General features: G+C 43.7%; 63 protein-coding genes and 1 tRNA gene (1 of these 64 cut by a window edge). 27 read left to right on the top strand and 37 right to left on the bottom strand.

All coding sequences use genetic code 11. The features are described 5' to 3' along the window. From priA to QUB04_RS13185, 3 genes are all read right to left on the bottom strand, one after another. Window positions 1-795, bottom strand: the beginning of a protein-coding gene (gene priA / locus QUB04_RS13195; RefSeq protein WP_333284827.1) for a primosomal protein N'. 1767 nt of this gene lie to the left of the window's left edge; the window shows 795 of its 2562 coding nt (coding positions 1-795); the start codon lies at window positions 793-795; its stop codon lies beyond the left edge, outside the window. 63 nt (window positions 796-858) lie between these two features. Next, window positions 859-2139, bottom strand: coding sequence for an RNA-guided endonuclease IscB (gene iscB, locus QUB04_RS13190; RefSeq protein WP_333284825.1), 1281 nt, complete (start codon window positions 2137-2139; stop codon window positions 859-861). A gap of 383 nt (window positions 2140-2522) precedes the next feature. Then, window positions 2523-3593 (bottom strand): ATP-binding protein, encoded by a 1071-nt coding sequence (locus tag QUB04_RS13185; protein WP_333284823.1) that lies wholly within the window; start codon window positions 3591-3593, stop codon window positions 2523-2525. 614 nt (window positions 3594-4207) lie between these two features. Here QUB04_RS13185 and QUB04_RS13180 point away from each other — a divergent pair. Beyond that, window positions 4208-5152: a fused MFS/spermidine synthase gene (locus tag QUB04_RS13180; RefSeq protein WP_333284821.1), complete on the top strand. Its 945-nt coding sequence runs from the start codon at window positions 4208-4210 to the stop codon at window positions 5150-5152. A 51-nt stretch (window positions 5153-5203) separates the two neighbouring features. Beyond that, window positions 5204-5362: a YqaE/Pmp3 family membrane protein gene (locus QUB04_RS13175; protein WP_333284898.1), complete on the top strand. Its 159-nt coding sequence runs from the start codon at window positions 5204-5206 to the stop codon at window positions 5360-5362. Window positions 5363-5494: 132 nt separating this feature from the next. On the opposite strand, the gene QUB04_RS13170 is transcribed toward QUB04_RS13175, so the two are convergent. Continuing rightward, a complete protein-coding gene (locus QUB04_RS13170; RefSeq protein WP_333284819.1) occupies window positions 5495-6775 on the bottom strand; it encodes a lipid-A-disaccharide synthase in 1281 nt (426 codons plus the stop codon). Between the two features lie 36 nt (window positions 6776-6811). On the opposite strand from QUB04_RS13170, the gene QUB04_RS13165 reads away from it, so the two are divergent. Further along, on the top strand, window positions 6812-7288 hold the full coding sequence (locus QUB04_RS13165) for an ankyrin repeat domain-containing protein (RefSeq protein ID WP_333284817.1): 477 nt from the start codon (window positions 6812-6814) through the stop codon (window positions 7286-7288). Window positions 7289-7394: 106 nt separating this feature from the next. Here the strand turns inward: QUB04_RS13165 and QUB04_RS13160 are convergent, their stop codons facing one another. The 10 genes from QUB04_RS13160 to QUB04_RS13115 all read right to left on the bottom strand — a co-directional run bounded on the left by QUB04_RS13160 (window position 7395) and on the right by QUB04_RS13115 (window position 16283). Continuing rightward, a complete protein-coding gene (locus tag QUB04_RS13160; protein WP_333284815.1) occupies window positions 7395-8426 on the bottom strand; it encodes a calcium-binding protein in 1032 nt (343 codons plus the stop codon). A 113-nt stretch (window positions 8427-8539) separates the two neighbouring features. Continuing rightward, on the bottom strand, window positions 8540-8746 hold the full coding sequence (locus tag QUB04_RS13155; protein ID WP_333284814.1) for a hypothetical protein: 207 nt from the start codon (window positions 8744-8746) through the stop codon (window positions 8540-8542). A gap of 187 nt (window positions 8747-8933) precedes the next feature. Next, complete coding sequence (locus tag QUB04_RS13150; RefSeq protein ID WP_333284812.1) at window positions 8934-9920, bottom strand: calcium-binding protein; 987 nt, start codon at window positions 9918-9920, stop codon at window positions 8934-8936. A 93-nt stretch (window positions 9921-10013) separates the two neighbouring features. Next, window positions 10014-10136 (bottom strand): hypothetical protein, encoded by a 123-nt coding sequence (locus tag QUB04_RS13145; protein ID WP_333284810.1) that lies wholly within the window; start codon window positions 10134-10136, stop codon window positions 10014-10016. Further along, window positions 10129-11172, bottom strand: coding sequence for a calcium-binding protein (locus QUB04_RS13140; RefSeq protein WP_333284808.1), 1044 nt, complete (start codon window positions 11170-11172; stop codon window positions 10129-10131). Before QUB04_RS13140 ends, QUB04_RS13145 begins: the two co-directional genes overlap by 8 nt. A gap of 93 nt (window positions 11173-11265) precedes the next feature. Then, window positions 11266-11388, bottom strand: coding sequence for a hypothetical protein (locus QUB04_RS13135; protein WP_333284806.1), 123 nt, complete (start codon window positions 11386-11388; stop codon window positions 11266-11268). After that, entirely contained in the window at window positions 11381-12454 is a 1074-nt protein-coding gene (locus QUB04_RS13130; RefSeq protein WP_333284804.1) for a calcium-binding protein, read from the bottom strand. Before QUB04_RS13130 ends, QUB04_RS13135 begins: the two co-directional genes overlap by 8 nt. 315 nt (window positions 12455-12769) lie before the next feature. Next, a complete protein-coding gene (locus tag QUB04_RS13125) occupies window positions 12770-13816 on the bottom strand; it encodes a calcium-binding protein (RefSeq protein WP_333284801.1) in 1047 nt (348 codons plus the stop codon). A gap of 315 nt (window positions 13817-14131) precedes the next feature. Beyond that, entirely contained in the window at window positions 14132-15166 is a 1035-nt protein-coding gene (locus QUB04_RS13120) for a calcium-binding protein (protein WP_333284800.1), read from the bottom strand. A gap of 127 nt (window positions 15167-15293) precedes the next feature. Continuing rightward, a complete protein-coding gene (locus tag QUB04_RS13115; RefSeq protein ID WP_333284798.1) occupies window positions 15294-16283 on the bottom strand; it encodes a calcium-binding protein in 990 nt (329 codons plus the stop codon). Window positions 16284-16818: 535 nt separating this feature from the next. Between QUB04_RS13115 and QUB04_RS13110 the strand changes: the two genes are divergently transcribed. From QUB04_RS13110 to QUB04_RS13100, 3 genes are all read left to right on the top strand, one after another. Beyond that, complete coding sequence (locus tag QUB04_RS13110; protein WP_333284796.1) at window positions 16819-20832, top strand: magnesium chelatase subunit H; 4014 nt, start codon at window positions 16819-16821, stop codon at window positions 20830-20832. A gap of 164 nt (window positions 20833-20996) precedes the next feature. Continuing rightward, a complete protein-coding gene (locus QUB04_RS13105; protein ID WP_333284794.1) occupies window positions 20997-21572 on the top strand; it encodes a Uma2 family endonuclease in 576 nt (191 codons plus the stop codon). Between the two features lie 93 nt (window positions 21573-21665). Further along, entirely contained in the window at window positions 21666-22313 is a 648-nt protein-coding gene (locus QUB04_RS13100; RefSeq protein WP_333284792.1) for a Uma2 family endonuclease, read from the top strand. Window positions 22314-22497: 184 nt separating this feature from the next. Here QUB04_RS13100 and QUB04_RS13095 read toward each other — a convergent pair whose 3' ends face one another. Beyond that, window positions 22498-23877, bottom strand: a complete 1380-nt coding sequence (locus QUB04_RS13095) for an ATP-binding protein (protein WP_333284790.1) — start codon at window positions 23875-23877, stop codon at window positions 22498-22500. A 117-nt stretch (window positions 23878-23994) separates the two neighbouring features. On the opposite strand from QUB04_RS13095, the gene QUB04_RS13090 reads away from it, so the two are divergent. The 9 genes from QUB04_RS13090 (at window position 23995) to QUB04_RS13050 (ending at window position 27935) form a co-directional block, all read left to right on the top strand. Next, on the top strand, window positions 23995-24147 hold the full coding sequence (locus QUB04_RS13090; RefSeq protein ID WP_333284788.1) for a hypothetical protein: 153 nt from the start codon (window positions 23995-23997) through the stop codon (window positions 24145-24147). Between the two features lie 22 nt (window positions 24148-24169). After that, entirely contained in the window at window positions 24170-24400 is a 231-nt protein-coding gene (locus QUB04_RS13085; protein ID WP_333284786.1) for a hypothetical protein, read from the top strand. 92 nt (window positions 24401-24492) lie between these two features. Further along, window positions 24493-24723: a hypothetical protein gene (locus QUB04_RS13080; RefSeq protein ID WP_333284784.1), complete on the top strand. Its 231-nt coding sequence runs from the start codon at window positions 24493-24495 to the stop codon at window positions 24721-24723. Window positions 24724-24869: 146 nt separating this feature from the next. Further along, on the top strand, window positions 24870-25049 hold the full coding sequence (locus QUB04_RS13075; RefSeq protein WP_333284783.1) for a hypothetical protein: 180 nt from the start codon (window positions 24870-24872) through the stop codon (window positions 25047-25049). Window positions 25050-25204: 155 nt separating this feature from the next. Next, a complete protein-coding gene (locus QUB04_RS13070) occupies window positions 25205-25414 on the top strand; it encodes a hypothetical protein (protein ID WP_333256605.1) in 210 nt (69 codons plus the stop codon). A 93-nt stretch (window positions 25415-25507) separates the two neighbouring features. Next, window positions 25508-25885 (top strand): hypothetical protein, encoded by a 378-nt coding sequence (locus tag QUB04_RS13065; RefSeq protein WP_333284780.1) that lies wholly within the window; start codon window positions 25508-25510, stop codon window positions 25883-25885. Between the two features lie 131 nt (window positions 25886-26016). Beyond that, a complete protein-coding gene (locus tag QUB04_RS13060; RefSeq protein ID WP_333284778.1) occupies window positions 26017-26655 on the top strand; it encodes a tetratricopeptide repeat protein in 639 nt (212 codons plus the stop codon). A gap of 101 nt (window positions 26656-26756) precedes the next feature. Further along, on the top strand, window positions 26757-27809 hold the full coding sequence (locus QUB04_RS13055) for a YqaE/Pmp3 family membrane protein (RefSeq protein ID WP_333284776.1): 1053 nt from the start codon (window positions 26757-26759) through the stop codon (window positions 27807-27809). Window positions 27810-27812: 3 nt separating this feature from the next. Further along, window positions 27813-27935, top strand: coding sequence for a hypothetical protein (locus tag QUB04_RS13050; protein WP_333284774.1), 123 nt, complete (start codon window positions 27813-27815; stop codon window positions 27933-27935). Window positions 27936-27939: 4 nt separating this feature from the next. Here QUB04_RS13050 and QUB04_RS13045 read toward each other — a convergent pair whose 3' ends face one another. The 9 genes from QUB04_RS13045 to QUB04_RS13005 form a co-directional block, all read right to left on the bottom strand. After that, a complete protein-coding gene (locus QUB04_RS13045) occupies window positions 27940-28299 on the bottom strand; it encodes a DUF5615 family PIN-like protein (protein ID WP_333284772.1) in 360 nt (119 codons plus the stop codon). 3 nt (window positions 28300-28302) lie between these two features. Next, window positions 28303-28527, bottom strand: coding sequence for a DUF433 domain-containing protein (locus QUB04_RS13040; protein ID WP_333031785.1), 225 nt, complete (start codon window positions 28525-28527; stop codon window positions 28303-28305). 79 nt (window positions 28528-28606) lie between these two features. Further along, window positions 28607-28819, bottom strand: coding sequence for a ParE family toxin-like protein (locus QUB04_RS13035; protein WP_333284770.1), 213 nt, complete (start codon window positions 28817-28819; stop codon window positions 28607-28609). A gap of 42 nt (window positions 28820-28861) precedes the next feature. Further along, complete coding sequence (locus QUB04_RS13030; protein ID WP_333284768.1) at window positions 28862-29062, bottom strand: hypothetical protein; 201 nt, start codon at window positions 29060-29062, stop codon at window positions 28862-28864. Window positions 29063-29264: 202 nt separating this feature from the next. After that, on the bottom strand, window positions 29265-29444 hold the full coding sequence (locus QUB04_RS13025; protein WP_333284766.1) for a hypothetical protein: 180 nt from the start codon (window positions 29442-29444) through the stop codon (window positions 29265-29267). Further along, the gene (locus QUB04_RS13020) at window positions 29444-29644 is read right to left on the bottom strand and encodes a hypothetical protein (RefSeq protein ID WP_333284764.1); all 201 of its coding nucleotides are present in this window, start codon (window positions 29642-29644) and stop codon (window positions 29444-29446) included. The genes QUB04_RS13025 and QUB04_RS13020 overlap by 1 nt, the downstream gene beginning before the upstream one ends. An 88-nt stretch (window positions 29645-29732) precedes the next feature. Beyond that, the gene (locus tag QUB04_RS13015; protein ID WP_333210048.1) at window positions 29733-29864 is read right to left on the bottom strand and encodes a type II toxin-antitoxin system PemK/MazF family toxin; all 132 of its coding nucleotides are present in this window, start codon (window positions 29862-29864) and stop codon (window positions 29733-29735) included. After that, a complete protein-coding gene (locus QUB04_RS13010; RefSeq protein WP_333212335.1) occupies window positions 29861-30115 on the bottom strand; it encodes a hypothetical protein in 255 nt (84 codons plus the stop codon). The genes QUB04_RS13015 and QUB04_RS13010 overlap by 4 nt, the downstream gene beginning before the upstream one ends. A gap of 125 nt (window positions 30116-30240) precedes the next feature. Then, window positions 30241-30438 carry a hypothetical protein gene (locus tag QUB04_RS13005; RefSeq protein WP_333212349.1) on the bottom strand — a complete coding sequence of 66 codons (198 nt, stop codon included), beginning with the start codon at window positions 30436-30438 and terminating at the stop codon, window positions 30241-30243. A gap of 148 nt (window positions 30439-30586) precedes the next feature. Between QUB04_RS13005 and QUB04_RS13000 the strand changes: the two genes are divergently transcribed. Beyond that, the gene (locus tag QUB04_RS13000; RefSeq protein ID WP_041623394.1) at window positions 30587-30838 is read left to right on the top strand and encodes a helix-turn-helix transcriptional regulator; all 252 of its coding nucleotides are present in this window, start codon (window positions 30587-30589) and stop codon (window positions 30836-30838) included. Between the two features lie 71 nt (window positions 30839-30909). Continuing rightward, window positions 30910-31167: a BrnA antitoxin family protein gene (locus QUB04_RS12995; RefSeq protein ID WP_333085439.1), complete on the top strand. Its 258-nt coding sequence runs from the start codon at window positions 30910-30912 to the stop codon at window positions 31165-31167. Window positions 31168-31217: 50 nt separating this feature from the next. On the opposite strand, the gene QUB04_RS12990 is transcribed toward QUB04_RS12995, so the two are convergent. From QUB04_RS12990 to QUB04_RS12980, 3 genes are all read right to left on the bottom strand, one after another. Next, window positions 31218-31583 carry a type II toxin-antitoxin system VapC family toxin gene (locus QUB04_RS12990; protein ID WP_333284762.1) on the bottom strand — a complete coding sequence of 122 codons (366 nt, stop codon included), beginning with the start codon at window positions 31581-31583 and terminating at the stop codon, window positions 31218-31220. A gap of 3 nt (window positions 31584-31586) precedes the next feature. Next, a complete protein-coding gene (locus QUB04_RS12985; RefSeq protein WP_333284760.1) occupies window positions 31587-31850 on the bottom strand; it encodes a hypothetical protein in 264 nt (87 codons plus the stop codon). A 192-nt stretch (window positions 31851-32042) separates the two neighbouring features. Beyond that, the gene (locus QUB04_RS12980) at window positions 32043-33254 is read right to left on the bottom strand and encodes a glycosyltransferase family 2 protein (RefSeq protein ID WP_333284758.1); all 1212 of its coding nucleotides are present in this window, start codon (window positions 33252-33254) and stop codon (window positions 32043-32045) included. Between the two features lie 123 nt (window positions 33255-33377). On the opposite strand from QUB04_RS12980, the gene QUB04_RS12975 reads away from it, so the two are divergent. The 3 genes from QUB04_RS12975 (at window position 33378) to glcD (ending at window position 36289) form a co-directional block, all read left to right on the top strand. Then, complete coding sequence (locus QUB04_RS12975) at window positions 33378-33770, top strand: transporter (RefSeq protein WP_333085435.1); 393 nt, start codon at window positions 33378-33380, stop codon at window positions 33768-33770. Between the two features lie 89 nt (window positions 33771-33859). After that, window positions 33860-34744: a DUF6671 family protein gene (locus tag QUB04_RS12970; protein WP_333284756.1), complete on the top strand. Its 885-nt coding sequence runs from the start codon at window positions 33860-33862 to the stop codon at window positions 34742-34744. 69 nt (window positions 34745-34813) lie between these two features. Further along, entirely contained in the window at window positions 34814-36289 is a 1476-nt protein-coding gene (gene glcD, locus QUB04_RS12965) for a glycolate oxidase subunit GlcD (RefSeq protein ID WP_333284754.1), read from the top strand. 204 nt (window positions 36290-36493) lie between these two features. Here glcD and QUB04_RS12960 read toward each other — a convergent pair whose 3' ends face one another. Beyond that, window positions 36494-38386 (bottom strand): PAS domain S-box protein, encoded by a 1893-nt coding sequence (locus QUB04_RS12960; protein ID WP_333284752.1) that lies wholly within the window; start codon window positions 38384-38386, stop codon window positions 36494-36496. Between the two features lie 475 nt (window positions 38387-38861). Here QUB04_RS12960 and purH point away from each other — a divergent pair, with 475 nt between their 5' ends. Further along, window positions 38862-40409, top strand: a complete 1548-nt coding sequence (gene purH, locus QUB04_RS12955; protein WP_333284749.1) for a bifunctional phosphoribosylaminoimidazolecarboxamide formyltransferase/IMP cyclohydrolase — start codon at window positions 38862-38864, stop codon at window positions 40407-40409. Window positions 40410-40500: 91 nt separating this feature from the next. Here purH and QUB04_RS12950 read toward each other — a convergent pair whose 3' ends face one another. After that, the gene (locus tag QUB04_RS12950; protein ID WP_333284747.1) at window positions 40501-40656 is read right to left on the bottom strand and encodes a hypothetical protein; all 156 of its coding nucleotides are present in this window, start codon (window positions 40654-40656) and stop codon (window positions 40501-40503) included. Here QUB04_RS12950 and QUB04_RS12945 point away from each other — a divergent pair. Continuing rightward, entirely contained in the window at window positions 40646-41590 is a 945-nt protein-coding gene (locus QUB04_RS12945; protein ID WP_333284745.1) for a 2OG-Fe(II) oxygenase, read from the top strand. The two genes, QUB04_RS12950 and QUB04_RS12945, sit on opposite strands and share 11 nt — an antisense overlap. Window positions 41591-41897: 307 nt before the next feature. Here the strand turns inward: QUB04_RS12945 and QUB04_RS12940 are convergent, their stop codons facing one another. After that, window positions 41898-43379: an ankyrin repeat domain-containing protein gene (locus tag QUB04_RS12940; RefSeq protein ID WP_333284743.1), complete on the bottom strand. Its 1482-nt coding sequence runs from the start codon at window positions 43377-43379 to the stop codon at window positions 41898-41900. A 96-nt stretch (window positions 43380-43475) separates the two neighbouring features. Between QUB04_RS12940 and QUB04_RS12935 the strand changes: the two genes are divergently transcribed. Together QUB04_RS12935 and QUB04_RS12930 are read left to right on the top strand one after the other, a co-directional pair. Next, window positions 43476-43946: a DUF4079 domain-containing protein gene (locus QUB04_RS12935; RefSeq protein WP_333284741.1), complete on the top strand. Its 471-nt coding sequence runs from the start codon at window positions 43476-43478 to the stop codon at window positions 43944-43946. Window positions 43947-44098: 152 nt separating this feature from the next. After that, complete coding sequence (locus QUB04_RS12930) at window positions 44099-44848, top strand: hypothetical protein (RefSeq protein ID WP_333284739.1); 750 nt, start codon at window positions 44099-44101, stop codon at window positions 44846-44848. A 1-nt stretch (window position 44849) separates the two neighbouring features. Here the strand turns inward: QUB04_RS12930 and QUB04_RS12925 are convergent, their stop codons facing one another. The 6 genes from QUB04_RS12925 to QUB04_RS12900 form a co-directional block, all read right to left on the bottom strand. Beyond that, window positions 44850-46739 carry an RNA-binding domain-containing protein gene (locus QUB04_RS12925; protein WP_333284737.1) on the bottom strand — a complete coding sequence of 630 codons (1890 nt, stop codon included), beginning with the start codon at window positions 46737-46739 and terminating at the stop codon, window positions 44850-44852. Window positions 46740-46744: 5 nt separating this feature from the next. Further along, entirely contained in the window at window positions 46745-48031 is a 1287-nt protein-coding gene (locus tag QUB04_RS12920; RefSeq protein WP_333284735.1) for a hypothetical protein, read from the bottom strand. A gap of 14 nt (window positions 48032-48045) precedes the next feature. Beyond that, on the bottom strand, window positions 48046-49218 hold the full coding sequence (locus QUB04_RS12915; RefSeq protein WP_333284733.1) for a helicase HerA domain-containing protein: 1173 nt from the start codon (window positions 49216-49218) through the stop codon (window positions 48046-48048). After that, window positions 49218-49754, bottom strand: coding sequence for a hypothetical protein (locus QUB04_RS12910; protein ID WP_333284731.1), 537 nt, complete (start codon window positions 49752-49754; stop codon window positions 49218-49220). The genes QUB04_RS12915 and QUB04_RS12910 overlap by 1 nt, the downstream gene beginning before the upstream one ends. A gap of 2 nt (window positions 49755-49756) precedes the next feature. Continuing rightward, window positions 49757-50872 (bottom strand): hypothetical protein, encoded by a 1116-nt coding sequence (locus QUB04_RS12905; RefSeq protein ID WP_333284729.1) that lies wholly within the window; start codon window positions 50870-50872, stop codon window positions 49757-49759. A gap of 309 nt (window positions 50873-51181) precedes the next feature. Beyond that, a tRNA-Cys gene (locus tag QUB04_RS12900) sits at window positions 51182-51252 on the bottom strand. A gap of 74 nt (window positions 51253-51326) precedes the next feature. Here QUB04_RS12900 and cpdA point away from each other — a divergent pair. Together cpdA and QUB04_RS12890 are read left to right on the top strand one after the other, a co-directional pair. Continuing rightward, entirely contained in the window at window positions 51327-52208 is an 882-nt protein-coding gene (gene cpdA / locus QUB04_RS12895) for a 3',5'-cyclic-AMP phosphodiesterase (protein WP_333284727.1), read from the top strand. A 306-nt stretch (window positions 52209-52514) separates the two neighbouring features. Next, window positions 52515-53291, top strand: coding sequence for an SDR family NAD(P)-dependent oxidoreductase (locus QUB04_RS12890; protein WP_333284725.1), 777 nt, complete (start codon window positions 52515-52517; stop codon window positions 53289-53291). 47 nt (window positions 53292-53338) lie between these two features. Here the strand turns inward: QUB04_RS12890 and cofG are convergent, their stop codons facing one another. Beyond that, window positions 53339-54295 carry a 7,8-didemethyl-8-hydroxy-5-deazariboflavin synthase subunit CofG gene (gene cofG / locus QUB04_RS12885; RefSeq protein ID WP_333284723.1) on the bottom strand — a complete coding sequence of 319 codons (957 nt, stop codon included), beginning with the start codon at window positions 54293-54295 and terminating at the stop codon, window positions 53339-53341. A 362-nt stretch (window positions 54296-54657) separates the two neighbouring features. Here cofG and psbA point away from each other — a divergent pair, with 362 nt between their 5' ends. Further along, a complete protein-coding gene (gene psbA, locus QUB04_RS12880; protein WP_333070606.1) occupies window positions 54658-55740 on the top strand; it encodes a photosystem II q(b) protein in 1083 nt (360 codons plus the stop codon). Window positions 55741-56299 lie beyond the last annotated feature (559 nt).

The raw sequence follows: 56299 nt of genomic DNA, 5'->3' as shown, positions 1-56299 counted from the left end.
CAAATCGTTCATCCACATTTCACCGCCGCCGCGTCGCAAAACTTCCAATACTTCTTGTTGCCGCTTGGTTAAATCTGTGACAAATGCACTAGCAATTAATGTCACGGCCGGTTTGAGTTGTGGTTTGGGAGGATTGGGAGGTTCTAAATAACTTTCTACCCAACCGCGTTTCAATAAATCTTTCAATCCCCGATAACTTCCCTTGACTTGTCGCTGGAGGTATTGCCAAGTGTAATCGCCGTTTTTTTGAGCTTGCAGCAATTGCAAAATTTGACTGGCGGCGGGATTGAGAAATGTTTCGGCATTCGGAGAAATTGCGTCCTTAATTAAGCGAATTCGGCGCACGGAACGGCTTAACAAACCGGGCGGCAGTGAGGCTCTAATTACTTGAATTAATGGTGTGCAATAATAGGTGGCAGTGCGATCGAGCAATTCCCAGTAATTAGGCGGGAAAAAACCCGCACTGACAACATCTTCGACATCTTTAACCCGCGCCGGATCTAAGTCGGGCGGCAGTTGAGAAATGAACCGAATCGCGATCGCCCCTACCTGTTGACTGCCAAAGGGTACACTCAAAATATCCCCTGGTTGCACGGTAAGTTCCGCAGGTAAACGATAGGTAAATAACTTGTTTTCCTCCCCTGCGGAGTCCCCCGCAACCCTGAAAGGAGAGTCTACCAATACCTCGATCCACTCTGCTTGCACGGTGGGGCGCTGTGGCGGTTCGCTGCTGCCGTAGGATGCCCCGGCCTCTGCCGCTATAGGGGTTGACAAACCAAAAGTGACAGTAGACATAGGGTTAGAAGCTGTATATTAATTTCTGGACATCTCTGGTCAGACGTTCTTTTTTGAGTATGCTTAGGCATATCTGTATCCGTCCTTTCGATGCACTGCCGATTGGACATAGGCGAGTTTGATTCCGATCCGTTTCTTACCAACAGGTGGATAAATCTCACCATCACCATTGGTATAGGGGCAAAGCCTAGCAACATAAGTACCTTTATTTACGCCTTTCGGAATGACGGTTTTGACAATATCACCATTACAAAAACCATGAATCGGACGTAATGGACGATGTTTCTGGGGATAACCAAACTTGTCAGTTTGACATCTCTGTCTACCACCCATACCAGTCGCTTTGACCCGCCAAACACGAGTTAGCAAAACTTTCAGAAATTCAACCTCACCGACGCAAGCTGCATCGATCCAATGCTCTTTAGGTAGTCCCAGACGGCAGCGGTTAAACTTTGTTTGTCCACCAGTTCCGAGTCTTACAGGTAGTCCGGTAGCTTTTAACGTGTCGAATAATTTGCGGCGAGTAGAATTCACAGCAGCAGCATCTTTAAGCGGTTTCTTGGACTGAGACAAAATCCTGTCAGCACGTTTAGGATCACGCTTCAAAAAGTCTCTTAGATCCTGAGTACCTTTCTTTTGATTGCACTTTTCACAGGCAATACAGAGGTTAGACAGACGATCTGACCCACTTTTTGCCCGTGGCTGAACATGATCTATCTGCAATGGAACATCCGTCCGATCGCAGTAGGCACATTTTCTACCCCATTTCTCTAGCAGATATTCGCGTTTTTCGTAACCTGCCAAAGTGCCTTGCTGGTACTGAGCACCTTCAATTTCAGGGTTTTCCATGCCTTGCATATCAAATCTGACAAGTTCTTGAACAATCTCAGCAACCGGGGCGAATTTTGCGATCCGCTTGACCCATGTTTCAGTCGTCAATACACGGTGCATCAGGCTTGGCGCTAACCATCCTTCAGCTCGTTTACGGTTGAGAAACCTCGGTTTCCGATAACGCATATTACGATTGCGTCTACCACGCCTCACACAAGAGCGAGATTCCAGAGCATCTTTAATTGCTTGCCCCCGGTGTTGTAGTTCCATGCCCCAAATAACTTCGTTTTGATTATTAACCAGCGCCATGCCTGTGAATTGGGAACCCGGATCGATCTTTAATTTGATTGGATATGTGATGATGTTTTCAACCTCTCTTTTTAAGATAAGTGTGAATGGAAACCTTCGGAAAACAGCAGCTTTGCCAGTTTTGAGTAACTTATCAGCATGGGCAGGATGAATCGGATTCATCGGTGTTTTAGTTGCATCAATCAAGAAAACGTAATTACTCATGGTTCGGTTTTGGTCGGTTTGACCAGTCCTTATGGCTAAGTAAAGTTTGCCTCGAAAATGTTGAAAAGGCTTTTTGCAGATGTGACACAGGCTCTCATGTCTTTCGCCTCTGTTGTTTAATCACATCTAACAGAGCTACAAACTGGCGTTCATTTGCAGGTGTATTGACCTTTTAAACGTGGATTCCGAAAATCCTTGCTTACGCAACCTCAGTTTATTCCGAGGATTCTGCACGTTCCTGACCCAGACTGACAAGCCTACGCAGAACAGGTAGGTTTGTCTACACCTGGGTAGACATTAAGGAACGGTTGCACATCAAACTAGGAGGAGCCGCGGTCAAAGGGAGTTTTCATTATCCCTCAGTTTAGCTCGATCGATCGCTCTTAGCTGCGGGAATTGGCGATCGGAATCTCGATCACGAATTCAGTCCCTTCTCCTATTGCGGATATGCACTCCAACCTCCCGCCGTGTTTGTCCACAACAATCTGATAGCTAATTGACAATCCCAAACCCGTCCCGTGACCAACTTGTTTGGTGGTGAAAAACGGATCGAAAATTTTCCCTTTTACAGCTTCATTCATTCCCATACCATTATCTTTGATGCTAATTCTTGCCCAATTTTTGGAAATAATAGAAGTAGTAATGGTCATCTTGATAGGGTTGGCTTCTATCTCCTCCAGTGAAGACTTTTGCTCTCGCTCCCGCAGGGCATCAACAGCATTATTAATGATATTCATAAATACCTGATTTAATTGTCCCGCATAACACTCTACCTTGGGCAATTCGCCATAATTTTTAATAAGATTAATAGCGGAATAACCCGGTTTTTCTTTAGTTAAATGCTGCAAGATTAACAAGGTGCTGTCAATTCCTTCGTGAATGTTAACTGGTTTCTTTTCACCTTCATCTACCCGCGCAAAGTTGCGTAAAGTCAGCACTATTTCGCGGATGCGCTCGGAGCCAACTTTCATTGACGAAAGAGTTTTCAACAAATCTTCGCGCAAAAAGTCGATGTCAATTTTTTCCAGAAAATCTTCAATCTCTGCATCTGTTTCGGGATACCTATCCTGGTACATTGCTAGCAATTTTAAAATGTCGCCAGCGTAGTCATTGACATAGGTAATATTGCCGTAGATGAAGTTGACGGGATTGTTGATTTCGTGGGCAATACCAGCTACCAAAATGCCCAAAGCCGACATTTTTTCGGCTTCGATCAATTTGATCTGCGTTGTTTGCTGGTTTTGCAGAGCTTTTTCTAGCGTAGAGATTCTTGCTTTTAAAATATTTTCGGAATCTTTAAATTCCTCAGTGAGTGTTTTTAGCAAAGATTCTTTTTTTTGATTAATGGCTTGTAATTGGCTGCGTTCGGTTTCCGAAGTTTCAAGTTTTTCCCGCAGGATTCGATTTTCCTTTTCCAGCTCTTTGATTCTGTTGTCGCAGTCTGTTGGTTCCATCGGCTATTATTTTGAACCTAAAAATAGTGTCAGAACAGTTTTATTAGTAAATTTAGTTGCACCCTTTACCTAGTTAGAATTTCGGCGCACATCGCCTAGCCAATTGTGTCCGAAAAATTCCACACTTCCTTTAATTGGCTCGATCTAAAAATCTTATCTAATATACATTCAAAATGTCAACATATTAATAACAAATCTGGTTAAAACCGATCGCTACTTTTATTGCCGACACTCGCATTTGGGGGTTTTTCCTCCGATTGTTGATAAATAAGCAGGGCGAGCGCAAACTTATAAAGGCGGGCCCAGCGCGACAAATTGCCCGATTCAGACAACCTTTGTACAAAACCCGCCGGCAACGCAAAGCGAAAATATTAAATGTGAGTGCGATCGAGTGGGGGCGACGGGAAAAGTGATCTCGACTGGGCGCGCGAGATCCCACAAGCAATCTCAAGTACCAAGCCACTTGCTCTATCCCAGAACGCAATCACACTATACCATTGCTGAGAAATCTCACTTTAATGTGTCGATCGTACTCACACACCCGCACCATTTTGTGCTAATAACTACTACTTGTGACAACATCGACACAGCGGTTTATATTTGGAGAGTAATTGATGTCAGGTAGCGAAGTTCGTGCAGATTTTTGGATGAGCGAGTACATTACCCCGTGGGATATTTACGTTCACGGCGTCATCGCGGTACTCGCTTACAAGAAAACAGCCTATCAAGAAATGTACGTAGTTCAGACCGGTACCTACGGCAAAGGCTTAGTTTTGGACGGTAAGTGGCAATCTTGTACAGGCGACGAGTTTCTGTACCACGAACCCCTGGTGCACCCAGCCATGATTTGTCACGGTTCACCCAAAAAAGTCCTCGTTCTCGGCGGCGGAGAAGGAGCTACAATTAGAGAAGTGCTGCGCTGGAAAACAGTTGAAAAAGTCGTGATGATCGACATTGACGGCGAAGTAGTAGAAGCTTGCCGCGAACACCTGCCCGAAATGCACCAAAATGCCTTTGACGACCCCCGCTGCGAAGTAGTAATCGGCGATGCTTTGGACTATTTAGATAAAACTGACAATGATTGGGATATTGTCATTTCTGACTTGTCCGATCCCATTGAAGAAGGCCCATCTTTCCAGTTGTTTACCAAGGAGTATTTTGAGAAAGTTCGCAGCGTAATGTCACCTAATGGATATTTCGTAGTGCAAGCGGGCCCAGTTTCTCCGGCAGAAATGAAAATGCACGCTCGCATTGTAAATACTTTGAAATCTGTTTTCTCCAATGTTCAATCCTGCACCAGCTTTATTTCTACTTATGGAGCTCCTTGGGGTTTTGCCGTAGCTTCTAACCAAGAAATAAATACGCGACCAGAACCAGAAGCTACTGACAAATTACTCGCCGAGAAAACAACTGGCGGGTTGCGGATGTTGGACGGAATTACACTGTTGGGGTTGATGCAAGTTCCCGGTCACTTACGGCAGGTAATCGCCGCTGAAACCGAAGTTTACACTATGGCAGCACCGCCTAAGTTTTTCGGGAAAGGTTCGGTCGGTCAGTAAAGTTCAATTGAAAGAGACAACTCGTTTGGAGTAACTGAGATTGGCAATTGAATCCGCATAGTCGCTGCCATTTTTCTTCCCCCGCTGGGCGTATTTATGACAGTCGGCATTGGCAGAGATTTTTGGATCAACCTGGTTCTAAGCTGTTTTTTCTTGTTTCCGGGTACGATCCACGCTGTTTGGGTGATTGCTAAGCACGATCGAGCTTAACTTGAGCTAAAATCCTGTTTTGGGATAATAAACAGGCAAGAGAAAATAAACTTTCTTTTGCCTGTTTTCACCAATTTATCTGGATTAAATCTGCGTTTATCCGCGTTCATCTGCGGTTAAAAATAAAAAAATCTAATTCTTATCAGAATTTGATTGCACCTCAATTTCTTCACAAACCAATTCAGCAATTTTTTTCGCCGCCCCCGATTCTCCTCGAACTGCACGCAAACGATCGCCCATTTGTGCTAATTTTTCAGGATGGCTCAAATAGTCGATCGCCAATTGAGCTATTACCTCCGGTTCCAACTTCCCAATTAACTCCGGCACAATCTCTTCCTGTGCCCAAATATTCGGCCAAGCATAAAGCTTTCCCTTTCCCAATTGCCAGATTAGCCAATTAATCGCCGTCGCAAAAACTGAACCGACTAACGGCAAATTGGCCAGCAATCCCGGCAAACCGTCCCAAGCTTTCATCGCATCCAATTGCTGCGTCGGAATCAAAACAATCATCGGTACAGCTAACGAACCCAATTCCGCAGTATTAGCTCCCACAGTAGTTAAACACAGGCTGCATTCTGATAGCAAATCGTAAGCGGGTGTCTGCGTCCAAAGTTCTACTTGCAAGTTATTTGCTGTCTGCAAAAACGGCGTTTCTGTTAAATGAAGTTCGGCGCTAGCGTTCTCAAATAAATGCAGGCAAGGATTTTGTTTGGGGTCGGCAAAACCGGCTAGAGTTTGCACATCTAAGGTAGGAGCAACGGGAATTACAAAGCGAGTTTCAGGGCGGAGGCGATGGATAGATTGGGCGATCGACAAACATAACGGTACACCTAAAGCTAATTTAGCCGCTTTAGAACCGGGCAACAATCCAATTAATTCTATTTTCCGTAGGGGCGGTGCCCCCGTGCCCGCCCTGCCCGATTTCCCGTTCCCTACTTCGGCGATCAAATCTCCGACAACTGTAAATTTCTTAGCATATTTTTGGGGAATTTTAGCAAAAACTTCTGGTTTCATCGCCGCAAATTTATCAATCCAGCGATACCACCGCGCGTCCCATTCAGCATAAATAACAGTGCGATATTTAAGTCTTTTGCCAATAACAACTGTAAAAAATTGATCGCCGCCTAAAAATAAAACAACTCCTGTTTCATACCAATCCCAATTTTCAGCAGTTTTGCCCGATAATAAGAATGGAAAAAAAAGCTCCGGTGCTTGCACTCTGTCAACTTCTGGGTAGGAACAAGCGATTTGCGCTTCTTTCCCGGTGGCGTGCGGACAGGGGGACAGCACCACAGAGATTCGCGCTTGAGTGCCCGTGTTTGCCAATTGCTCACGCAAAGCTTGCACGGCGGGACGCACCCAAGTTGCCAATTCTCCGGGGCCGTTGGAGAGGATTAAAATATCGACTGTCATAGGATTTAATATTTGAGAGGATACAAGGGAGAATTTATGACAGATTTAATTGATGCCGTCAAGACGGGTGATGTTGCGGCTGTAGAAAGTGCGATCGAACAGCGTGCAGATATCAATGCTAAAGATGAGGAAGGCGCGACTGCTTTGACGACTGCGGCTGAGGCTGGCAATTCGGCGATCGTCAAAAAATTGCTGGCTGCAGGTGCCGGGCCCAACAGTCAAGATAATGACGGGTGGACGCCGTTAATGAGTGCCGCTGCTGCCGGACATACGGAGATTGTACAGCTTTTGCTGGAGGCGGGAGCGGATGTGAATGCTAAAACTAATTTTGGTTTGACGGCTTTGATGAGTGCTGCAGGTAGCGGGCGCACTCAAGTTGTGGAAGTTTTAATCGATAAAGGAGCTGATATCAAAGCGTATGATAATAATACTTGGACTGCGTTAATTTGGGCGTCTTCGGAGGGTCACAAAGATGCGGTTGAGGTTTTGAAGCTAGCGCGCGATCGCCATTAAAGACTTAGAAACCGGGTTTATTCGAGAAACCCGGTTTCTGGATGGTACAATTAATTATCGTACTCCCCAGCAGCGATCAAGCAAATCCTGAATAGCTGCGAGATTTCTACCCAATTAAAGAAGTTGACCAACTATATTCTGAAGGTAATAAATTCAACTTTAGATTTCCGCCACCTTCAATAACTGCGATCGTATCACCATAACTAAGTTGGTCGCCTCCATTTGGTGTAAAGAACGGCAAGCCGTTTGTTTGGATTGCTAAATCTCGATTATTGTTGATGGGAAACACAATGTATTTATCGAATGATGTAGAGCCGAGCTGGATCGTATCCTGACCTTGGGTAAAGTTTTGAATTGTAGCAAAACCCGGTCCAAGGTAGAAAGATTTATATCCAATCACAAACACTCTACTGGTATATACAGGCTGCGCTAACACGAATGTATCGGCGCCGGGTCCGCCAATGAGAGTATCGAATTCGTTGCTGCCGTCACTTCCAGACACTCCGGCGCCAAAGCCTGTAGAGCCTGTTACTCCAACTAATTGGACATTCCCCACTCCTATACCAGTGAGGGTGTCATTGCCGGAAGTTCCGATAAAAGTAGCAGACCTGTTTGGCTCGTTTTTTCCGAAATTGAAGTAGTGTTCCCGACCAGTTGTCAAAGCTCCAGAGTAGACAAGAGGTCCAATATCACGGTTTCTATTTAAGTATACTGTTTCATAGAAAGAAGTACCATTACTGAAGCCGCCGAATTGAATGAAGTGCTGGTAGCCACTTTTAAAGTTATTCTCAATAAACGACCGCGAATCTCGGTTAGTTGCTACATAAAATGCTTCGTCATAATTTGGCGATACGCGCGATCGACCCTGTTCGTAACCAAACTGGATAAAGTGATCTAAGCCTGTAGCAAAAGGCGCGTTTGGGTTGTTTGGAGTGCGGATAAAGGGTTTGAGGTCTGGATTTCCGTCAAGGTAAGTAGCTTCGTCAAAATACCGCGATATTTTTGTGAGGCCGGCGGCTTGGCCGAACTTTTCAAAGTGTTCTCTTCCAGATTTGATGATTCCTGCATCAATGGCTGGTTTCACCCAAGGATATTGAGCAAGGTAGTATGGTTCGTCAAAAATGTCATAATTTGTCATAATTATTTCTCCAAGCTTAGTCTGCTTACTTGTCGGTTAAACTTGACACAGTATAAATAACTCTACGAACTCACTATGTCAAGTTAATTATTGTTAATCCTGTTTTATGATTTTTATGGCAAACACAACAGTGCGATCGCCCATTTTGCGAATGTGCGATCGTACTCCCCAGCAGCCAAAGGTAAATCCTTAACTGCTTCGAGATTTCTATCGAAGGAAAGATGTAAAAGAAAGAGATTTTGGTAATAAATTAAAACTGAGATTTCGGCCGCCTTCAATAACAGCGATCGTGTCAAAGCGGCTGGTTTCGACCACTCCATTTTTCACAACAGACAAGCCATTCGCTTGGATAGCTAAATGTCGATTATTGTTAATGGGAAACACCAAGAAGAACTCTCAGAAAGTCCCTGCAAGCTGGATGCTATCCTGACCTTGGGTAAAGTTAAGTAGCGTGCGTTATTAACGCACCTACCATGTTAACCGAGAAAGAGATAACCGAGGTTCCGGTTATTTAAGGAATAGGTAGAAAGTGCCGTCCCCCTGTGGCTGAGTTGTAGAAAAAGATAAATTTTTTCCCTCAATAATACCAATTGTTTCATATCTTGGGCTGAGGATTATGAACTCGTTAGCATCCCCCATTGTTGTGTAGATATCGGGACTTCCTGCCAACTGGATCTTGTCATTGTCTTGATCAAAGTTCCGAATTCTAACTATACCGGGGGTAGTCGCATAGAGTTGACGGGATGTGGGATTACCGGAGGTAGCAGGAACTCCGAGTACGAATGTATCCCTCCCAGGGCCGCCGATCAGGACATCAGATTCATCAAACCCAAAGCTTTCATACTGCCGATTGCCTTGGGGATCGATACCTACTTCAACTCCAATTAATTCGGCATTCCCTACCCCTACACCAGTGAGGGTATCATCGCCGCGGCTTCCGACAAAAGTAGCGGAGCGACTCTGCTCAAATTGCCCAAATTTGAAATAATGTTCTCGACCGGTTCTCAAGGCTCCCGAGTTGACAAACGGCACAATGTCGGGGTTTTCTTTTAAGTATTCCGGTTCAAAAAATGAAGTCCCAAAACGACCGTCTTTGAGTCCGAATCGAATGAAATGCTGGTAGCCTGATTTGAAAGTTCCGTTCTGAACGAACGATCGCAACTCTGAGTTATTTGCTAAATAAAAATCTTCGTTATATTCAGGCGATACGCGGGTGCGGCCTTCTTCGTAGCCAAACTGAATAAATTGGTCTAAACCAGACGCAAAAGGCGCGTCTGGATTGTTTGGGGTGCGAACCAAGGGAGCAATATCTGGATTTTGAGCTAGATAGGTTTCTTCGTCAAAGTAACGCGATACTTTAGTCAGGCCGCCGGCTTGACCGAAGTTTTCAAAGTGTTCTCTGCCGGATTTTATAATTCCTGCATCAATAGCAGGTTTCACCCAAGGATATTGCGCCAGGTAGTATGGATCGTCAAAAATTTCATAATTAGTCATAAGTTGTACTCTAAGCTTAGTCTGCTTACTTGTCGATTAAACTTGACCCACTATAAATAACTCTACGAACTCACTATGTCAAGTTAATTATTGTTAAGCCTGTTTTATTATTTTTATGGCAAACACAAAAGCGCGATCGCCCATTTTGCGAATGTGCGATCGCACTCCCCAGCAGCAATCAGGCAAATCCTGAATAGCTTCGAGATTTCTACACAAGTGAACTTAGCAAAGGAGTAGATGGTGATAGATTCAAACTGAGATTTCCGCCACCTTCAATAACAGCAATTGTATCAAATGGACTGGTTGAGGGAACAGAAACTCCATTCTCAAACATGGGAAAGCCTTTCCATTGGATAGCTAAATCTCGATTATTGTTGATGGGAAATACCAATAATTGATCTGAGGTACCCAATACTACATCGATACTATCCTGACCTTGGGTAAAGTTCCGAATTGTAGCAAAACCCGGCCCGAGGTAGAACTGTGCTGCACGGAATGGCACATTACGGGCGAATGCTTGCTCCTCGCCCAATACAAATTTATCACGACCGATACCGCCAATGAGAGTATCAAATTCATTGCTGCCATAACTTTCATACAATCGGGCGCCGTAATGAGGTTCTACACCTACTTCAAGTCCAATTAATTCGGCATTTCCCACCCCGGAACCAGTTATAATGTCATTGCCGGAAGTTCCAACAAAAGTCGCAGAGCGGCTTGGATCGGAACTTCCAAACTTGAAGTAGTGTTCGCGACCAGTTTTTAAGGCTCCAGAGTTGACAAACGGCACAATATCGCGGTTTTTCTGTAAGTATTCCGATTCAAAAAATGAATTTCCAAACCGACCGTCTTTGATTCCGAATTGAATGAAGTGCTGGTAGCCAGTTTTAAAAGTTCCATTCTGAATAAACGGCAGCAAATCTCGGTTATTTGCTACATAAAATGCTTCGTCATACTCAGCAGATACGCGAGTGCGACCTTCTTCGTAACCGTATTGGATAAAGTGGTCTAGTCCGGTCGCAAAAGGTGCGTTTGGGTTGTTTGGGGTGCGAAGCAGGGGAGCAATATCTGGATTTTGAGATAGATAGGTTTCTTCGTCAAAGTAACGCGATACTTGGGTCAGACCGCCGGCTTGACCGAACTTTTCAAAGTGTTCTCTGCCGGATTTTATAATTCCTGCATCAATGGCTGGTTTCACCCAAGGATATTGGGCAAGGTAGTATGGTTCGTCAAAAATGTCATAATTAGTCATAATTTTTGGTTCAAGCTTAGTCTGCTTACTTGTCGATTAAACTTGACGCACTATACCTAACTCTACTAACTCACTATGTCAAGTTAATTATTGTTAAGCCTGTTTTATTATTTTTATGGCAAACACAAAAGCGCGATCGCCCATTTTGCGAATGTGCGATCGCACTCCCCAGCCGCAATCAGCCAAATCCCCAATAGCTTCGATATTTCTAGCCAAGTAAAGGTAGAGAACCTCTAGATTCTGGTAATAGATTCAACTTGAGATTTCCGCCGCCTTCAATAACAGCGATCGTGTCAAATCTACTAATTCCCGAACTTCCATCTGCAAGGGAGACGAACAAGCCGTTCGTTTGGATAGCTAAATCTCGATTGTTGTTGATAGGAAATATCAAGAATTTATCTAAGGCAGGTTGGATATCTCTTGTTGCTAGTTGAATACTATCCTGCCCTTGGGTAAAGTTCCGAATTGTAGCAAAACCCGGCCCGATATATAAGTTTGTTGGGAAACTGAATCCCTTACCACCACTGCCTACTAAAAGGTCTCCCAGCATGAATTTATCGCGGCCGCTACCGCCAGTGAGAATATCGAATTCATTACTGCCCTCACTTTCATAATTTCGGCCGGGGATGGAAAAGCCATCACTGTTTGTAACATAACCTACTTCAACTCCAATTAATTCGGTATTCCCCACCCCAGCACCGGTAATGATGTCATTCCCGGAAGTTCCGATAAAAGTCGCAGAGCGGTTAGCCTCGTTTTTGCCGAAATTGAAGTAGTGTTCGCGACCTGTTTTCAAGGCTCCAGAGTTGACAAAAGGCACGATATCGGGGTTTTTTAGTAAGTATTCTGTTTCAAAAAATGAAGTCCCAAACTGACCGTCTTTGATGCCGAATTCAATGAAATGCTGGTAGCCATTTTTAAAAGTTCCATTCTGAATAAACGGCTGCAACTGTCGGTTATTTGCGAGATAAAACGCTTCGTCATACTCAGGCGATACGCGAGTGCGACCCTCTTCGTAACCGAACTGGATAAAGTGGTCTAGTCCTGTAGCAAAAGCCGCATTTGGGTTGTTGGGGGTGCGGACTAAGGCAGCGATGTCTGGGTTGCCAGCAAGGTAAGTAGCTTCGTCAAAATACCGCGATACTTTAGTTAAGCCGGCGGCTTGACCGAATTTTTCAAAGTGTTCTCTTCCAGATTGGATAACTCCTGCATCAATGGCTGGCTTGACCCAAGGATATTGAGCAAGGTAGTATGTTTCGTCAAAAATTGCGTAACTAGCCATGTTTTCCTACTGCGGCTTTAATGAGCTGTTTATGCAATTTATCAATAATCCAGAACAGAGACAATTACCTGATCGGGTGATTTTACCCAACAGTCAAATCTCACTTAAGCTCTATGCTTTATCGCCCATAAAAGTGAGACCTACTGGAGGATTAAATGGATTTATCATCCCAATCAATTGCAGATTTAGATTGGCTACGCTATGAATTATGGCCATTGTATCTGCCGATTATTGAATTAATAAGTCTCTCGATGATGGACTAAGGCAAACCCTGAATAGCTGCAAGATTTATACCCAAATACAGCGCTAATAACACTAGATCCCACCATAGGCTACTGGTAGATTCAAACTGAGATTTCCGCCACCTTCAATAACAGCGATAGTGTCACCGGGAGTGGTTTCGGTAACTCCATTGTTAACGACGAATAAACCCCTCTTTTGAATAGCTAAATCTCGATTATTGTTGATGGGAAATACCAATAATTGATTTGAGAAAACCCCTATATCGAGCGTATCCTGATCTTGCGTAAAGTTCCGAATTGTAGCAAAACCCGGCCCGATGTAGGACAGGTCAGTGTAAACCGCCGATCTACCACCCGCTAGAGTGCGAGTTCTACGGGTCAACACGAATATATCGCGGCCGCTACCCCCAGTTAGAGTATCGAATTCATTGCTGCCGTCACTTTCATAATATTCCCTGGGGGAGGCTAAAAATGCGTTACTTTCTGTAGTGTAACCTACTTCAAATCCTATTAATCGGGTATTCCCCACCCCTACACCAGTGAGGAGGTCATGGCCGGAAGTTCCGACAAAAGTAGCAGATCGGTTTGGCTCATTTTTCCCGAAATTGAAGTAGTGTTCGCGACCAGTTTTCAAGGCTCCCGATTCGACAAGCAGCCGAACATCGGGGTTGAATTGTAAATATCCCGGTTCAAAAAATGAAGTCCCAAACTGCTCCTCTTTGAGGCCGAATTCAATGAAATGCTGGTAGCCGTTTTTAAACGTTCCATTCTGAATAAACGGCAGCAAAACTCGGTTAGTTGCGAGATAAAACGCTTCGTCATACTCAGGCGATACTTGGCTGCGACCCTCTTCGTAACCGTATTGGATAAAGTGGTCTAGTCCGGTCGCAAAAGGCGCGTTAGGGTTGTTGGGGGTGCGGACAAAGGGTTTAAGGTCTGGATTTCCCTCAAGGTAAGTATCTTCGTCAAAATACCGCGATATTTTTGTGAGGCCGGCGGCTTGACCAAATTTTTCAAAGTGTTCTCTTCCAGATTTGATGATTCCTGCATCAATGGCTGGTTTGAGCCACGGATATTGCGAAAGGTAGTATTGTTCGTCAAAAATTGCGTAACTAGCCATGTTTTCCTCCTGCGGCTTTAATGAGGTATTTATGCAATTTATCAATAATCAAGAACTGAGACAATTACCTGATCGGGTGATTTTACCCAACTGTCAAATCTCACTTAATCTCTATGCTTTATAACCCAAAAAAGCGGTAAGATTGGGAGAATTAAAGAGATTTCTCATCCCAATTAATTGCAGATTTAGATTAGCTCCCCCCTGAATTATGGCAATTGTATCTCCCGATTTTTAAATTAATAAGTCTCCCCATGATGGACTAAGGCAAACCCTGAATAGCTTCGAGATTTATACCCAAGTAAAGTGCTAATAACACTATATCCTTGTAATTAGTTGATTATAAGTGAGATTTCCCCCACCTTCAATAACAGCGATCGTATCAGGGGGAGTGGTGAAGGCAACTCCATTGTTAACGGTGAGGAAGTCCTTCTTTTGAATAGCTAAATCTCGATTATTGTTGATGGGAAATACCAATAATTCATCTGAGGAAAGCCCTATATTGATGATATCCTGACCTGGGGTAAAGTTCCGAATTGTAGCAAAACCCGGCCCGATGTAGGACGGGTACGTGGTAAACGTCCGTCTACCACTTCCTATACTGGAAAATGTACGGCTCAACAGGAATGTATCGCGGCCGCTACCGCCAGTTAGAGTATCGAATTCATTGCTGCCGTCACTTCCATAAGATGGCCTGGGGTCGGGAAAGCCATTAATTCTTGTAACATCATTTAGTTCAACTCCTATTAATACGGTATCCCCCACCCCTACACCAGTGAGGATGTCATTGCCGGGAGTTCCGACAAAAGTAGCAGACCGATTTGGCTCGTTTTTCCCGAAATTGAAGTAGTGTTCGCGACCAGTTTTCAAGGCTCCCGATTCGACAACCCGCCGAACATCGGGGTTGCTCTCTAAGTATCGTGGTTCCAAAAATGAAGTCCCAAACTGATCCTCTTTGAGGCTGAATTGAACGAAATGCTGGTAGCCATTTTTAAAAGTTCCATTCTGGATAAACGGCTGCAACTGCTGATTATTTGCGAGATAAAACGCTTCGTCATATTCAGGCGATACGCGAGTGCGACCTTCTTCGTAACCATATTGGATAAAGTGGTCTAATCCGGTCGCAAAAGGCGCGTTAGGGTTGTTGGGGGTGCGGACAAAGGGTTTAAGGTCTGGATTTCCCTCAAGGTAAGTAACTTCGTCAAAATACCGGGATATTTTTGTGAGGCCGGCGGCTTGACCAAATTTTTCAAAGTGTTCTCTTCCAGATTTGATGATTCCTGCATCAATGGCTGGTTTGAGCCACGGATATTGCGAAAGGTAGTATTGTTCGTCGAAAATATCGTAATTCATAGTTTGCAGTTTAAAGAATGTAAAGTGCGATCGTACTTTTTTATAGAACCATCGCCCACCACCAATAAAAAATCATTAATCATCAGCATTAGCTAATGACTAATGACTAATGACTAATGACCAATGACTATCCAATCAAGAAAGTACCGTTACCGTTAGATTCTTGGAAAGTTAAACCCAAGCTTGCTGCTCCTTCAATCACGCCGAGGGGATCTCCAAAACGCTGGATTGACAAATTGTTGCCAACCGGAGTCAGGCTGTAGCCGTCGTTTAAAGAATTTCCTTGCAGTTGGATAAAATCGCTTTCTATGTTGAAGTTACGAATCGTAGCTTGACCGTTACCCAAATACAGCGGTGTCGGGGTGACATTCCCGGCTGTAGCAGGAACTCCCAGTACGAATCTATCCGCTCCCGGACTGCCAATCAGGACATCGAATTCATTGGTGCCAAAGCTTTCATACTGCCGGTTGCCCCTGGGATCGATACCTACTTCCACTCCAATCAGTTCGGTATTCCCCACACCAACACCAGTGAGAATATCGGTGCTGCGGCTACCAACAAAAGTTGCGTCGCGGCTTGGCTCGTTTTTCCCGAAATTGAAGTAGTGATCCCGACCAGTTCTCAGGGCTCCAGAGTTTATAAACGGCACAATGTCGGGGTTTTCTCTTAAGTATTCCGGTTCAAAAAATGAAGTTCCAAAACGACCTTCTTTTGAGCCGAATTGAATGAAATGCTGGTATCCCGATTTGAAAGGTGCATTGGGGCCGACAAACGCTCGCAAATCCGAGTTATTTGCTAAATAAAAATCTTCGCTGTACTCTGGCGATACTGCGCTGCGGCGCTGTCCTTCTTCGTAACCGAACTGAATCAAGTGATCGAGCCCACTCGCAAACGGCGCGTTTGGATTGATAGTGCGGACGAACGGTCTGAGGTCTGTGTTGACAGTAAGGTAAGTATTTTCGTCAAAATAACGCGATACTTTGGTTAGACCGCTGGCTTGACCGAATTTTTGAAAGTGTTCTAGTCCTGATTTGATGACTCCGGCATCAATGGCTGGTTTGATCCAAGGATATGAGGCAAGGTAAAATTGTTCGTCGAAAACTGCGTAGTTAGCCATGTTTTCCCCCTAATGTTTTGATGAGCTTGATAGTCCATAGCACTTAGCTTTCCATGAACTCGATCGCCAATCAGGAATTTAGACAAAACAGACGTTATGAAATGGTTTTAAATTCCTGGTAAAATGTCAATCTTTGTGACTCAGCACTTATCCGAAAGCTACATTCTGCTTTCAGAAATTATGCCTTTTTCCCCTCAGTTAATTGAGCGATCGCAAGTTTGATCACTTCTACAAAACTTGGAACTTTTTTCAGGATTTCTTTCTCAATCGTTGGTTAATTTTTAATTATTTTTCTCCCTGTTATTACTTAGTTACATACAAATAGCTTTATGTCAAGTAAATTTTTGTAAACAAAAACTGGAGTATTTGCTCAAGGAATTTATAAAAAAATGTAACGAAAATTTGACCTAAATTTGTCGAATTGTGTCATGTGCAGGCTCAAATCGCCTAATGGCAAGCGTTTTCTGGTAAAAATGCTTATGGGATAAAAAAATTCCCGATTCCCGAAAACAGCATCTTAAAGGAGCCTAACCGGATGTTCACTCACGTCAAGCCCACCATTCGCCACGTCGTGCCGGAAAACTTGCAGGGGCGATCACTAATGAAGGTGGTCTATGTCGTACTGGAACCGCAGTATCAAAGCGCCCTGTCGGCAGCGGTTCGATCGATAAACAAGAAAAATCCGAATCTGGCAATAGAAATCAGTGGCTACCTGATCGAGGAACTCCGCAGCCCGGAAAATTACGAGGCCTTCAAGCGGGATGTGGCGGATGCCAATGTATTTATTGCTTCTCTAATTTTCATCGAAGATTTGGCCGAAAAAGTGGTAGCGGCAGTTGAACCGCTGCGCGACAGCTTGGATGTCGCCGTCGTCTTTCCGTCGATGCCGGGGGTGATGCGACTCAATAAAATGGGCAGTTTCTCGATGGCACAGTTGGGACAAAGCAAAAGTGCGATCAGCGAATTCATGAAAAAACGGAAGGAAAAATCCGGGAGTTCCTTCCAAGACGGAATGCTGAAACTGCTGCAAACTTTGCCGAAAGTGCTGAAATATTTGCCCATCGACAAAGCCCAAGATGCGCGCAACTTCATGCTGAGTTTCCAGTATTGGCTGGGCGGTTCCCAAGAAAACTTGGAAAACTTCTTGCTGATGCTGTCACATAAATATGTATTCAAAGGCCAGGGGGCAACCACGGGGGGATTGCCCCTACAATACCAAGAGCCCGTTGTCTACCCGGATATGGGAATTTGGCATCCTTTGGCATCGTCGATGTTTGAGGATGTAAAAGGATATCTCACCTGGTACAACGCCCGCAAAGATATTTCCGCAGACCTCAAAGACCCCCTCGCACCTTGCATCGGCTTGGTGTTGCAGCGGACTCACTTAGTCACGGGAGATGACGCGCACTATGTAGCAATGGTGCAGGAATTGGAGGCAATGGGGGCGCGGGTGGTGCCGATTTTTGCCGGCGGTTTGGACTTCTCGAAACCAGTCGAAACTTTCTTCTTGGAAGTTGGGACCAAAGGTGTTGCACCCCTGCCGATAGTTGATGCGGTGGTTTCTCTGACTGGTTTTGCGCTGGTGGGCGGCCCGGCGAAACAAGATCACCCAAAGGCGATCGAGACTTTGAAAAAGCTAAACTGCCCTTACATGGTGGCTTTGCCGCTGGTTTTCCAAACGACGGAAGAGTGGGAAAATAGCGATTTAGGCTTGCACCCGATTCAAGTTGCTTTGCAAATTGCCATTCCCGAGTTGGATGGCGCGATCGAACCGATTATTTTGTCGGGACGTGATGGCGCAACTGGCAAGGCGATCGCCCTACAAGACCGGATCGAAGCAATTTCCCAGCGCGCTATGAAATGGGCAATGCTGCGCCGCAAACCAAAATTAGATAAAAAAGTTGCGATCACAGTTTTCAGTTTCCCGCCGGACAAAGGCAACGTCGGAACTGCTGCTTATCTGGACGTTTTCGGCTCGATTTACCAAGTATTGAAAGCCTTAAAAGGCAACGGTTACGACTTGCCAGAATTGCCGGATTCCGCCGAAAAACTGATGCAAGAAGTCATCCACGACGCAACAGCCCAATACCAAAGCCCGGAATTAAATGTTGCTTACCGGATGTCTGTAGCTGAATACGAAGAATTCACTCCTTACTCGGAACGCTTGCAAGAAAATTGGGGCCCGCCTCCGGGACATTTGAACAGCGACGGACAAAATTTGCTGATTTTCGGCAAACATTTCGGCAATGTCTTTATCGGAGTGCAACCTACTTTTGGATATGAAGGCGATCCGATGCGGTTGTTATTCTCTCGTTCTGCCAGCCCGCACCACGGTTTTGCTGCTTACTATACATATTTGGAGCGCATTTGGGGTGCGGATGCGGTGCTGCACTTTGGCACTCACGGTTCGCTAGAATTCATGCCAGGTAAGCAGATGGGAATGTCTGGGGATTGTTATCCCGACAGTTTGATCGGCAAGATTCCTAACCTCTATTATTACGCCGCCAACAATCCCAGCGAGGCAACAATTGCTAAGCGCCGCAGTTATGCTGAAACAATCAGCTATCTGACTCCTCCGGCTGAAAATGCTGGTTTGTACAAAGGTTTGCAGGAACTCAGCGAGTTAATTGCTTCTTATCAAACTTTGAAAGAGACTGGGCGCGGTGTGCCGATTGTTGATGCGATCGTCGAAAAATGCCGTTTGGTGAATTTAGACAAAGATATTGCGCTACCTCCCGAACAAGAAAGAGGGGTTGCTGCAGGAATGACTTCGGAGGAACGCGACAATTTAGTTGGCTTGGTTTACCGCAAGTTGATGGAAATTGAGTCGCGGTTGTTACCTTGCGGTTTGCACGTTATCGGTAAGCCGCCGACTGCTGAAGAGGCGATCGCAACTTTGGTAAATATCGCCAATTTAGACCGCGAAGAAGACGGGCTGATCAGCTTGCCACGGATTATTGCTAACAGTCTCGGACGCGATATCGGCGAAATTTACACTAACAGCGACAAAGGCATTTTAACTGATGTCGAATTGCTGCAAAACATCACCTTAGCTTGTCGGGATGCCGTTGGCGCTTTGGTGAAGGAACAAACCGACGCTGAGGGCCGAGTTTCCCTTGTTTCTAAGTTGAATTTCTTCAACATGGGCAAGAAAACACCTTGGGTTGAAGCCTTGCACGCTGCAGGTTACAAAAAAATCGATCCAGAACCGATTAAACCGCTGTTTGAGTATCTGGAATTCTGCTTGCAGCAAGTTTGTGCCGACAACGAATTAGGCGCTTTGTTGCGCGCGTTAGAAGGCGAGTATATTCTGCCTGGCCCCGGTGGCGATCCGATTCGCAACCCGGATGTTTTGCCGACTGGCAAGAATATGCACGCTTTGGACCCGCAGTCAATCCCTACAACGGGGGCGGTTAAGTCTGCTAAGCTTGTAGTCGATCGGCTGTTAGAAAGACAGCGCGTTGATAACGGCGGAAATTACCCAGAAACCATCGCCGTTGTGTTGTGGGGAACCGACAACATCAAGACTTACGGCGAATCCCTCGCCCAAGTAATGTGGATGGTGGGAGTGAAGCCAGTTCCCGACGCATTGGGCCGGGTAAACAAACTCGAATTGCTTTCTTTAGAAGAGTTGGGACGCCCTCGGATCGACGTAGTAATTAACTGTTCCGGCGTATTCCGCGACTTGTTCATCAACCAAATGAATTTGTTAGATAAAGCCGTGAAAATGGCAGCGGAAGCCGACGAACCCTTAGAGATGAACTTCGTCCGCAAACACGCGCTGAAGCAAGCCGAAGAAATGGGAATCAACCTGCGGCAAGCAGCAACCCGCGTATTTTCCAATGCTTCGGGTTCCTATTCATCTAACATCAACTTGGCGGTAGAAAACAGCACTTGGGAAAGCGAAGCCGAGTTGCAGGAAATGTACTTAACTCGCAAATCCTTCGCCTTTTCTTCCGACAATCCCGGAACAATGGAACAAGACAGGCAGATTTTTGAATCATCCTTGAAAACTGCGGAAGTCACATTCCAAAACTTGGATTCTGCCGAGATTTCCCTAACCGACGTGTCGCACTATTTCGACTCCGATCCGACTAAATTGATCGGCAGTTTGCGCGCAGATGGGAAGAAACCGACATCCTTTGTTGCTGATACAACGACAGCCAACGCCCAGGTGCGGACGCTATCAGAAACTGTGCGTTTAGATTCGCGGACTAAGCTGCTGAATCCTAAGTGGTACGAAGGGATGTTGTCGCACGGTTATGAAGGCGTGCGGGAAATTTCTAAGCGTCTGGTGAATACGACTGGATGGAGTGCGACGGCGGGCGCTGTGGATAATTGGGTGTATGAGGATGTCAACACTACGTTTATCCAAGATGAGGAGATGCAGAAGCGTTTGCTTAACTTAAATCCTCATTCGTTCCGCAAGATTGTCAGCACTTTGCTTGAGGTGAATGGCCGGGGTTATTGGGAGACTTCGGAGAACAATTTGGATCGCTTGCGTGAACTTTATCAGGAGGTGGAAGACCGGATTGAGGGAGTAGAATAAACCTCCTAATTTCGGACGACCGCCTTTAATCTGTAGGGACACAGCAATGCTGTGTCCTTATATTTTTGCGAGGGTTTTGATGAGTAGGAAGCGATCGCCCTCACAACTCACTCAATATGCTACAATCCTTAATAAAGGTCGTTTAGCCACGATAAAATACCGCTATGACTACCCTCACCCTCAACCTCAACCCAATTATTAAGCTGACAGACGATCAGTTTTTTGAACTCTGTCAAGAAAATGAAAATATTAGATTGGAACGCACAGCGAAAGGAGAATTAATTATCATGTCACCAGCAGGAGGAGAAACTGGAAGCAGCAATGCAGGATTAACAGCACAGATTTGGATTTGGAATCAGCAGAGTAAACTGGGTAAAGTTTTTGATTCTTCAACAGGGTTCAAACTTCCTAATAATGCAAATAGAGCGCCTGATGCTTCTTGGGTAAAATTAGAACGCTGGGATGCACTAACTTCCGAACAACAAAAGAAATTTCCCCCCATTTGTCCTGATTTTGTGGTTGAGTTAATGTCTCCCAGCGATAGTTTGAAAGACACTCAGGATAAGATGAAAGAATATCGAGATAACGGTGCTGTTTTAGGTTGGTTGATTAATCGCAAATCACGGCAAGTAGAGATTTATCGTCAGGATCGAGAAGTTGAAGTGTTAGAATCTCCAGCCACTGTATCAGGTGAAGATGTTCTCCCCGGATTTATTTTGAATCTTGAATCAATCTGGTAATGTACGCGCGTGCGAAGCTATCCCGCAGGGAATCGCACCTGTCCAATGTTCAATACAGTAAAATAGAGTTAAAGTTCTCGTGGAGTATTTGCAATGGTTCAAACCCTAGCGTACAGTAAAGAAGAGCTTGCAGGTTCTCACCTGGTTTTACATGATATCAGTTGGGAAACCTACGAACACTTGTTAGAAATATTTGCGGAACGTTCAACGCCGCGCATGACTTACTACCAAGGAACTTTGGAACTTATGGTACCTTTACCAGAACATGAAACCTATAGCTGGACCCTCGGACGACTAATTGTAGCGCTGTCTGAGGAAATTGGGATTGAAATTCGCGGTTTAAAATCATCTACTTGGCGTTCAAAACCCAAAAAAGCTGGTAAAGAAGCTGATGAATGTTTCTATATTCAAAATGAAGCTTTAATGCGGGAAAAATTAACAATTGATCTCAAAAATGACCCGCCTCCAGACTTAGCTGTGGAAATTGATTGGACTAGCTCATCTATCAATAAAATGGCGGTTTATGCGGAACTTAAAGTGCCGGAGGTTTGGATTTGGAAGAAGGGGAAACTAATAATTAACATTTTAAATGATACGGGTTATGTCGAATCGGAAACCAGTTTGGCATTTGCCTCCTTTCCTGTCAAAGAACTGGCACAGTTTATGCACCTAGACTCAGAAAAGGGAGAGAATGCGAGAATTAGAGAGTTTCGGGAATGGGTACGATCGCACTTAAATTAAATCCGGGTTTGTTACCTCGACATCTTGCACCATTTTTAATAACCTGTAGGGGCGGGTTCGCCAATAGCCTGAAAGCTTGCAGACAGATTAAATAAACCCGCCATCCCCCACGAATAACCCTGTCTGGAAAAATAAAGACGGCGGTTGAAACCGCGTCTACACAAACAAAGTCCGCCTGCGCGGACTAAGAAGACTGAGTTTTTACATACTGTTTCAGCACAGGATTCAAACTAAACAAAGTTATCTGTTCCTGTTCCTGCGTATCCAATAAAAACCGATTTCCAAGAGATCGCACTGCATTGACTATTTCTGACGGCGAAAATGGTATTTTGTTGAAAATTTGGGACACAGCAACGGGTTCAGGTTGATTAGCCAGGTGAATCATCACTGCCAATTCTGGCTGTGTCAAACGCCCAAAAGGTTGAGATAACTGAGATTGCAACCCTTCATCTAAAATGGGCATCTCGCAGTGCAAAAACTCAGAAACTCTCCCCCCAAACAACTCTTGAATCAGCGTTGCAGTCAACTCCAACCACAGAGGATTGCCTTGATAAATGTCAATCAAAGTTGACCATGTTTCCTCATCGGATAACTTTTGGGAGTTCAAAATCTCTTTAGCTGCTACTCCTAAACTTCCCAATACAAAACATCGCACGGGATGATTATCTTTTGATAATCTGGCAATTTCTCTGGGTTTTTCCCAACTATTCAATATCAAACAACTTTGATGACAAACTTCGGCAATTAGTTTAAAAAACAACTGATAATCTTCATATCCAGTTTTATATTGTCCCGCTAGTTGCCCGCTGCCCAAAAGCATCTGTACATCATCGAGGACAATCAGACATCGGTTTTTTCGCAGGTAATCGAGGATTTGGGCAATTTTGGTTTCGATGTTTTGGGGAATTTCTGATTGTTGGGGAAAGATTTGCAGCAGGTTGGTGAGGGTTGCATCGAGGGTTGGGGAAAAGCGGAGGCTGCGATAGATGACGTAATCGAATTGGGTTTTGATGCGATCGATCAGGCTTAGGGATAGGGTTGTTTTGCCGATGCCGCTGATTCCGAGGAGTGCGATGAGGCGAGTGTGTTCCTGTGTTATCCAGTTTTCGAGGGTGGAGAGTTCAGAAGTGCGATCGAAAAACGTGAATATTTCGGGTGCGTCGCCTAAGTCTATGTGGAGTTGTTTGGGAGTGGGTTGGGGATTTTGCGGTTCTGTTGGACTTCTCGCCCTTTCTTGACAAATATTGAGGTTGTTATTAACTGTTACATTCTCGCTTCCAATAGTTGGTGAAAAATTAGTGTAAAATTTTGCCCTTTCCAGTATCGCTCTAACATTTACTTTAGTAACGTCTTGGCCGAATACATCTGATAATATCTTCCATAATTCAGAAGCAGCAACCCTAACATAACCTTCACTACAATCACGGTCTTGCGCTATTTTTGTTGCATATTTTCGACCTTGGAGCGTTTCTTTTAAAATAGCTTCTTGCAGGTCGTCTAAGTGCTTCCCTGTTTTAGAAAAAACTTTTTCATCGGCAAATCTTAAGACTTCCTGAAGCTCCATAGATCGCGTCTGGGGTAATTTTTAGTTATTATAACTTATTTTTTATAACTTTTTAGATAACATTACATAACATTTTATAACGCGAGTGGGTGGGCGATGGCGAAATGGGGTCGTTGTATGATTTTTGGAGTAGAGGTTGGTTGCACTGAGGGCGATCGTGCTACATCCGGGCTGGTCAATATTTCTGGCATTTACGGGGTGTCAGGAGTAATTCCCGACAGTTCCGACTTACTCAAAGCTACGATTGCACTGAAATACCATTATAGGTAAGTGCTGAATATCATAAGTATAAATGAGCATTCAAATGGCATACAAATCAGATCATGATTTCAGGACAGGTCTGTTTAGACAAGTAACGAGGGGGATGGATAAGGATCAAGATCGCGAGTTCCATGATTATTTACATGATAATTACTGGGAAGAAAAAGATAGTATGACCTATCAGATGCTATTGGATGCTGCTAAAGCGTTTATGTCCCGCAACTACCCAGACTATTCATGGAACAATCAGAAATGGATTTGACCATAAAAGCAATGGTACATCATTACGGTTGCTGAACACAAGCAAGTGTCTAAGGATACAGAATTTATCCATTCAATGACATTAAGCGAACAATGGGAAAACAAGCAGACGCACTCATAGAAAAATTTGGTGACGACTACACTTATGATCAGTTGCGCCAAATCAAAAAAGATTTTGGACTTTCCAAAATTCAATATGAATATCCAGGCCCTGTAAAACGTAATACTTTTACAGAGCTCGAGGAACTGGCTAAAGACGGTGATGCAGATGCGAAGAAAGCAATTAAGCTTCTCTTGCAAACCAAAAGACTCAATGAAAAATAAGGTCAAAGTTGAATAGCCTGAGCTTTTGGGAGGTAGTCCCATCTAAATAAAAATGGTGATAGGCTCAAAAATGATCGCTCACTTGGCTTCATCTTAGTATCATTTTTTGGGATTTTTACACAAAACGATTGCTTAGGAGATTAGTCATGGCTAAAGAAAAAATTGGTGAAGTTGAATCGCCAACGGGTGGTAAATTTGATGTCTATTGGGACAAAGATACGGGCAAAGTATACACTGCCAGCGAGTATGCTGGTACAGCATCATCAGAGCAGCAGGCTATGATTGAAGCCAATTATTATGCAGCAACTAAAAAGCCACGAAGCTAAAAAGTTGTGAAAATCACCAAACTCAATCTGTTATGTATTAATAGAAAGCATGGGCAAGGGATTAAGAGGAGGCGATCGCACTTAATCGCCAAAAAGTAGCTCAAATCTGACTGATGACTAACAATTTTTGAAATCAAAAAGGAGCTTTTTTTTGTATGAGTCAAAATTCAACGCCTGATGCTAACGATGCTGACAAGCTACGAGAGTGGGCAAACAAACAGCTAGAGAATAACCAGGATTCAAGTTCGAGTGCAGATAACAACCTTGTCAAAGATGTTGCTAAAGGTGTGGCTAGCGAATTAGGGCGAATTGCTTTAGGAGTTGTTACCCTTGGGCTTTCTGAAGAGTCAAGAGATAAAGATTGAATAACATCATTAGCGATCGCTAAAGTTTATACAAGAGGTTTAATCTTTGGCGATCGCTCTCTCGAATCTACTATGCGCTATTAAGTGGTAAAAATGACTGAGAATACAACAAAAACTAGATATCAAAAAAAGTATTTAACTATTTGGATGGTAACAGGTGCAGTCTTATGGGGATTAGGAGCCATTGTTTTTTTAATATCCGCAACAACATCGGGTGAAATTTCAAAGTTTAGCTTTAATGAAATAATAATGTTAGTTTTAACTGCCCCTATAGGAGGTAGTATTATATTTCCATCCTGGGCTGGTTTTGGAATGTTATTTGAGGCATCGACTAGGTATGATTGGCAATTTGGACCAATCGAGCATCAAACTTGGGTTTGGTATATTTACCCCATATTTACTATATTTGATATATTATTGAGCATGACTGTTGGAGTTTTGATTTATATGATAAAAAGTCCATTTAGGTGATTTATGAATAAGTATCAGAGAGGGTTTAGGCCGCGATCGCTTTCTAAGATTTAGTTTAGCTATATAAAAAGCAGGTATATACTTGGGTTTATTTATTAAGTAAATAAAGTTCAAAACGAGAGTGAAAAAATATGGATAGCTCGGAACGAATGGCATGGAAATTAGAATTAGAATTAATGGGCAAAGCCGCTGATGAAATGGAGAAAGGCAACGACCAGAAAGCTCTCCCGCTCCTGAATGAGGTTTTATCTGTCAATCCTATGTACTTGTTCGCTTACAAGTGTCGCGGTCTAGTTTATGCGAATTTGAGTAATTATCAAAAAGCCATAGAAGATTTTAAGCGAGCGATTGACATCTGTTTGAATGATAGTAATGTAGATGATAGTGCTACTCTCGAAATTTATTATTATCTAGGTAACGTACATGAATCCATTTATTACGCCAACGAATTTTTGGAATCCATAGAATATCTAGTACAAGCTATTACAATCTACACCAAAATTCTTCAAATACATCCCAAATGTATACCAGCACGCTATCGCAGAGGTGGTGTTTATTACTATATAGGAATGAAAGCTGATCGCCCTGACGAATTGCTGCGGCTGGCTGTAGAAGATTTAAATTTTATATTGGAAAATGAACCTGAAAATATGGACACAACTATGAAAATGGATACAGTTCGGAAGTGGAATCTAGCTAGGATGATGCTAGGTGAAGGTGATATTAGCTGGCTTGAGGAAGACTCCGATATTTACCCAAGAGGAATCTAGCTAGGACGCTGGTAGGCGGTGATATTAGCTGGCTGCGAGACGATGTTGATACGCAGCCGAGAATTTAAAAGTTAGTAGAGTTTTCAAAGGAACTATTTAACATGAATAATTTGAATAGATTTGACAGTTCAGATTATCAACTAGCGATTGAAGAATTGTTGCGTAATGGCGAATTAAACATTCAGAATGAAAATTATCAAGCAGCTATTGAAGACTATACACGATTATTGCAACTAAACCCGAATGAATCCCAAGCTTACTGGCATAGATGTCTTGCCTGGCTAGAGTTGGGAAATTATCAAGAGTCTATTAAAGATTGCACCCAATATTTGAAACTTCGACCTGATTTTATTCAAGGCTATATAGCCCGTGCCGGTCAATTCAAGGATATAGGTAACTTACAAAGAGCAATAGATGATTGCACTCACGCTTTATCTTCGGGTGGTTTGAGTAGTGATTGGGCTCAGATGGCATACAGTTGCAGAGGCGATTGTTATGCTCTGTTAAAAAACTATCAGGCTGCGCTTCAAGATTATAATCAAAGCATCCGTTTAGCTCCAGAAGAAATTAAAAACTACCAAAAAAGAGGCTTGATTCACAAAGAACTCGAAAATTATCATGAAGCGATTGAAGATTTAACTAAAGTATTGCGTCGTAATTCAGAAGATTCAGAATTAGTTCACTGTTATCACCTTCGCGCTCAATGCCATCAAATTCTTCGCAATTGGGAGGAAGCCATTAGGGATTCTACAGAGGTAATCCGTAGAGATCCTACTTACTATCATGCTTACATTTTGCGAGGTGGAGCTTATGTCTTTTTGAATGACAGGAAAAGTGCAGTTTCAGACTTCGAGACGGCAGCTAGATTATCCCAGGCTCAGGGAGATACAGAGGCATACCAGAATGTTATGATGCTGATGAAATTTCCGGGCAGTACGCAAAGCAGTAGTGACAGCGATATCAGTGATAATAAGCAAAAACCCGTTCAGATGAGCCACGTAGTCGCAGCGATTTTTTTTCCCCCGCTGGGCGTATATTTGACGGTTGGGCTTGGCACTCAGTTTTGGATAAACCTGGTGCTCACATTTGTTTTTACGTGGATTCCCGGCATGATCCACGCTGTTTGGCTGGTTTACAATCACGATCGAAGTTAAGCAGTGGGGAAATACGATCGCCCTTATCTTCCCAAAGTACGATCGCCCTTATCTTCCCCAAAGTACGATCGCCCTTTTATTCCCAAAGTTCGATCGCCCTTTGCTTTCCAACACCAAACTAATTAATACCCTATCTAAGCGGTTTTCTAAACCGATATCCATCAGGTTCTACAACCACAAATGCCCCTTTTAGTTCTACTTCAGAGTAATTTTCTATCACTGCTGCTAGTTCCTTATGAACTTCATTCAGCATTTTAGGTAAGACTCGAAGGTAAATCACACCTGTTCCGATCGCCCTCACAAAAACAAGATTTCCGTAATCTCTGTCTCGCGTAACCAGGATGCGATTTTCTGCTTGCGCTACTCTCAGTATTTCTTCATCACTTGCTTGCGCTAGACCCATTTGAGCGACAACAATTACATCATGTCCTGCATCAATCAAAAACTTTGTGGTGACAGCATACACATCTTGATCAATCAGAAATTTCATAATTTAAGCTAATGCCAAATGCACATCTTCAGCCGCCACCAGTGCGATCGCATAACGCAAGCACGCCCGAATATCATCCATTTCCAGATCGGGATAGTAGTCTCGGATAATTTCTCCAAAAGAAAGCCCTTCATTTAGTAATTCGAGAACGCTCTGTACAGTAATGCGCGTACCCATTATGCAAGGCTTACCGAAGTGAATTTGAGGGTTGACGGAGATTCTGTCCATTTTGACCACAGAGCTATATGTCTCTTCTATTTTAAGGCATCAGGTAGGCGATCGCAACCTGTATTTTTCACCACCGGCATTATTTACCAATCAGCCGATCGTACTCTGCGTGAGTACCAATCCAAAACCACAAAATACCTGTTTCAATTTCAACACCCAACGCCCGATAAGCCTGTCCAGCGCTTACAGACCAATACTTACCAACCTTCTTAAAATGCAAAGAAGGATGAGACGGATCTGCCTTCAGCAATTCATAACACTGATCTGCTGTAGCTTGTACATTTGATGGCAAAGCATTGTAACAATCCCAAAACTTTCTCCTTCGTATAGTGCATTAAATCGCTCGATAATTACCACTCTCACAATCTGCGATCGCCTCTGCAGCTAAAGCATCTAGTTTACCCTCAGCAATATCTTTCTCTAACTGAACATCCCATCGTTGGTAATCCAAATTTAGAAACCACTCTAACAACTCTCCAATCTTGTTGGGCGGAAGTTGGAGAATCGCATTTTCTATGTGTTCAAGAGTCAACATAGGCTATCTTAACTTACACTAAAGTTCGTTGATTTTTTTCCTGGTTATTTATTATATCTCAATTCGGGATTCGGGGAAAAGCGATCGCCCTTTTCTTCCCCAAAGTGCGATCGCACTTCAGTTAATCATAAATTTCTCTCCGGTGTCCAATCTGGTGAATAGTAATCACCTTTAAATCATAATCAAAAGAATAAATTACCCGCTAATCACCCACTCTTAACTTAAAGAAACCTGCCAGATTAGCCGACAACGGCAGAGGAGTAATTTGTTCAAAATTTTCAGCCAACCAATTGATTTTATTACCTATACGCTCCTGCACAGCCTGAGTCAATCTTTCTTGGTTAACCAGAGCTTCTGCTGTCAACTCAACCGAATAGCTCATTACGATTTCATGCCAAGTTTTTGATAAACTTCCCCAGGTTCGACGCTACTTTCTCCTGCTTGTTTGCGCTTCATTGACTCTAACAATTTCTGCTTGACTTCTTCCTTAACTTCTAAACCTGCATCAGGATCGCCCAAATATTCTTCTAAGCACTGTTCAACGGTATGTCGAATCAAGTCCCGCAATTGATCAACTGTCATGTCTTTGACTTGCATTTTAATCTCCTAGTCTGTGGGATTATCAATAATAAATAATAGCAACTTTAGTACGGTTGTATCTGTAACTTAGCTATCCATTTTTAGAGTAATTTTCTCTAACTCCTGCTAGTTCCTTAACTTTGATGATAACAGGACGGGTTCCTCCTTGTTCAGAACCCTCAACAGGTTCAAGTCTAGCATCATAGACTTCTCCCCGGTTCATACAGGAGATTCTCCCAATTGCAGCGCTTCCCAACTCGCTACCGCAAACTCAGCCTCCATCTGTAGCACTTGAGCTTGATACTCTGGATCTTGTACCATTTCAATCAGTGCTGCATCAATTTCCGATCGTTTACCCTGAGTTTGGGTTGTTACCCGATCACGCATCAAAGCTGACAATACTTCTAAAAGCTGCTGTTGCTCGTCAGGAGTAAGATTTTGAGCCTGACTCAGTACCTCGCTATAAGTAGACATAGGCTTTATGTTGAGATTTTTTGGCTGATTGTGATTATAGCAATTTAGGATCGAGGGAAGTACGATCGCCCTTTTTTCCTAAAGTGCGATCGCCCTTTTATTCCCAAAGTTCGATCGCTCTTATACTATCTTGCACAATTTGTTAGCTGTTGCGAATTCACCTCAAAGGCGATCGCAAACTCCGCTTGCGGCAGCAATCTTTTGATAATCCGCAAGTGTTCCTCGGCGTCGTTTCGGCGGCGAAAACGCGCCACAGTCAGGCGTTGCAGGTTGGGCAGGTGGCGGTAAATCACCCACGGGTAAAGTTGTTGTTTGTAGTTCATCCTAGTTCTGCGATAGATTGCGGGCAAAATGAGACACTAGAAAGGCAGGGCTGATTTCCCGTACTCTGCCCTTTTGCTGTCTATATAGACATAGTGTCTCGACAAAGTTGTTTTGTCAAGTAGTCTAGACACTATGTCATATTTTGTAATGATTAAGCGAAGACAACCTCAAGAAGAAGCTGGCGAATCACCGCTGAAAAAACTCAGAGATGAGTTAGGAATGTCCCAAGAAGAATTTGCTCGGCAAATTGGGACATCGGTACGCACTGTGAGTCGCTGGGAAGCCGGAGATAACGTGCCGACATTCACAATTGCCCAGATGAAAGCTTTGGCAAATTTTTTGCGATCGCGCGGGTTAACTCTTGATGACTTGCCCGATCGCTTTGGCCCGCCTGAGTGAGTATCCGATCGCCCTTTATGCTATACTCTAGGTATATACGCTTTGTATATACATTTTTAGGTACTTTGAATATGACTATCTCGCGCAAACGACTTGAAGAATTAGAAAATATTCCAGAATCTGCGATCGATACCTCTGATATTCCTGAGTTAGATGCGAATTTTTGGGCAAAAGCAAAACTCGTAACACCACTGACAAAACAAGCTATTTCTTTAAGAGTTGATAGCGATGTATTAGATTGGTTTAAAAGCCAAGGAAAAGGTTATCAATCTCTAATGAATGCTGTGCTGCGCTCTTATGTTGAACATCACGTAAAAAGCAGTGAATAAATAAATGTACGATCGCCCTTATCTTCCCAAAGTGCGATCGCCCATCTTGATTAAGCCTCAAACGGGTTAATCAGTGTGAGTTCAGCAATCCACAGAAAATCCCCTATATTTCTTGTTACTAAAGTTCTGTCATATACCAAAGCTGTTGCCGCAATAATAGCATCCCCAAGTGTCATGCTCCTTATCTCTCGCAACAGCACTGCGCGATCGAGTACAGTGTTAGAAATTGGTACAACCTCCACCACACCAAAGAATTCCTCAAAGTACAATCTATACTCTTCAGTTAGCCGATGATAACCCAAGACTTCAAGGTAACTTATTGCCGACACAATTATGTCATTTTCGCCAATAAAATGCCTAATCTGCGAGTTTTCTGGCTGGGAAGCGTAGATAATAATATTACTGTCTAGCAACATTCATTATTCATCCCTACCTGGAAGTGGACGGTCTTGACGCAAATCTCGCTGCCATTCCACTGGATCGCTAATCTCAGCAAAGACATTATTTGCTGCAATTTTTTCCAATACTTCAACTATTCTCTGACGGCTAAACTCCGCACTTAAAGTCGATCTATCTTCTTGTAAAGTAACGTAAACTCTGACAGGTCGATCGCCCTGTGTTGGAACCTGATTAACCCATTCTAAAATGTTTCCCTTCAATATAGCCTCAAATATTCGCTGCATAGCTAATATCAACTATTCTTTATTTTTACTATTATAACCCTTTTGAGCATTAAAGCTACCTGTTTGATTATACCAGATAGTCTGAAATTTGGCTCCAGCGATCGCCCCGATATTGCCTGCAGTGCGATCGCCCTGAACTTCCCCTGCATGGAAATTTAGTTTTGAGGAATGTTGCCAGTAACTTTAATGTTATCATTTACGCTTCAACCCCAGCACGCTGAGAAAAAAGCTCGACAAAACCATCTGCAAACCAACAGTCAGGCAAGTTAGTGAGGGAATAACCAAACGCAGAGTTTTAGAAGGATCGAGAGAACCGAAAGCCGTTTTGCTCCAGATAGTTAATGACAAGAACGATCCCGCTATTCCGATTAAAATCAGCGTGACTCCGACAATCAATCCTGTCTCTAACGTGACATAGCGAAATATTTTGTTGACTTTGGGGTCTTCGGGCAGGAATTTCTCGCTGATGGCAAAAATCTTGGTGAAAAAAGCGAAAGTTACTGCTTGAAAACCGATGATAATTGCGATCGCACCATACAGCAGCGTGTGTACATCAAAGCTGATACTCCCAATTTTTTGAGTACCCGGTAACAGCCAAACCACGATAATTAGACCCCAAATCATCAGCGCCGTACCCGGATACAAAAACAGCCACCGAGGACTGTAAAGCAGCAAAAATCGGAGGTGGCGCCAGCCATCTCGCCAAGTTCGCAAGTGTGGCGGCCGGCTGCGGCCGTCGGGAGAAAGTACGGTTGGGATTTCAGTTATCCGCAGCTTGTATACAGAGGCCTTGACTACCATTTCGCTAGCAAATTCCATCCCCGTTGTTTGCAAGTCTAGTTTCAAAATTGAGTCTCTCCTAAAACCCCTGAGCCCGCAGTGAAAATCGCCGACGGGACTTGCAAAGAATAGCCGCCCAACCCATGTCAGCACCGGATTTCCTAAATATTTGTGCAGCGGCGGCATTGCACCCGGTTTGATGCCCCCTTGAAAGCGGTTTCCCATCACTAAGTCGAAACCTTCTCGCAATTTGTTGACAAAAGCGCCGAGGTTGGAAAAATTGTAGCTGTCGTCAGCATCGCCCATGATAATATAAACTCCGCGCGCTGCGATGATGCCTCCCATCAGGGCGCTGCCGTAGCCTTTGGCTGCTACGGGTACGACTCTCGCTCCCATTCTGGTAGCGATATCTTGAGAACCGTCAGTGCTGCCGTTGTCTGCTATGATGACCTCGCCTGCAATATCAAGTTCGCGCAGGGACTTCTGTGCCTTCTCGATGCAGATTTCTAAAGTTTCTGCTTCGTTCAGACAAGGCATGAGTATCGATAGTTCTAGACTATATTCTCCGCTTGGGTTGGTCTGTTGTGCCATATATTTGTTCCACTCTCGATCGCGATCAACCATACTTGATTTTCCCGTATCTTTGCTTAAAATATTAGTGGTGAATAAAACCTAGCCAAACTTAATTAAAGTTTTTCAGGTTTTTGGTAACGGCAATTTTTGATTGTACTATAGGTTAGTAAACTTATGAATAGAAGCGTTTTTCTGTTATTGCTTGCTGCCATATTGTGCGGCGTCGCAGGTCAATTTAGTCTGAAGGCAGGAGCTAAAATATTAGGGCCCATTGGCGCTGCTAATTTAATAGAAAAAATTATAGCAATGGCTACTCAGCCGTTGATAGTAAGTGGTCTTTCTTTGTATGCAATTTCTTCGATCGGCTTTATTGTAGTTTTGTCGCGGGCCAACCTTAGCATAGTCTCGCCCTTACTGTCAATTAGTTACTTGTTTACTGTTTTAGGTGGCAAACTGATATTTCACGAGCCTTTGCCGCCGCTGCGGTTGGTAGGCGTGGCGCTAATTATGACAGGAGTAATTTTTGTACTCAGAGGTCAAGCTGGGGGAGTGACTGGGGGCAACTAGCCACTGTTAAGATTGACGCTTGAGTGCTGAATTGATAACTTAGGTTAAAGGGTGTATTTGAGCCTTCTATTATGAAATGATGCTGCTGTATGTCTAATATTTCTGAGCCTGTGAATCCAAATCAATTATTGAGCGATCGCACCGCAGTTCTTGCTACCATGCACCAAAAAGAACGGGTAATGGCTCCCGTTTTGGAACGAGAATTGGGTGTAAATATCCTAGTACCTGCGGAGCTTGACACTGACGCATTCGGCACCTTCACCAGAGAAGTTAAACGCTTAGGAACACAAATAGAAGCGGCTCGCCATAAAGCACAAAAAGCCCTAGAAATTGCGGGCGAAACTCTTGCCTTTGCCAGCGAAGGTACTTTCGGCCCTCACCCAATGATGCCGTATCTGGCAGCTAACAGAGAAATCGTAATTTTATTAGATCGAGCCAACAATCTAGAACTCATCGGCGACTCTTTCTCGGTTGAAACTAACTACAGTCACCAGTTAGTTTCCAGTATAGAAGAAGCAGATGATTTTGCTAAAAAAGCTGGATTTCCCGAACACGCACTGGTGGTTATAGTTGGCGACGCTGCCCTCGGTAACGGCGAAATTGTCAAGGGCATTAAGACAGAAAAACAACTTTTTGACGCTGTGACAGCCGGCTTAAAAAAATCGTCAACCGGTCGAGTTCACATCGAAACAGATATGCGGGCGATGTACAATCCAACTCGGATGAAAAACATCGAAAATGCAACTCTCGATTTAGTTCAAAAATTTAAGCAATTCTGCCCGGAGTGCGGTTGGCCGGGATTCGATATTGCTGAGACGAAAATCGGATTGCCCTGCGGACTTTGCTATTTTCCGACTCAGCTAGTGCGATCGGCAATCTATAAATGCAAAAACTGCGGTTATACTAAAGAAAAACTATTTCCCGACGGTCGAGAGACTGCCGATCCTTCCCTGTGTCAATATTGCAACCCTTAGAAAAATCATTGGCTAAACTTAGTAAAATTTGCAACAATATTATTGATAGTTCCCTAATAAAAATCACTAATGATAGCCGTAGAAACAGAACGCAACTGGAAACCCGTTATTAAAGAATTCGAGGCTGTAGTTGGCAAAAATGGCGTCGTACAGCGCCGCGAAGAATTGATTGTCTATGAGTGCGACGGACTCGCCAGCTACCGCCAGCGCCCCGCCCTGGTGGTATTGCCTCGAACTACCGAGGAAGTGGCGCAAGTGGTCAAAATATGCGATCGCAACTCAATTCCCTGGGTGGCTAGAGGCGCAGGAACCGGCCTTTCCGGCGGCGCTTTGCCTGTAGAAAACTGCGTGCTGATTGTTACTGCCCTGATGCGAAAAATCCTGAAAGTAGACTTAGAAAATCAGCAAGTAGTCGTGCAACCGGGAGTAATTAATAACTGGGTAACGCAAGCAGTTAGCGGCGCCGGTTTCTACTACGCCCCCGATCCTTCCAGTCAAATTATTTGTTCGATTGGCGGCAACGTTGCCGAAAATTCTGGCGGGGTTCACTGCCTCAAATACGGAGTGACAACGAATCACGTTTTAGGATTAAAATTGGTACTTCCCGACGGTTCTATTGTCGATGTCGGTGGCGAAATTTCCGAAATGCCCGGTTACGATTTAACTGGTGTATTTGTCGGTTCCGAAGGCACTTTAGGCATCGCCACAGAAGTTACTTTGCGAATTCTCAAAGCGCCGGAATCGATTTGCGTTCTCCTAGCGGATTTTGCCAGTATAGAAGCAGCGGGCGAATCGGTTTCCGATATTATCAGCGCTGGTATTATTCCCGGCGGCATGGAAATTATGGACAACATCAGCATCAATGCTGTGGAAGATGTGGTGGCAACGGGATGTTATCCCCGCGATGCGGCGGCAATTCTCCTCGTAGAAATCGACGGTTTAGAAGTGGAAGTTGCCACAAACAAACAGCGGATTGCTGATATTTGCAAGCATAACGGAGCACGAAATATCACCACGGCAACTGACCCGGAAACGCGCCTAAAAATTTGGAAAGGGCGGAAAGCTGCTTTTGCGGCGGCGGGCCATCTCAGCCCTGATTATTACGTGCAAGACGGTGTAATTCCGCGAACGCAAATGGCTTATGTTTTGAAAGAAATTGAGGGTTTGAGCGAGAAATACGGTTATCGAATTGCTAATGTATTTCACGCGGGAGACGGGAATTTGCACCCGCTGATTCTGTACGATAACTCGGTAAAAGGTGCGCTGGAAAAGGTGGAAGAATTGGGCGGAGAAATTCTCAGGCTTTGCGTGAAAGTTGGGGGAAGTCTTTCGGGGGAACACGGCATCGGCGCTGACAAGAAGTGTTTTATGCCGGATATGTTTTCCGAGGTAGATTTGGAGACGATGCAGTGGGTGCGTCAGGTGTTTAATCCGAAAGGTTTGGCGAATCCTGGGAAGATGTTTCCGACGCCGAAGACTTGCGGGGAAGCGGCGAGGGCTAAGGTTGAAACTTTTAAGAAGTTGGAGGGTGCGGAGGTTTTTTAATTCCCTATTTAGGCGGGTAATGTGAGCAGAAAAACACCCTGAAATTGTTTCTAGAATGGGGAGGCAGAGCCTCTAAGTATGCGTTCCCAGCCAGAGTCTGGGAACGAGAAAAAACGATTTTTCTCGTTTTTTAGGAGTGCGAGCGTCCCGCTCGCTTGCTTGCCTATATATCACGTTGGTAAGGCGCGGATTGCACATTCGGCACTAAGGTGCGATCGGAATTCTGATAGTAAATTCCGTGCCCTTGCCCAATTCCGAAGTACAATTTAATTCGCCTTTGTGTCTTTCTACAATAATTTGATAGCTAATTGACAAACCCATTCCCGTGCCTTTGCCAATGGGCTTGGTAGTAAAAAATGTATCGAATATCTGCTGTTTGACTTGCTCAGGTATTCCCGGCCCGTTGTCAGCAATTTTAATTTCTACAAAATTGCCGACTACTTCCGTACCAATCCTAATCTGGCTGGGAGTTTCTAGCATTTCTTGACAATTTTGCCTACTGTTCGCATCTTCTAAAGCATCGATCGCATTGCTGAGGATATTCATAAAAACTTGATTGATCGGCCCAGCAAAACACTCAACAGTCGGCAATTCTCCGTATTGTTTTACAATTTGAATGGGCGGCTTTTCTCCGTTCCCTTTCAAACGGTGATTCAGAATTAACAGCGTGCTGTCGATACCTTCGTGGAGGTTAATGGGTTTCATCTGGGAATCGTCGTGCCGCGAAAAGTTCCGCAGCGACTGCACAATCTGGCAAATCCGCTCGACACCAACGCTCATTGAAGACAGTATTTTAGGTAAATCTTCAGCTAAAAAATCGAGATCATTTTTTTCTCTTGCCTGCTGAATTTCGGCGACGGGATTAGGATAGTGCTGTTGATAAAGTTCGAGGTGCCCAAACAAGTCTTGAGTATAATTTGTGAGATGAGCGAGATTGCCGTAAATGAAGCTGACTGGGTTGTTAATTTCGTGAGCGACCCCGGCAAGTAGCAATCCCAAACTAGACATTTTTTCGCTTTGAACTAATTGGGAATTAGTGGCTTTGAGTTGCTCAAGTGTGGCTGCTAGTTGAGCGGCTTGTTCTCTGCTTTGTGCTTCGGAATTATGCAAGGCTTCTTCGGCTTGTTTGCGCTCAGTGATGTCTCTCTGTACGCCAATAAAATGAGTTAATTTTCCCATTCGATCGCGGACGGGAGATATTGAGAAACAATTCCAGAAAGCGGTTCCGTCTTTGCGGTAATTCTTTAATATTACCTTGCATTCGCTTTCTGTTTGCAAGGCTTGGCGAATTATTTCTACTGCCGCCGGATCGGTATCGCTTCCGTGCAAAAATCGGCCGTTTTTTCCGATAATTTCCTGCCGCCGATAACCTGTCATGCTTTCAAATGCGGGATTGCAATAAATAATTGGATGTTCGGGGTCAGTGGCGTCATAAATCGTAACTCCGGTGCTAGTAGCTGCTATAGCTCGATCGTACAACCAAAGCATTTCTTCTGCGCGCTTGCGATCGGTAATGTCCCGCAGCGTAGCTAAATAAGCCATTTCTCCATCCCATTCCGTTTCCACAACCCGCATTTCTACTACAGCATTTGCTTTTTGCTTGCGAATAGCTTCAACTTCTGTTTGCACGACGCGAGTTCCTGGTGCTTCCGTTTTTCCAACTTGGGGAATAATATCCGTCGCCATCTCAAGGTCGCAAGCTGAAACTTCTACTACTAAATTGCCAAAAAATGCTTGCCCTAGAAGTTCCTCTGCTTTGCAGTTAAACAGCGCTTCTGCTGACTGGTTGGCAAAACAAACAAGTCCTCGCTTGTTAACGATTGCGATGCCGTCGGCATTTTTTTCGATCACATTCCGAAACCGAGATTCGCTAGCTTTCAAATCCTGCTTTAGCTGTTCCATTGCTCGCTCCATCTGCTGCAATTCGCACAAACTAACACTATAAGCTTCGGAAATGTTGGCCTCGGTCGAATTCTGGCCTCTTTTTTGGGAAATCTGTTGGTAGCCTGTTCTATTGGTCAGATTGGGAGCAGTTTTTTTATGGTTCCTGCTAATATTACTGAGTTTATTTTCGGGATCGGATTCTTGAAAAAACATATGTCAAACCTACCAAATTATTGTTTAGATTAAGGTGTTGCGATCGCCCAACTTTCCGGGAAGTTTAGGGAGAGAGCAATTTACACCCGATGCTAGCACATTACTTTTAGAATTCATCATAAAACATCGTTAAAATTCAAGAGCGATCGCCCTATAATTATCTATTAAGTTTTATTAAGTAATTTCAACAACATTGACACTTACGTAGCGACACGAACTGTGAAAGCTGGATATGGCTGCAATCCCCCTCGCACTCACAAAATAATCAGTTCCACGCGCAAGTCCTAAATATTTTGAAGCCACTGGTCAGTATAAAATATTATATAGTTTTGACAAAAAATATGCGTCAAGATAAGCGAACTCATCTTTGGTTTGTTAAAAATAATCATAATTAGCCATTCCCAAATCATGTGCCTGCCACCAGATTTGGTATAGAATATAACCTGTCTATTTTTGCGATCGCAACTTCAAACCAATGGCACGTCTAGCACTTCTGAGCACATCCAATAAAACCGGACTAATCGACTTAGCGCGCAGTCTAGTAGAAGAATTTGAATTTGACATAATTAGTAGTGGCGGGACAGCAACGGCCCTCAAAGAAGCAGGCATCCCAGTCACCAAAGTTGCGGAATATACTGGTTCTCCCGAAATTTTGGGAGGGCGAGTCAAAACACTTCACCCACGAATCCACGGTGGCATTTTAGCACGACGCGATGTACCGGAAGACCTCGCAGATTTAACCGCAAATCAAATTCGGGCGATCGATCTAGTTGTAGTGAATCTGTATCCATTTGAAGAGACAATTTCTAAACCAGGAGTTACTCTAGCAGACGCAATTGAGCAGATAGATATCGGCGGCCCAGCAATGTTGAGAGCTTCCGCCAAAAACCACGCTCATTTGACAGTTTTGTGCGACCCAGAACAGTACAATACTTATTTAAAAGAACTGCGGGAAAATGGCGGTCAAGCATCCTTAGAGTTTCGGCAAAAATGCGCGCTGGAAACCTTCAAACATACAGCCAACTACGATCGCGCGATCGCAAATTATCTCAGCAGCAGCCAATCCGCTGAAGAATCTTCGCTACCAGAGCAGTTTAATTTATCAGGAAAAGAGTTGCAAACTCTGCGCTACGGGGAAAATCCCCATCAAGCGGCTACCTGGTATCAAAGCGGAACTACACCCACAGGCTGGACGACTAGCACCATCCTGCAAGGCAAAGAATTAAGCTACAATAACTTAGTAGATTTAGAAGCAGCAAGGCGGCTGATCGTAGAATTCCCCGACACACCCGCCGCCGCTATTCTGAAGCATACAAATCCTTGCGGCACAGCCTTGGGAACAACTATTTCTGAAGCGTATCAAAAAGCCTTCGACACCGATTCAGTCTCAGCTTTCGGCGGCATTGTCGCCCTCAACCGCCCGATTGATGCTGCTACCGCAACGGCGTTAACTCAAACATTTTTAGAATGTATCGTCGCGCCGGGGTGCGAACCAGAGGCAGAAGAAATTATCAAGAAAAAGGCGAAAGTTCGAGTATTAATTTTGCCAGATTTGACTCAAGGGCCGCCACAAACGGTTAAAATAATTGCAGGCGGTTTGCTGGTGCAAGACTCAGATAATATAGTAGAAGAAACTAGCAAATGGCGGACTGTTACTGAGAAACAGCCGACGGCGGCAGAGTTGGAAGAATTGCTGTTTGCTTGGAAAGTAGCGAAACACGTCAAATCAAATGCGATCGTTGTGACGCGCGATCGTACTACAATCGGTGTCGGCGCCGGACAAATGAATCGCGTCGGTTCGGTTAAACTAGCATTGGAACAAGCAGGAGACAAGAGCAAAGGAGCGATTTTGGCTAGCGATGGTTTCTTTCCCTTCGACGATTCAGTCAAAACTGCGGCTGAGGCGGGCATAATTGCGATCGTCCAACCGGGAGGAAGTATGCGCGATCGAGATTCCATTGAAGCCGCCAACCAACTCGGAATCACAATGGTTTTCACCGACATCCGCCACTTCTTGCATTAATTAAGTTCGTAGCAATGACATTTTGCACCTCTATTATGAACAGGCAAGATGCCTGTTCCACAAAGAGTTAATTCTATTGTGGGTTGGGCTTCTAGCCCGCCCTCAAGCAATGATTGAATTTTTGTTCTTCCATCTTCCTTCTTGCATCTTCCTTCTTTCTTCTCCCATCCCTCCATCCGTTACATCCGTTACAGAATCCGTTGCCGAACTTCCTTCTTCTTCTATAACTAACGGCTATGACTAGCACAATTCAACCGCAAATTAAACCCCAAGACATAAAAGTCAAAATCCTGCTCACTGGCGGACATCAATGCACCGTCACGCTCAAATCAGATACACCATTATTGCACAGCCTGATCAAAACATTAGTCGATCGCACCCAACAAACACTCTGTTTTTCGCCCTTATTTCAAATCCCCATAGACGACGGGCGTTCCACCCTTTTTTTTCCCGGCGAACACCTAGTCGGATTAGTCACAGAGCCCCCAATTTACTTGCAGCAACTGCAACCGCAGCAGCCTGCAACTCCTGTAGAAATTCCCGCCGAAATTCCCGCCGAAATTCCCGCCCCTGCGCCGCCTGTAAATGACGACTTAATATCTCGCTACGCCCAAATAGACAACTTTTTGACCCCTGCAGAAAAGAACAAACTCCTTAAATATGTCTTAGCAAAAGAATCACAATTTGTGACTACCAGCACCTCAACCAATGCCGAAGATTACCGCCGTTCGATGGTACTCCACTCGTTCCCCGAATTTTCCGAACTGATGGTTAATCGCATCAAAGCAATTCTCCCCGACGTGCTGCAAAAATTAAATATTCCCTCATTTCCGCTTGGTGAAATAGAAGCTCAGTTAACCATGCACAATGACAACAACTTTTACAAACTTCACAACGATAGTGGCTCTCCAGATACCGCCACCAGATTTTTTACTTACGTTTACTATTTCTATCGAGAACCCAAGGCTTTTTCAGGTGGCGAGTTGCAGATTTATGACAGCAAAATCGAGAACAATTTCTATGTTGCAGATAAGACATTCAGAACTGTTGAACCGCGCAATAATAGCATCGTATTTTTTCTGAGTCGCTATATGCACGAAGTTTTGCGAGTTAGCTGTCCCTCAAAAGCTTTTGCTGATAGCCGCTTTACTATTAACGGCTGGGTACGCAAAGCAAATTGAGGTTAATATCATGTCGGGTCGAGCTACCGCGATTTTTGTAGGGGCGGGTTCCACCAACCATAATCGCCAATAATTGACAATCTCAAAAACCCGCCCCGACCGGGATATTATGGTTAATCGATCGGACATGATATAATTCATTGTCCGGGACGCACTAATCACGTAATTTGGTCATTCTGAGTGAAGCGAAGAATCTCAAATTATTGCCACACCATTACAATGCGTAAGTCCCCATATCTGAGATTCTTCACTTCCCAAAGCCTACCCTCAGAATGACAGAATTACCTTACTCAAAACTATTTCATTCTTACTCCAGTGCTCCAGCACTTTTGAGCAATTTTACCACACTGGAATAACCCTTAAACTCAGCCAACATTAAAGCTGTATAATTTCCCGGATTTTTGTGGTTTAGTTCTGCACGAGCATCAATTAAAATCTTTACTGCATCAGCATAACCCCGATGTGCAGCCCACATTAAAGCTGTTGCGCCCGAATCATCCAGCAAGTTGACATCGGCACCTTTTTCGACTAATAATTGGACGATCGCAATATAACCGCGATCGCACGCCTTCATTAAAGCCGTTTTCCCCAAATCCGCCGGGACATTCGGATCAGCACCGCCGTCAAGCAAAGCTTTCACAGTCTCGGTATGTCCGTGAAACGCAGCCAGCGTCAAAGCCGTCTCCCCAAAGTTTTTCGCATTCAGAAATTCATCCCGATTTGAGTTTACTTTTTGCAGCAAAGCCGATACGATCGCACTATGGCCGTGAACAGCCGCCACCAGTAAAGGCGTATCGCCCAACCGATTTCTAGAACCGACACTAGCACCTCGGTTTAAGAGCAATTCCACCACATCTTCGCAGCCTTCAACCACCGCAAAATTCAAAGCAGTTTCATCATCTTTATCCTTAGCGTTGATATCCGCGCCAGCATCGAGTAAGATATGGGCGATCGGCGCATTTCCACCAGCAGCAGCGGCCATCAAAGCCGTGCCCCCATCTCCATTTTTCACATTCGCATTAGCACCCGCACCAAGCAAAGTTTGCACCACATCAGTATTGCCAAAATCCGCAGCCAAAGTTAAAGCAGTTTCTCCGTTTTTGTCGGGAGTTTCGACATCAGCACCAGCAGCCAACAGCGCCTCGACAACAGCCAAATTTCCCGCCGTCGCAGCCAGCATCAAAGCTGTTTTGCTCTCTAGATTTTTAACATTAGCATCCGCCCCACAATTGAGCAAAATTCGCACAATTTCAGCGCTTCCTTGACGGACAGCCAAAAACAGCATAGAATTGTCAGCAACAGCACCCGCATCCACCAAAGCTTTGACAACAGCTTCGTGACCCGATAAAGCAGCTATTTTCAGAGCTGAATCTCCATCTTTATCTTGTACATTTACATCAGCATTAGCATCAAGTAACATCCGCACAACATTGATATCACCTTTCAGAGAAGCAGCCATCAAAGCTGTACTTCCATCATCATTTTTAGCATTAACATCAGCACCCGCAGCCAGCAACAGCCGCACAGAGTCAGCCTGTTTGTGAGCCGCCGCCAGCATTAAAGCCGTCAAGCCAAAACGCCTGCTCACATGGTTGACATTAGCGTCATTGTTTAGTAGAATACGCACGATTTCTGTATAGCCCTTTTGGGCAGCAAACATCAAAGCCGTCGTCCCCTCAGAGTCTTTGGCGTTAGCGTTAACATTCTTAGCGAGTAAAGCTTGGACGTGAATAATGTTGCCAGTCTTGGCGGCTTGAATCAATACAGCGTCTTGTTTAGTGGCAGGCATAATAGTCTCTCATACCGTATATTTTTACCGTCGCACGAGACGGCCTGACTGGTATGCTAAGTTTTATGAAGTATGTTTGCTAATCCTCAGAACACTATGAATCTCGAAATTCCTCAGTCAGTGAAAGTTTGGAGCCAATTCATCCACCCAGTTTTAATGTGGGTACTGCTGGCCATCTCATTTTATGCTTTGTATCTGGGCATTCAAATCCGACGTACCAGAAGTGCGGAAGGCGAAGTCAAAAAAGAGTTAATTAAGGGCAAATTTAACGTCAAGCACCACCAGATGGGTTCTTTGCTGTTAGCATTGATGGTTACGGTGGCGATCGTGGGAATGGCTGTCACCTACATCAATAACGGCAAGCTATTTGTCGGCCCGCACTTGCTAGCAGGGTTGGGAATGATGGCCATAATTGCGATCGCAGCCTCGCTGACTCCTTTGATGCAAAAAGGCAATGATTGGGCGAGAAACGCTCACATCTTTCTGAATGTTGTGCTGTTAGGGCTGTTTGGCTGGCAAGCGGTAACAGGCGTGGAAATCGTGCAGAGAATTATCAGCAAAATGTGAGGATTTGGGTAAGATTGCTAATTTAGGACTTACGCACAGACTCTACTTGTAGGGTGCGCCTAGCGCACCTTACCCTTTGTGTTTGAAGGAATGTATAAGTAAGCCAATTAGTCTCAAGTTAACTTTCTCTTAGCAAAGACAAGAAAACTAATATGCCTTCTTTAAAAATACATCGCCAATATCAATCCGGCATCGAAAAAATTATAACCTTGGACAACTCAGTCTTGGAGGCTATTTTGACTGCGTTGAGAAAAACAGTCCCTGCGTTGCCTCTTGATGATTTAGTCAGAAACGTAGAGTCAGAGGTAGAAAACACGAACCATGATGATTTAGTCAATATACTAGAGAGTATTATTCCTATCTACGCTTTAAAGAAAACTTATGCTTGGACAGTGGAAGAACTAGCAGATGAGCTTATTGCGGCTGTTGATGAATTTGAAGAACTCTCTAACTTATCAACCGAACAAAAAGAGCGATTTTGTGAAAAGCTTAATGACTTGTTGATGCCGAATAGCTTTTTAGAATCGGCATCAAAAGCCAAAGATGTTTTTAAAGTATATTTGTTGCCTTCAGGAATTCCTGCTGATGACTTCCCCATTAAAAGCAAGGTAGAACTGGAAGCAGAGTTTAAGAAGTTCGCCGAAGAATGGCGTCTCGAAACGGGGATGCTATCATTAGTTACACAGAAATCAATGCACCAGGCTTATCAGAGAATTATCGGCATGGGACAGCCAGTTATCCCCTTGATTTTGCGTGACCTCGAACAAAAGCCAGACCATTGGTTTTGGGCGTTGAGGGCAATTACTGGTGACAATCCGGTAAAACCAGAACAGCGCGGCCGCAGGTCGCAAATGGCCCTAGCCTTGATACAATGGGGAAAAGAACACGGTTATGAGTGGTAAGCTAGAGTAAGGTTCTGTATGCTTGCTGAGGATGAGTTGGTTCGTCAGGATATTTGAGTTCTAGTAATTTTTCTGACAACATTGGATTAATAAAATGAGTCCTAATTGTTTCGGAACTGCGATTCAATAGTTCAGCTAATCTTTTGACAGTTAAATATCTTTCCGAGCAAAGTTTCAGAATAGTATTTCTCATCAACTCAGGGCTTACCCGATTCTTTTCTCGCACAGGAGTAGCTATTTCTAGTAAAAATAAGTTTTCATCATTATGCACAGAGTTAGGCTCGTTATGCACGGAGCTTGATTCATTATGCACGGAGCTAGGCTCATTATGCACGGAGCTAGACTCATTATGCACGGAGCTAGGCTCGTTAGGTTCGGAGCTTTGAAGCAGTGAAAGCAAATCCGATTGACCTTTATTTGGTAGAGCGTACTGCGTTCCACGCCCACGTCCTGATTGCGCCAACCAGCCGTTATTGACCAAGTGCTTTAGACACTCTCCTATGTCTCTAGGATGTTCCTGTCTGTAACACTGAATGTCACTATTACTAATTTCTCCAAATTGATGCGCTAGTACCAAAATAATCCGATCTAATTCTGTTAGTTCACAGTAATTATCTCCCACTATTTCTTTTAGTTCTTGCTCAACGTCTTCGGGAATTAAACTAAGCATTGGTAGGGCAACTGATGTCATTTCTAAATCAAATTTTTCAGAGACGAGTGGCCTAAACCATTGCTGTTCTTTCCAGGCTCGTAGAATCTTTCTAAAACCTGATCCGGCTTTTTCACCTAAACCAAGCATTTGAAACATTGTTTGCAGTTTAGGATTGCGCGGATCGCTGATACCCCCATCATAAAGTTGCCCAAGAGAAATCCTTAAGCGACCTGGATTATTGAACAAAAAACCATTAGGGAACTTAGTTACTACAAGAGGACGAGAAGATATGTGATCGGCATGAATTAAAGCATTTACCAGAGCCTCTCGAACAGCTTCATGAACATGGGTTTCTCCTCGTCTCACGGCATCTTTATCTAGTTTAAAGGGAATATCTAAATCATTAACTAAACGACTATAGACGCGATAATAAAAATTGAAAAGATTAGGCTCCCACTTGCCATCAAGTGTCAGCCGATATGTCCAGCGAACTTCTGGATCGTTAGACAGTCGTTCTTGATAGTCTAGCTGATAGCGGGGAAGTGCATCTAAAATACTATTTCCTCTCCCAAACATCAGTAAACCAGCTATAGTTAACCCTTCTTTATCAGTATTTCTATCGCGCCTCCATCCGCCTAACTGAATCAATAAATTGCGATCGTCCAATCCGAGCCAAGGATGATCTGGTTCTCTTGAACTAAACCGTTGGCGAAAAGATTTTAAAGTTTCTGGATCGAGGTCGCCAAGGTCAAATTCATCTAAAATTTGGATATCTTGAGGATCGTTGTTGGCATCGCGCAACATTTGACGAACTTCATCATCAGTGCAAGGATAATCCCCGTCATGGTTACGTTTATAGGTTCCCATCATGGGATTTTTATTAATATAAACTGGGCGTTGCGTTCTTGTTGCTCTGGGAACTTTAATAATAACTAAATTACGATCTTCTATCTTCAAAGTTTGTACGTCAGAATTGCCGCAAATTGAGAAGCTCAGTTTTTGCAGATTATTATGATTATTCCAAAACTCTTTAAGTAAAACGTTAGGATTGCGGACACCTGAAATCTCGAACCTATTTCGATTTTCCGTGACACCTAGAACAATATAGCCGCCATCTGTATTAGCAAATGCTGATACAGTTTTCCAAACTTCATTGGGGAAACCACCCTCAGCAGACTTAAATTCAATATCTTGGTCTTCTCCAAGGTTTATGCGCTCAAGTAATGTTTCTAAATCCATTACCTTTATACCCTCCGAAATGTTAAAATCTCTGTAATGTCAGTCAACATAATTCGATTAGCTTTAGCTTTATTATTCATTCTAGCCATGTGTGGACTTTGGTTTTGCTGGATTCTTCGACTTGAATAAGCCTTATCGTGAAGAATATAGCCAGCAGACTCCCAAAAAGAGCGGATTATATCTGTAACCATTACGATTAAACCATTGGCTACATCCCGATAATTTGGAGAAATAACAGTGCAAAGAGTTCCATTTTTTTGTGCTGTGGCACAATTTTTAGCAATTCTAGCCATTGCTATCTGCCAATCTTCTAAAGACATATTGGCTAAATCTTCCGACTTATTAGAATACTGTTGGGCAACCATTCCATAATAAGGAATGTCCATAACAATATAATCAGGATTGGCAACTGGAAAACTTTTAATCAAATCATGTTGAGTAATTAAATCTTTGTACTGCCCGCGTGGATTCAGATCAAACATTTTGATATCAAAATCGTAAACGTGTTTTCCCATCCACTCTTGACGAGCTTCATACACCCGACAAACCTGACCAGATCCAGCCATTGGTGCAACAACTAAATCATTAGGTTTAACGTAGTACCAAAAACAGTTCGCGTACAGTTCCCCTGGAATATAACCCCAAGTTTCTGTTTCGCTATCTTGTTCGTCAATTCGACCATATTTAACTTGAGCAAAATTCCAATTATCAGAAGGTTTGATGAGAGGACTAAAAAGAGATTCTGATTTACCTTTTTCTAGTTGTCGGACCGCATTGACAAGAGCAGTAACAGACAGAGTTTTCCGTTTCCTTGTTGCTACTTCCAATCTAACGTCAGTCAAGATTGCTTCAAAAGTTTCCTCTTGAACCCTAGAAAGTTTACGGCAACGGTTAGCCTCATCTTTTCTAACCCCTAATTCTTTGAGTGTAGGAAAAGTTGCTTCTGGTGAGTCAATTATAAATCCACCCGATCGATCGGCGCTTCCGTTAGATAGTTGATGATTTGCCTTTTTTTTCGATGGCATGGACTCTATCAGCAGTCCTAATACTCTTTCAGACCGAATGCGGAGTTCTGTTGCATCTAAACGAATTTCCCGTGATATCTCAACTTGTTTGGTTAGCTCCTCAATTGCTTTCGTGGCATTATTAACACAAATAGCATCATAGATGTTTTTGACCTTAGCTAAATCAGACTTAGCATCCATTAAGTATTTCACAATTTCTGCTTCTGTAGGAGGAGTTTTAACAAGACCTAGATGAAGCTCTTCTACTGCAATTTTTTTATTTTCCATGATTCGCTAGGTCACTATTCCTTAGTTAACAGTGCTTTAGATGGGTGCATTTTAGATTGTACAATTGAAGTGGAACCAAACAAACTAACTAAGGCTTCTCCACGTTTTAATTGTGTAACCAAACCAAGAATTTCTTTTGAGGCTCCTGGTAAAGCGTTCTTTACTTCATCTGCTTGCTTATGAGCCATAATGATGCGGGAGTTGATATTGATACTAATACTTTCTGGCAATGCACTAAACCTTTGCAAACCGTACCAAAAAGCGATGTTAAGACTACGCCCCTTTCTCATATTAGCATCGAGCATATCTTCGCAAGCTTCGCGCAACTGCTTAGAACCGCTAAAGATATCTTGTGCTTCATCAATTAAATATAAAATTGGCGGTAGATCGGGGTTAGACGCTTTAGCATTGTAAACTCGCTCTAACAAGAACGATAAAAATAAACCATAATCTCGCCCTTGAGTTTGCCCTACTCGGATAACATTTACAGTTTTTTCTTTAATTAATGATGGCACGTCAATTTCTGGAGCAGGACTTTTTTTAGTGATTCCTAATCCTGGTAACTGGCCGGGCTCCGTGTAATCTTCCATCCTATCCATCCAAGGCAGTGATCGGGCTTTTAATTTGCGGAGCATGGGTTTCATACTACTATCAGAAATACTACCACCGCCTAATATGTTGGACATTTCAGGTTTTGATAATTTATTAATCCACTCAATTGCATCTTTTAATGACCAGGTATATTTATTGTATTCCTCTTGCTTGTCTTTATAGCCATTAAGTAGCAAAGTCATATTTTCTTGGGGGACTTCTTCCCCTCTTTTATGAAAAAGAGCAGAACCTAGTTGATAAGGATCGAAACTGCTGGCATATACATTTATTAACTTTTCATTTGCGTTAGCTTTACGAGATTTATCATCGGATAGTGAAAAATAGCGCAGGTTACAATCAAATCCTTGAGGTTCCCAGTTAGGATCTGCAAATAAATTTATTTCATTGTTAGATTTCTCTAAATCTTGATAGTCTGGCTTATGGTCAAATAAGAAAACGCAATAACCCATCTTAATAGCAGCCATTACAATATTACTATTGATATTAGACTTGCCGTACCCAGTTGTACCAGCTACCGCCCCATGATGACGTAGCACTTGATTATCTAAACAAATTGAAATTCTATTTTCAGACATTATGCAATCACTCCTATTTCAAAATCAGGGTTAGCAGTAGGAAGACCAAGATTGTCAATAATTTCTTGATCAGTTGCTAATCTTGTTGGACTATTCCAATTAGGTCTTGTGCGCGGTGAAGAAGGTATTCCGTTATGAAGGCGAGTAATAATTTTCCCTTTAAACAGGTGTACACATTCACCCAAGGTAGAAGGAGTTGGCATCCCTCTTAAATATCTTTCTTGGGTAACAATACGGGTAGGATTTTCTCGACTTAATCCCATTAAAGGCAGATTAAGATTAGCTTCTTCAATTCTAGCAAAATATTGGTATTGTGGATTATCCCAAACATCCTCAATAATTACAAAATCTAGTGCTTCAATCCGTTGATAGTTTGAACTATTAGGAAAGCCTAGCAACTCAACATAGGCGGGGTTAGCACCATAGCTATCAGACCAAGTAACCAATGGGGCAATTGGTGTAAAGTTAGGCGGGGTTTGATTTTGTTGATTATTTATGGACTCTGTTTCACTTAAAGAATCATTGCTATAAGTCATAATTACCTCATAAGACGTTCGTTCATTTCATCCAAAGTTTGTCCGGGATATTGTTCAGCTAGTTTCCCATAAAGGTACTGTTCAGCTTCATCAGGTCTAAACTTGCCTCTGATATCAGAATCTACTTTATCTAACATATATGGTATTTCATGTCCGGCCACTCCATTACAATCTTGAAACAGCATTGCGATAGCCCTTGGTAGTTGATTAACTGGACATTCAAAACCAAAAACTTTTTTACCTGGCTGGTAAATGCCTCGAACATATTGGTTAGCTACATCATCTAAAAAACTAACAAGACTAGGATTGCTACCCCAGTCTTGTAGCCGCTCTTGCAATAATTTTCCAACATTAGATATTAAAAACACTTCATTTTGTTGTAAAGCTCTACTAAACCATCTAAGTGTTTGCTGGCTTTGACGAATATCTTTAATCACTCCAACGCAGAGTTTGCCTGTATTATGTAAATCTCGCATAATTTGACGACCCTTTTCCTGAGTTACTAGGTTTTGAGTAATAATGGGTCCGTCCACATAGATAATCGGTTCCTGAGTTTCAATAGCCGCTACTCGTTCTTTATACTCCCTCCATGTATTAGGCCAAGATTTCTCCTGTGTGAGAAATTTAGTTTGCTCAATTGCATTCGTTATTTCTTCAGTAGTTGGAATTCCTTGCGGTGGTTGCACAAAATTCGCTACTGTTCTAGTTGCTGTTAATTTTGTGTCAGTATTTCCGGCTGAGTTATAGACTCCAACTCCTACGGCAAAAACTTGAGTTAACACAAACTTAGTGTGAGGAAAAATAATTGTTCCATCAACAGCACCAATATTTCCGGCAATATAATTATCCCAAAACCATTGCGATTCAATGTTTGCCCATTCATCTCGTCTCAAAAGTGCTGGAGCGCCAACAGTTTGACCAGATTGTTTCAGGTTTTGCTCCATAATCTGACGCAAGCCGGGAATCCAAGGATCTATTGTCTCTGTAGCATGGATTAATTCAGGCACTAATCCACCCATATCAGGATGCCAATAGGTTTCAGTAATGTCAAATTCATTGTCTACAATTTGTGAAAATGTGACTGTGTTTAAGTTTTGTGGATTTGAATTTTGATTCATATCATATCATACCTAACATTTTCTAGTTTTTAAATTAAGGTTTACTGGCGATCGCACTTACCCCCTCAATCGACTTACTAAACGCTGATGTATCCGATCGCACCAAACCGGAATCACAGGCTCACCAGATTTTAAGGAAGTGATCGCCCTTGCCATATCAAACTCTACCAGATCGATCGCCATGAATGAGTTTCACCACAGCATAAACCTCCACGGCGAAACCGGATGCGTAAACTCTGGTTCCTTCTCCCTCAATGGACAAAACTCTGTCATCACTGACAAACAGTTTGTTACTGTAGAAATTAAAAAAGGCGGCACCCAGATTTGAACTGGGGGTGGAGGTTTTGCAGACCTCTGCCTTACCACTTGGCTATGCCGCCGTCACGTCTGAAATTTGACGTTTTCTTATAGTACACCAAATCTCGAAAATTTTAACATACCTGTCAAAAATTTCGTGAAGCGCAGCTATCCCGTAGGGAATCGCCCTTTTTTCCCATATCCCCAAAACCCATCCGAGGCTATTCTAGAACTACATCGATCGCCCGCAACACCAGCCATGACACCAGTTTCTCCCCTACTCGTCGCCCAAATCACCGACACACACTTGTTTGCAGAGATCGATCGAGAATGGAAAGGCCTCTCAACAACCCGCACCCTCCAAGCAGTTCTCGATCGCCTGCAACAGATACAGCCGCCGCCCGACTTACTCCTACTCACAGGCGACTTATCCCAAGACGAAACACCCGAATCCTACCAGCGCCTCGTATCCCTCATCGCCCCCCTCGGAATTCCCGCCTACTGGATACCTGGGAACCACGACAACATCCCAGTCATGGCAGAAATCTTAAATCAGTCGCCTCTTTCCCCAGAAAAATCATGGATGCTAGGAAACTGGCAATTTCTATTACTTTCGAGTGTGGAAGCCGGATGCGACGGCGGGCGGCTTTCCCCAGAAAGCTTGCATTGGCTAGACTCTCAACTGCAACAAACGGGCGATCGACCTGTTATCATTGCCTTGCACCATCATCCTTTGCCGATCGACTCTGAAATAATGGATGGAATGATGCTGCACAATGCCGATGAATTTTTGGCAATTGTCGATCGATATCCTCAAATCAAAATAGTCCTCTGCGGCCACATTCACCAAGAATTTCAACAACAGCGGGGATCAGTTACTTACTTGGGGACACCCAGTACCTGCATCCAACTTTTACCGAAAAGCCATCCCATTATCCTTGACGAAATCCCCCCGGGATTTAGATTGCTTGAATTGGCGATCGACGGTACTTGGAACACCAGAGTTGAGCGAGTTGCCGCACAATCGCCACCCGATTAATATTTTTCGGTTTGCCTAAAATAATTATTTATCAAATTTACATTTTGTTGTCAATACATCGAACCCATCACAACTAATGAGGATGGTTGGGCTGAGTTTAGGTGTAACGCCGGTTCTGTTTCTGTCTGGGCTCCGCAGCCGTAACGGCTGTGTTAACAGCAAAAAGTAAAAAGCAAGATATCTTTTTACTTTTTGCTTCCATATTTTTGATAACTAAAATCTATCTTTAGTTAGGACTAAAGCTCTCTCTCTAGTCATATTTTTATGCTATGCGAGCGTGTATAATGTAATTTTACATAAAAAATTATGAAACTTTCACAAAAAGTTGCCGTTATTATCGGCGGTGGGTCGGGAATTGGTCGTGCAGCAGCAATTTTAATGGCCAAGGAAGGCGCAAAAGTTGCTATTATCAATCGCACTTTAGAAACCGCGCAAGAAACCGTCCGCCAGTTAGTCGATGAAGGAGGCTGCGGGCTCGCTATTGCAGCAGATGTGGCCGATTCTATGCAAATGCAACAGGCATTTCAAACCATTTTTGATGAATATCAAAGAATTGATATTGTGTTGGCAAATGCAGGTATTAACGGTGTATGGTCGCCGATAGAAGAGATAGAACCCGAAGAGTGGGACAAGACAATTAATACCAACCTCAGAGGAACATTTTTGACTGTTAAGTATGCTGTTCCTTATCTGAAAAAACAAGGAGGTTCCATCGTCATTACATCGTCGATTAATGGCACCAGAAGTTTCAAGAAAGTTGGCGCCACAGCTTACGCTTCCACCAAAGCGGCCCAAGTAGCTTTAGCGAAAATGCTGGCGCTAGAACTTGCCCCCAGCAAAATCAGAGTCAATGTTATCTGTCCGGGCGCGGTGGAGACTGAGATTGAGGAAAGCACGGTTAAGCGCAATCTAGATGACATTCCACTCGCTCCTGATGCCATTCAAGACCTGATTCCTTTGACGGATAATACCCCCGGTTCTAGCGAACAAATCGCCCAATTAGTTTTATTTTTAGTATCAGAAGCCTCCAGCTTTATCACAGGTACTGAAGTGTGGATTGATGGTGGCGGTTCTTTGATTTAAAATCTGATATGAGCTCTCAACAAATTTATGGCGTAAATGCTATTTATTTAATAAATATTCCCAAATCTCCATTGTTTGACAGCACTTTGCAATGTCTGCGGCAGCCACTTATCGTACTGAGGATAAACAGGCAAACGCTTTACGAGTTGCCATCCCGATGCTGCTAAAATTTCTGTTAAAGTTTGGTGTTGCAGGTGAGGATAATCGGGATTAACTTCATCCCGCGGCCCAATTCCTCCTAAATCTCTCGCACCTGCTGCTAAACAAGCAAGTAATATGTCTGGCTGTGCAACTAAATTTGGGGGAATTTGCAGCCTGATTTCAGATGGTAAAATGCTGCGGGCGATCGCAATTACTTCGGGCATTTTTGTAGCATCAAAAACTTCACCGTCCCAACTTTGCTGATTTCCCGGACTGTGTGGCTGGAGGATAACTTCTTGAATGTGATTGTATAGCGAATGAATGCGGGCGATCGCCTCTAATGTCTCCACCCAATCGGCCTCACTTTCCCCAATTCCCAGCAGCAAACCAGTTGTGAATGGAATCTTTAATTCCCCAGCCCATTCTAACTGTTGCAGCCGCAGCGCCGGCACTTTACTCGGTGCGTGCCTGTGAACAGTTTGTAACAAATGTGGGGTAAGCTGTTCTAGCATCAGCCCCATCGATACATTTACCTCTTTTAAGTGTGCCATCTCCTCAAAGCTGAGCGGCCCCACATTAGTATGCGGCAAAAATCCCAGAGCAAGTGCCAGTTCGCACAAATCGTAAATCCGCTGCCACCAAGCTTTTCGCCGTTTACTTTGAGGATGTACCTCGCCGCTGAGGATGAGAATTTCAATTACACCTTGACTTTGCAGGAACTTGAGCTGTTTTTCGGCTTCTGCGAGTGTTAGCCAAGGACTTTGCAGCGGTTCTGCCCGAAAATTGCAATAGGTGCAGCGGTTAAAACACTCGTAAGTGGGAACCAGAGTATAAGCAGGGCTGTAGGTGACGGTGCGAGACATTCCTTGGGATAATTATCGATCGGACTTACGCAACAACATATATCTGTGCAGTGCGAGTTTTGCGGTTGGTGATCGCAACCCTTCATCTATCTTAACACTGACGCCCCTCCCGAATCTCGTTGCCCAGGTAGATTATGAGTATTCTTCATTTGTGGGCGATCGTCCACTAATTCCGCATTCTGCTTTTAAACTCCTTATACAGCAAGCCTTGTGGCTTTTAACAAGCATATTTTATGACACCTATAAGAAAAACTGTGCTTAAAAGGCCTTTACAAACTGAAATAAAAGCTTTATGTTTATTTACATGGCGGAACACAAAGCCGTCACGAACATTGAAAACCAAATAAAGCAATCATAAACAAATGACAACAACCTTACAGCAGCGCGAAAGCGCCAACGTCTGGGAACGCTTTTGTGAGTGGGTCACAAGCACCGACAACCGCATTTATGTAGGTTGGTTCGGAGTCTTGATGATTCCTACCCTCCTGAGCGCCACCATCTGCTACATCATCGCCTTCATCGCTGCCCCTCCAGTGGACATCGACGGCATCCGCGAACCAGTAGCAGGTTCCTTGATGTACGGTAACAACATCATCACAGGTGCTGTTGTTCCTTCATCTAACGCGATCGGTCTTCACTTCTACCCAATCTGGGAAGCAGCTTCCCTCGATGAGTGGTTGTACAACGGCGGCCCTTACCAATTGGTAATTTTCCACTTCCTGATCGGTGTATTTTGCTACATGGGTCGTGAATGGGAATTGTCTTACCGCTTAGGTATGCGTCCTTGGATCTGCGTCGCTTACTCTGCACCAGTTGCAGCAGCCACCGCAGTATTCTTGATCTACCCAATTGGACAAGGTTCGTTCTCTGACGGTATGCCCTTGGGTATCTCCGGTACATTCAACTTCATGATCGTGTTCCAAGCTGAGCACAACATCCTGATGCACCCGTTCCACATGTTGGGAGTTGCTGGTGTCTTCGGTGGTAGCTTGTTCTCCGCCATGCACGGTTCTCTCGTTACTTCCTCTTTGGTTCGTGAAACAACCGAAACCGAATCGCAAAACTACGGTTACAAATTCGGTCAAGAAGAAGAAACCTACAACATCGTTGCAGCCCACGGCTACTTCGGTCGTTTGATTTTCCAATACGCTTCTTTCAACAACAGCCGTTCTTTGCACTTCTTGTTAGGTGCATGGCCAGTTGTCGGTATCTGGTTTACCGCTTTGGGTATCTCCACGATGGCTTTCAACTTGAACGGTTTCAACTTCAACCAATCGATTATCGACTCGCAAGGTCGTGTCATCAATACTTGGGCTGATGTCATCAACCGCGCTAACTTGGGTATGGAAGTAATGCACGAGCGCAATGCTCACAACTTCCCGCTTGATTTGGCTGCTAGTGAAGTCACTCCAGTAGCTTTGGTTGCTCCTTCTATCAATGGCTAAGTTTTAGTCTGAGATTACAAAAAGCGCTCCTAGAAATAGGGGCGCTTTTTGTTTGGGGAAAAAAGATTTATAGACTTTATTCTGATATCTCGTCCGGTAAAATAACCGTTATAACTCACATCTTGTACCATTGTCAGCAACAGGCTTTTCGGCCTGTTCCACAAGAGATAAATTTTCTTGTGGAACAGGCCGAAAAGCCTGTTCATAAAAGGATTATTGAGAATGGTGCAACATATGAGTTAGAACTGACATCTTGCACTATTATTAATAAGTGTTTCACGGGCGGACAGGATGCCGACCTCACAAGAAGAGATGTACTGTTTGTGGAACTGGCAAGATGCGTGTTATTGAGAATTGTGCAAGATGTCAGTTATAAATTTTGTAGTCAATAATTCATTCCCAGCGATTCTGATGAGGATTGAATTCCTCACTATAAATCAATTTTATTCTGGTTTTTCGAGCGGAAATCATATGATTAACGACTAGGGCGTCGGTTCAGTATTAGGAGTTGACAAAACAAACTGAAAATGATATGTGAATTGAAAAGCCTGTTAAATTC

This window comes from Microcoleus sp. D2_18a_B4 (assembly GCF_036702475.1).
GTDB lineage: Bacteria > Cyanobacteriota > Cyanobacteriia > Cyanobacteriales > Microcoleaceae > Microcoleus.
This window is presented reverse-complemented; position numbering and strand designations above follow the sequence as displayed.

Bases quoted from the DNA above. Each gene is read 5' to 3' on its own strand.
- QUB04_RS13185 (WP_333284823.1), bottom strand. From the start codon at position 3,593: ATGGAACCAACAGACTGCGACAACAGAATCAAAGAGCTGGAAAAGGAA.
- QUB04_RS13005 (WP_333212349.1), bottom strand. From the start codon at position 30,438: ATGAACTACAAACAACAACTTTACCCGTGGGTGATTTACCGCCACCTG.
- psbA (WP_333070606.1), top strand. From the start codon at position 54,658: ATGACAACAACCTTACAGCAGCGCGAAAGCGCCAACGTCTGGGAACGC.
- QUB04_RS12920 (WP_333284735.1), bottom strand. From the start codon at position 48,031: ATGGAAAATAAAAAAATTGCAGTAGAAGAGCTTCATCTAGGTCTTGTT.
- QUB04_RS13080 (WP_333284784.1), top strand. From the start codon at position 24,493: ATGGGAAAACAAGCAGACGCACTCATAGAAAAATTTGGTGACGACTAC.
- QUB04_RS13115 (WP_333284798.1), bottom strand. From the start codon at position 16,283: ATGGCTAACTACGCAGTTTTCGACGAACAATTTTACCTTGCCTCATAT.
- QUB04_RS13065 (WP_333284780.1), top strand. From the start codon at position 25,508: ATGACTGAGAATACAACAAAAACTAGATATCAAAAAAAGTATTTAACT.
- QUB04_RS13015 (WP_333210048.1), bottom strand. From the start codon at position 29,864: ATGAACCGGGGAGAAGTCTATGATGCTAGACTTGAACCTGTTGAGGGT.
- QUB04_RS13130 (WP_333284804.1), bottom strand. From the start codon at position 12,454: ATGGCTAGTTACGCAATTTTTGACGAAACATACTACCTTGCTCAATAT.
- glcD (WP_333284754.1), top strand. From the start codon at position 34,814: ATGATAGCCGTAGAAACAGAACGCAACTGGAAACCCGTTATTAAAGAA.
- QUB04_RS12945 (WP_333284745.1), top strand. From the start codon at position 40,646: ATGACTAGCACAATTCAACCGCAAATTAAACCCCAAGACATAAAAGTC.
- QUB04_RS13120 (WP_333284800.1), bottom strand. From the start codon at position 15,166: ATGAATTACGATATTTTCGACGAACAATACTACCTTTCGCAATATCCG.
- QUB04_RS13085 (WP_333284786.1), top strand. From the start codon at position 24,170: ATGAGCATTCAAATGGCATACAAATCAGATCATGATTTCAGGACAGGT.
- QUB04_RS12925 (WP_333284737.1), bottom strand. From the start codon at position 46,739: ATGGATTTAGAAACATTACTTGAGCGCATAAACCTTGGAGAAGACCAA.
- QUB04_RS13010 (WP_333212335.1), bottom strand. From the start codon at position 30,115: ATGTCTACTTATAGCGAGGTACTGAGTCAGGCTCAAAATCTTACTCCT.
- QUB04_RS13000 (WP_041623394.1), top strand. From the start codon at position 30,587: ATGATTAAGCGAAGACAACCTCAAGAAGAAGCTGGCGAATCACCGCTG.
- QUB04_RS13155 (WP_333284814.1), bottom strand. From the start codon at position 8,746: ATGGAGTGGTCGAAACCAGCCGCTTTGACACGATCGCTGTTATTGAAG.
- QUB04_RS13020 (WP_333284764.1), bottom strand. From the start codon at position 29,644: ATGACAGTTGATCAATTGCGGGACTTGATTCGACATACCGTTGAACAG.
- QUB04_RS13045 (WP_333284772.1), bottom strand. From the start codon at position 28,299: ATGAAATTTCTGATTGATCAAGATGTGTATGCTGTCACCACAAAGTTT.
- QUB04_RS12930 (WP_333284739.1), top strand. From the start codon at position 44,099: ATGCCTTCTTTAAAAATACATCGCCAATATCAATCCGGCATCGAAAAA.
- iscB (WP_333284825.1), bottom strand. From the start codon at position 2,139: ATGAGTAATTACGTTTTCTTGATTGATGCAACTAAAACACCGATGAAT.
- QUB04_RS13100 (WP_333284792.1), top strand. From the start codon at position 21,666: ATGGTTCAAACCCTAGCGTACAGTAAAGAAGAGCTTGCAGGTTCTCAC.
- QUB04_RS13040 (WP_333031785.1), bottom strand. From the start codon at position 28,527: ATGGACAGAATCTCCGTCAACCCTCAAATTCACTTCGGTAAGCCTTGC.
- QUB04_RS12975 (WP_333085435.1), top strand. From the start codon at position 33,378: ATGAATAGAAGCGTTTTTCTGTTATTGCTTGCTGCCATATTGTGCGGC.
- QUB04_RS12980 (WP_333284758.1), bottom strand. From the start codon at position 33,254: ATGGTTGATCGCGATCGAGAGTGGAACAAATATATGGCACAACAGACC.
- cofG (WP_333284723.1), bottom strand. From the start codon at position 54,295: ATGTCTCGCACCGTCACCTACAGCCCTGCTTATACTCTGGTTCCCACT.
- QUB04_RS12905 (WP_333284729.1), bottom strand. From the start codon at position 50,872: ATGAATCAAAATTCAAATCCACAAAACTTAAACACAGTCACATTTTCA.
- QUB04_RS12910 (WP_333284731.1), bottom strand. From the start codon at position 49,754: ATGACTTATAGCAATGATTCTTTAAGTGAAACAGAGTCCATAAATAAT.
- QUB04_RS13030 (WP_333284768.1), bottom strand. From the start codon at position 29,062: ATGTTGACTCTTGAACACATAGAAAATGCGATTCTCCAACTTCCGCCC.
- QUB04_RS13170 (WP_333284819.1), bottom strand. From the start codon at position 6,775: ATGACAGTCGATATTTTAATCCTCTCCAACGGCCCCGGAGAATTGGCA.
- QUB04_RS13110 (WP_333284796.1), top strand. From the start codon at position 16,819: ATGTTCACTCACGTCAAGCCCACCATTCGCCACGTCGTGCCGGAAAAC.
- QUB04_RS13165 (WP_333284817.1), top strand. From the start codon at position 6,812: ATGACAGATTTAATTGATGCCGTCAAGACGGGTGATGTTGCGGCTGTA.
- QUB04_RS12935 (WP_333284741.1), top strand. From the start codon at position 43,476: ATGAATCTCGAAATTCCTCAGTCAGTGAAAGTTTGGAGCCAATTCATC.
- QUB04_RS13055 (WP_333284776.1), top strand. From the start codon at position 26,757: ATGAATAATTTGAATAGATTTGACAGTTCAGATTATCAACTAGCGATT.
- purH (WP_333284749.1), top strand. From the start codon at position 38,862: ATGGCACGTCTAGCACTTCTGAGCACATCCAATAAAACCGGACTAATC.
- QUB04_RS13125 (WP_333284801.1), bottom strand. From the start codon at position 13,816: ATGGCTAGTTACGCAATTTTTGACGAACAATACTACCTTTCGCAATAT.
- QUB04_RS13070 (WP_333256605.1), top strand. From the start codon at position 25,205: ATGAGTCAAAATTCAACGCCTGATGCTAACGATGCTGACAAGCTACGA.
- QUB04_RS12990 (WP_333284762.1), bottom strand. From the start codon at position 31,583: ATGTTGCTAGACAGTAATATTATTATCTACGCTTCCCAGCCAGAAAAC.
- QUB04_RS13095 (WP_333284790.1), bottom strand. From the start codon at position 23,877: ATGGAGCTTCAGGAAGTCTTAAGATTTGCCGATGAAAAAGTTTTTTCT.
- QUB04_RS12960 (WP_333284752.1), bottom strand. From the start codon at position 38,386: ATGTTTTTTCAAGAATCCGATCCCGAAAATAAACTCAGTAATATTAGC.
- QUB04_RS13060 (WP_333284778.1), top strand. From the start codon at position 26,017: ATGGATAGCTCGGAACGAATGGCATGGAAATTAGAATTAGAATTAATG.
- QUB04_RS13025 (WP_333284766.1), bottom strand. From the start codon at position 29,444: ATGAGCTATTCGGTTGAGTTGACAGCAGAAGCTCTGGTTAACCAAGAA.
- QUB04_RS12985 (WP_333284760.1), bottom strand. From the start codon at position 31,850: ATGCAGCGAATATTTGAGGCTATATTGAAGGGAAACATTTTAGAATGG.
- QUB04_RS13180 (WP_333284821.1), top strand. From the start codon at position 4,208: ATGTCAGGTAGCGAAGTTCGTGCAGATTTTTGGATGAGCGAGTACATT.
- QUB04_RS12890 (WP_333284725.1), top strand. From the start codon at position 52,515: ATGAAACTTTCACAAAAAGTTGCCGTTATTATCGGCGGTGGGTCGGGA.
- QUB04_RS12940 (WP_333284743.1), bottom strand. From the start codon at position 43,379: ATGCCTGCCACTAAACAAGACGCTGTATTGATTCAAGCCGCCAAGACT.
- QUB04_RS12995 (WP_333085439.1), top strand. From the start codon at position 30,910: ATGACTATCTCGCGCAAACGACTTGAAGAATTAGAAAATATTCCAGAA.
- QUB04_RS13140 (WP_333284808.1), bottom strand. From the start codon at position 11,172: ATGACTAATTATGACATTTTTGACGAACCATACTACCTTGCCCAATAT.
- QUB04_RS12915 (WP_333284733.1), bottom strand. From the start codon at position 49,218: ATGTCTGAAAATAGAATTTCAATTTGTTTAGATAATCAAGTGCTACGT.
- QUB04_RS13090 (WP_333284788.1), top strand. From the start codon at position 23,995: ATGATTTTTGGAGTAGAGGTTGGTTGCACTGAGGGCGATCGTGCTACA.
- QUB04_RS13150 (WP_333284812.1), bottom strand. From the start codon at position 9,920: ATGACTAATTATGAAATTTTTGACGATCCATACTACCTGGCGCAATAT.
- QUB04_RS13160 (WP_333284815.1), bottom strand. From the start codon at position 8,426: ATGACAAATTATGACATTTTTGACGAACCATACTACCTTGCTCAATAT.
- QUB04_RS13105 (WP_333284794.1), top strand. From the start codon at position 20,997: ATGACTACCCTCACCCTCAACCTCAACCCAATTATTAAGCTGACAGAC.
- QUB04_RS12970 (WP_333284756.1), top strand. From the start codon at position 33,860: ATGTCTAATATTTCTGAGCCTGTGAATCCAAATCAATTATTGAGCGAT.
- QUB04_RS13075 (WP_333284783.1), top strand. From the start codon at position 24,870: ATGGCTAAAGAAAAAATTGGTGAAGTTGAATCGCCAACGGGTGGTAAA.